43 protein-coding genes (1 of these 43 running past the window's edge) are annotated in these 57,671 nt (G+C 43.1%); 7 read left to right on the plus strand and 36 right to left on the minus strand.

Features of this window, described 5'->3' with window-relative positions; genetic code table 11:
• The 25 genes from F597_RS23125 to porX all read right to left on the minus strand — a co-directional run.
• Positions 1 to 146, minus strand: a 146-nt coding sequence (locus tag F597_RS23125) for a helix-turn-helix domain-containing protein (RefSeq protein ID WP_157279115.1), incomplete at its 3' end; no start/stop codon positions are given.
• A gap of 859 nt (positions 147 to 1,005) precedes the next feature.
• Positions 1,006 to 2,109: a glycosyltransferase family 4 protein gene (locus F597_RS0111850; protein ID WP_221406103.1), complete on the minus strand. Its 1,104-nt coding sequence runs from the start codon at positions 2,107 to 2,109 to the stop codon at positions 1,006 to 1,008.
• 122 nt (positions 2,110 to 2,231) lie between these two features.
• On the minus strand, positions 2,232 to 3,617 hold the full coding sequence (locus tag F597_RS0111855; RefSeq protein ID WP_019539964.1) for a phenylacetate--CoA ligase family protein: 1,386 nt from the start codon (positions 3,615 to 3,617) through the stop codon (positions 2,232 to 2,234).
• Positions 3,598 to 4,764 carry a glycosyltransferase family 1 protein gene (locus F597_RS0111860; RefSeq protein WP_139224186.1) on the minus strand — a complete coding sequence of 389 codons (1,167 nt, stop codon included), beginning with the start codon at positions 4,762 to 4,764 and terminating at the stop codon, positions 3,598 to 3,600. Before F597_RS0111860 ends, F597_RS0111855 begins: the two co-directional genes overlap by 20 nt.
• 2 nt (positions 4,765 to 4,766) lie before the next feature.
• Positions 4,767 to 6,083 carry a hypothetical protein gene (locus F597_RS0111865; RefSeq protein WP_019539966.1) on the minus strand — a complete coding sequence of 439 codons (1,317 nt, stop codon included), beginning with the start codon at positions 6,081 to 6,083 and terminating at the stop codon, positions 4,767 to 4,769.
• A 15-nt stretch (positions 6,084 to 6,098) separates the two neighbouring features.
• Positions 6,099 to 7,187, minus strand: a complete 1,089-nt coding sequence (locus F597_RS0111870; protein ID WP_019539967.1) for a polysaccharide pyruvyl transferase family protein — start codon at positions 7,185 to 7,187, stop codon at positions 6,099 to 6,101.
• Positions 7,188 to 7,198: 11 nt separating this feature from the next.
• The gene (locus F597_RS0111875; protein WP_019539968.1) at positions 7,199 to 8,284 is read right to left on the minus strand and encodes a glycosyltransferase family 2 protein; all 1,086 of its coding nucleotides are present in this window, start codon (positions 8,282 to 8,284) and stop codon (positions 7,199 to 7,201) included.
• Positions 8,248 to 9,345, minus strand: coding sequence for a glycosyltransferase family 4 protein (locus F597_RS0111880; RefSeq protein ID WP_019539969.1), 1,098 nt, complete (start codon positions 9,343 to 9,345; stop codon positions 8,248 to 8,250). Before F597_RS0111880 ends, F597_RS0111875 begins: the two co-directional genes overlap by 37 nt.
• A 231-nt stretch (positions 9,346 to 9,576) precedes the next feature.
• Positions 9,577 to 11,319: a thiamine pyrophosphate-binding protein gene (locus F597_RS0111885; RefSeq protein ID WP_019539970.1), complete on the minus strand. Its 1,743-nt coding sequence runs from the start codon at positions 11,317 to 11,319 to the stop codon at positions 9,577 to 9,579.
• A gap of 9 nt (positions 11,320 to 11,328) precedes the next feature.
• Complete coding sequence (locus tag F597_RS0111890; protein WP_026327388.1) at positions 11,329 to 12,390, minus strand: NAD-dependent epimerase/dehydratase family protein; 1,062 nt, start codon at positions 12,388 to 12,390, stop codon at positions 11,329 to 11,331.
• Positions 12,391 to 12,401: 11 nt separating this feature from the next.
• Positions 12,402 to 13,955 (minus strand): MATE family efflux transporter, encoded by a 1,554-nt coding sequence (locus F597_RS0111895; protein WP_245542034.1) that lies wholly within the window; start codon positions 13,953 to 13,955, stop codon positions 12,402 to 12,404.
• A gap of 91 nt (positions 13,956 to 14,046) precedes the next feature.
• Positions 14,047 to 15,345 carry a nucleotide sugar dehydrogenase gene (locus F597_RS0111900; RefSeq protein WP_019539973.1) on the minus strand — a complete coding sequence of 433 codons (1,299 nt, stop codon included), beginning with the start codon at positions 15,343 to 15,345 and terminating at the stop codon, positions 14,047 to 14,049.
• A 22-nt stretch (positions 15,346 to 15,367) separates the two neighbouring features.
• Positions 15,368 to 16,342: an SDR family oxidoreductase gene (locus F597_RS0111905; protein ID WP_019539974.1), complete on the minus strand. Its 975-nt coding sequence runs from the start codon at positions 16,340 to 16,342 to the stop codon at positions 15,368 to 15,370.
• A gap of 45 nt (positions 16,343 to 16,387) precedes the next feature.
• The gene (locus tag F597_RS0111910; RefSeq protein WP_019539975.1) at positions 16,388 to 18,751 is read right to left on the minus strand and encodes a GumC family protein; all 2,364 of its coding nucleotides are present in this window, start codon (positions 18,749 to 18,751) and stop codon (positions 16,388 to 16,390) included.
• 30 nt (positions 18,752 to 18,781) lie between these two features.
• Positions 18,782 to 19,591: a polysaccharide biosynthesis/export family protein gene (locus F597_RS0111915; protein ID WP_026327390.1), complete on the minus strand. Its 810-nt coding sequence runs from the start codon at positions 19,589 to 19,591 to the stop codon at positions 18,782 to 18,784.
• A gap of 144 nt (positions 19,592 to 19,735) precedes the next feature.
• Positions 19,736 to 20,902, minus strand: coding sequence for an MraY family glycosyltransferase (locus F597_RS0111920; RefSeq protein ID WP_019539977.1), 1,167 nt, complete (start codon positions 20,900 to 20,902; stop codon positions 19,736 to 19,738).
• 65 nt (positions 20,903 to 20,967) lie between these two features.
• Complete coding sequence (locus tag F597_RS0111925) at positions 20,968 to 21,495, minus strand: UpxY family transcription antiterminator (RefSeq protein ID WP_019539978.1); 528 nt, start codon at positions 21,493 to 21,495, stop codon at positions 20,968 to 20,970.
• Positions 21,496 to 22,091: 596 nt separating this feature from the next.
• The gene (gene infC / locus F597_RS0111930; protein ID WP_019539979.1) at positions 22,092 to 22,652 is read right to left on the minus strand and encodes a translation initiation factor IF-3; all 561 of its coding nucleotides are present in this window, start codon (positions 22,650 to 22,652) and stop codon (positions 22,092 to 22,094) included.
• Between the two features lie 65 nt (positions 22,653 to 22,717).
• Positions 22,718 to 24,673, minus strand: coding sequence for a threonine--tRNA ligase (thrS, locus tag F597_RS0111935; protein WP_026327391.1), 1,956 nt, complete (start codon positions 24,671 to 24,673; stop codon positions 22,718 to 22,720).
• Between the two features lie 259 nt (positions 24,674 to 24,932).
• Positions 24,933 to 25,262: a heavy-metal-associated domain-containing protein gene (locus tag F597_RS20725; protein ID WP_019539981.1), complete on the minus strand. Its 330-nt coding sequence runs from the start codon at positions 25,260 to 25,262 to the stop codon at positions 24,933 to 24,935.
• Between the two features lie 53 nt (positions 25,263 to 25,315).
• Positions 25,316 to 27,526, minus strand: a complete 2,211-nt coding sequence (locus F597_RS0111945; protein ID WP_019539982.1) for a TonB-dependent receptor — start codon at positions 27,524 to 27,526, stop codon at positions 25,316 to 25,318.
• Positions 27,527 to 27,625: 99 nt separating this feature from the next.
• Positions 27,626 to 28,087, minus strand: coding sequence for a hypothetical protein (locus F597_RS0111950; RefSeq protein ID WP_019539983.1), 462 nt, complete (start codon positions 28,085 to 28,087; stop codon positions 27,626 to 27,628).
• Positions 28,088 to 28,135: 48 nt separating this feature from the next.
• Positions 28,136 to 30,202 carry a tetratricopeptide repeat protein gene (locus F597_RS0111955; protein WP_019539984.1) on the minus strand — a complete coding sequence of 689 codons (2,067 nt, stop codon included), beginning with the start codon at positions 30,200 to 30,202 and terminating at the stop codon, positions 28,136 to 28,138.
• A gap of 130 nt (positions 30,203 to 30,332) precedes the next feature.
• On the minus strand, positions 30,333 to 30,749 hold the full coding sequence (gene tsaE, locus F597_RS0111960; RefSeq protein ID WP_019539985.1) for a tRNA (adenosine(37)-N6)-threonylcarbamoyltransferase complex ATPase subunit type 1 TsaE: 417 nt from the start codon (positions 30,747 to 30,749) through the stop codon (positions 30,333 to 30,335).
• 57 nt (positions 30,750 to 30,806) lie between these two features.
• A complete protein-coding gene (gene porX, locus F597_RS0111965; protein WP_019539986.1) occupies positions 30,807 to 32,378 on the minus strand; it encodes a T9SS response regulator signal transducer PorX in 1,572 nt (523 codons plus the stop codon).
• A 259-nt stretch (positions 32,379 to 32,637) separates the two neighbouring features.
• Here porX and F597_RS0111970 point away from each other — a divergent pair, with 259 nt between their 5' ends.
• The 4 genes from F597_RS0111970 to mscL all read left to right on the plus strand — a co-directional run bounded on the left by F597_RS0111970 (position 32,638) and on the right by mscL (position 36,088).
• Positions 32,638 to 33,276: a 3-keto-disaccharide hydrolase gene (locus F597_RS0111970; RefSeq protein WP_026327394.1), complete on the plus strand. Its 639-nt coding sequence runs from the start codon at positions 32,638 to 32,640 to the stop codon at positions 33,274 to 33,276.
• A gap of 106 nt (positions 33,277 to 33,382) precedes the next feature.
• Positions 33,383 to 34,612, plus strand: a complete 1,230-nt coding sequence (rocD, locus tag F597_RS0111975) for an ornithine--oxo-acid transaminase (protein WP_019539988.1) — start codon at positions 33,383 to 33,385, stop codon at positions 34,610 to 34,612.
• Positions 34,613 to 34,616: 4 nt separating this feature from the next.
• On the plus strand, positions 34,617 to 35,519 hold the full coding sequence (gene ctlX / locus F597_RS0111980) for a citrulline utilization hydrolase CtlX (protein ID WP_019539989.1): 903 nt from the start codon (positions 34,617 to 34,619) through the stop codon (positions 35,517 to 35,519).
• Positions 35,520 to 35,671: 152 nt separating this feature from the next.
• Positions 35,672 to 36,088, plus strand: coding sequence for a large-conductance mechanosensitive channel protein MscL (gene mscL, locus F597_RS0111985; RefSeq protein WP_019539990.1), 417 nt, complete (start codon positions 35,672 to 35,674; stop codon positions 36,086 to 36,088).
• A gap of 105 nt (positions 36,089 to 36,193) precedes the next feature.
• On the opposite strand, the gene F597_RS0111990 is transcribed toward mscL, so the two are convergent.
• The 9 genes from F597_RS0111990 to F597_RS0112030 all read right to left on the minus strand — a co-directional run bounded on the left by F597_RS0111990 (position 36,194) and on the right by F597_RS0112030 (position 54,799).
• The gene (locus F597_RS0111990) at positions 36,194 to 36,961 is read right to left on the minus strand and encodes a TIGR03915 family putative DNA repair protein (RefSeq protein ID WP_019539991.1); all 768 of its coding nucleotides are present in this window, start codon (positions 36,959 to 36,961) and stop codon (positions 36,194 to 36,196) included.
• Positions 36,961 to 39,414: a glycoside hydrolase family 2 TIM barrel-domain containing protein gene (locus F597_RS0111995; RefSeq protein ID WP_019539992.1), complete on the minus strand. Its 2,454-nt coding sequence runs from the start codon at positions 39,412 to 39,414 to the stop codon at positions 36,961 to 36,963. Before F597_RS0111995 ends, F597_RS0111990 begins: the two co-directional genes overlap by 1 nt.
• 87 nt (positions 39,415 to 39,501) lie before the next feature.
• A complete protein-coding gene (locus F597_RS0112000; protein WP_019539993.1) occupies positions 39,502 to 40,539 on the minus strand; it encodes a glycoside hydrolase family 53 protein in 1,038 nt (345 codons plus the stop codon).
• Positions 40,540 to 40,560: 21 nt separating this feature from the next.
• Positions 40,561 to 42,267, minus strand: a complete 1,707-nt coding sequence (locus F597_RS0112005) for a DUF5114 domain-containing protein (RefSeq protein WP_019539994.1) — start codon at positions 42,265 to 42,267, stop codon at positions 40,561 to 40,563.
• Between the two features lie 21 nt (positions 42,268 to 42,288).
• A complete protein-coding gene (locus F597_RS0112010; RefSeq protein WP_019539995.1) occupies positions 42,289 to 43,866 on the minus strand; it encodes a RagB/SusD family nutrient uptake outer membrane protein in 1,578 nt (525 codons plus the stop codon).
• A 17-nt stretch (positions 43,867 to 43,883) separates the two neighbouring features.
• Entirely contained in the window at positions 43,884 to 46,865 is a 2,982-nt protein-coding gene (locus F597_RS0112015; protein ID WP_019539996.1) for a SusC/RagA family TonB-linked outer membrane protein, read from the minus strand.
• A gap of 51 nt (positions 46,866 to 46,916) precedes the next feature.
• Positions 46,917 to 49,472: a glycoside hydrolase 5 family protein gene (locus F597_RS0112020; protein ID WP_026327396.1), complete on the minus strand. Its 2,556-nt coding sequence runs from the start codon at positions 49,470 to 49,472 to the stop codon at positions 46,917 to 46,919.
• A gap of 116 nt (positions 49,473 to 49,588) precedes the next feature.
• Positions 49,589 to 53,521, minus strand: coding sequence for a hybrid sensor histidine kinase/response regulator transcription factor (locus F597_RS0112025; protein WP_019539998.1), 3,933 nt, complete (start codon positions 53,519 to 53,521; stop codon positions 49,589 to 49,591).
• Between the two features lie 15 nt (positions 53,522 to 53,536).
• Positions 53,537 to 54,799: a putative DNA modification/repair radical SAM protein gene (locus tag F597_RS0112030; RefSeq protein WP_019539999.1), complete on the minus strand. Its 1,263-nt coding sequence runs from the start codon at positions 54,797 to 54,799 to the stop codon at positions 53,537 to 53,539.
• 296 nt (positions 54,800 to 55,095) lie between these two features.
• On the opposite strand from F597_RS0112030, the gene F597_RS0112035 reads away from it, so the two are divergent.
• Genes F597_RS0112035 through F597_RS20730 form a run of 3 tightly spaced genes read left to right on the plus strand, consistent with a single transcriptional unit; the run spans position 55,096 to position 56,444 of the window.
• Entirely contained in the window at positions 55,096 to 55,491 is a 396-nt protein-coding gene (locus tag F597_RS0112035) for a DUF6249 domain-containing protein (protein WP_019540000.1), read from the plus strand.
• 9 nt (positions 55,492 to 55,500) lie between these two features.
• Positions 55,501 to 56,064, plus strand: a complete 564-nt coding sequence (locus F597_RS0112040; protein ID WP_019540001.1) for an RNA polymerase sigma factor — start codon at positions 55,501 to 55,503, stop codon at positions 56,062 to 56,064.
• Positions 56,061 to 56,444, plus strand: coding sequence for a hypothetical protein (locus F597_RS20730; protein WP_019540002.1), 384 nt, complete (start codon positions 56,061 to 56,063; stop codon positions 56,442 to 56,444). Before F597_RS0112040 ends, F597_RS20730 begins: the two co-directional genes overlap by 4 nt.
• Before the next feature lie 47 nt (positions 56,445 to 56,491).
• Here F597_RS20730 and F597_RS0112050 read toward each other — a convergent pair whose 3' ends face one another.
• Positions 56,492 to 57,364 (minus strand): polyphosphate kinase 2 family protein, encoded by an 873-nt coding sequence (locus tag F597_RS0112050; RefSeq protein ID WP_019540003.1) that lies wholly within the window; start codon positions 57,362 to 57,364, stop codon positions 56,492 to 56,494.
• A 9-nt stretch (positions 57,365 to 57,373) separates the two neighbouring features.
• Positions 57,374 to 57,671, minus strand: partial view of a S41 family peptidase gene (locus tag F597_RS0112055; protein ID WP_019540004.1) — the final stretch only. The gene runs 1,325 nt beyond the window's last position; 298 of the gene's 1,623 nt are visible here — the last part of the coding sequence; the start codon falls outside the window, past its right edge — the gene reads right to left on this strand; the stop codon is at positions 57,374 to 57,376.

A 57,671-nucleotide genomic window follows, 5' to 3' on the forward strand; every position in this document is an offset into this window, starting at 1 on the left:
TAACCACTTGAGTTAAACTGTTGTACATAGCTGTTAACGGTATTACGAGATATACCAAGTGTAGCACCAATCTTGCGGTTACTAAAACCGTCTTTGATTAAGACTAAAATTTGTTTTATATCCATAGGATCAAGTTTATTTGCCATACCGCATCCCTTTTTTAGGGACAAGATAACTTGATCTTTTCAAAGTGGCACAAATCGAACCGTAAAAAGTGGCACGGTTTGAACCGAAAAAGGTGGCACACATAGACCGAAATCACTGGCACAAATCAAACCGTTTTATCCAAAAAGCGCAAGAAACTGAGAATGGAGTGTTTTCGAGAACAAAAAAAATTCAATGTTCAGCAATAAATTTATCGCACTCTTTTTCACTCATTACCTTAGAGGTTATCGCTTGATATAAAAAGTCCATCGTAGTAAAATTAGGTGATTTTATTTTCTTCACAATTTTTGCCAAGCCTGTAGCAGTAGCAGTATATTGGCATCCAAACAATATTTGGGTGCAGTGGTACTCATCTATATAATTGGGCTTCTAATTTATGAAATTTGTTGACCTGAACATTTAAAAGGTTACTCGCCACAGAGGGTTTAATAAAACCACCACGATAAGAATCGAATACGGTTTGAGTGAAGAGTCTGCCGTTTCGATTTAACTGAAGTAAAAAATAATTAGGATACCCTTCCTTTTCTTTTTGCTTAGCCTTTTTTCTTACTCTTTCTTCAAGAATTCCAGAAAGCCATGGCCAATCTGTTTCTTTAATTACTGATATCTTGTGATCGAAATAAGATTCAGATTCAAAGCTCTGACTAACAATGCAAATAAACTCACGCCAAGTTGTCTAGCGGCCTGAAAAACACTTTTTGAACTTTTGAATGAAGAAAGATCAATACCCAACACTATCTCTTCCGTCATTAAAGCATTCGCGGCAACCTCGTTGCAAAACAATTCTACTGGATGAAATTTATCCTTATCCTTGATTCCTAGTTGTAGTCGACCGATTACCTACAATGTTCTGTAAATATCCAAGTGTTTCCGTATAACCTCATTCACATCAAATTCCGCCTCAGCTTTTTTCCTTCCGGCTTTTCCCATCTCTTCCATTAGTTGCCTGTTATTGATTAATGTCTCCAAGGACTTCGCTAATGCAATACTATCCCGGACAGGCACTTTAAACCCATTTACACCTTCATCGACACAGTCTCTACAACCAATCGCATCGGTGGTAACAATAGGTCTTCCAACAGCACAAGCCTCAATCAAGGTTTTGGGCAAACCTTCCCGATAGGATGGCAGAACAACAATGTGGCACGCATGGTAATAATCTAATACATTGGGGTGATAACCTTCCCAAACGACATAATCATCCTCTTCCCATTCCTTCAAATAGGATTCCGGGACACTTGCCTTATTCTCTTTATCAACCATTCCCAATAAAACAAATTGTATTTTTCCCTTATACTTTTCTTTTAAAAGATCAGACGCCTCTTTTAATTCCCTGACACCTTTATCCCACAACATCCTACATGGCAACAGTATGTTTATCTTGCCGCCTTCAGGCAGAGGAGAAAAAGGGAACCAGTCTAATTCAATACCCGAACCTTTAATTAAAAACGTCTTTAGTTTCTCATTTAAAACATTATTTTTAATCAACTCATTTTTGTCGTCGTTATTTTGGATGATTAAAGACACACTGGGACTATCGAACCCGAACTTCATCAAACGTAGGATTATCTTCTGTACTAATCCCGACCTTTTATTGGTAAACACATACCCCATACCACTAATAGCATTGACTACTTTCGGGATTCTCAATTGCTTCGCGGCGATACTTCCATATACAACAGGTTTTAGCGTAATCAGATGAACGACATCGGGGCGAATGCTTTTATAAAGCTTTTCAAATTGCTTAAACGACATATATTCACTGAATACATTTGTGCCTGATCGCGAAAAAGAAAACGGGATAAATGTAATTCCATTTACAGCAATCTCATCTCCCCTTCCTGTATCCTCACAAGCAACATACACATTCCATCCGGCATTAACCGCAGCTTTTGCTATTACAAGCCGATGGGATATCAAAAACCAATCCGTTGTGGTAATCATCAAAAGTTTCCGACTCATGACACTTTTTCAATTATAGAATCATTTAAATTTTAGCCCCCAAGTCCAATGAAGGATTATGGAACATATAGCGAATAGCGGTTACTATTCTGTTTGGCGGTTAGTCAAACGGGTATCAGATGCTTAATGTTATTCTTCACAATGCGGTATTTTCCACTTTTTTCCACGGGGATTTCCTGAACGTAATTTATGTTCAGTGTCATCGTACTCCCAATTCGGTCTCTCCAATTTTGAATAAAAATATTTTCCACGGATCGATTATACATTTTATCATCTATGACAATGAATATATCGATCGTATCCAATTTGTTTTGTATTACCTGGAAACGAATAATTCCTCGTGTTCCCTTTAATGTATTGGACACATTTCCTAAATTGATTTTTCCGTTTTCCGGAGAATAAATATAGTCGTCTATCCGTCCGAGTATTTCTTTTACGAGAGGATTCTTATTTCCACAATTACATGTTACATTCTCATCCTCCAAGGTTATCCGATCACCAATATCATAGCGGATCAACGGCGTTCCTTCCGTTGTGAAGCTGGTCACGACTGATCTTCCTGAATTGGTCGGTTGATCATTCTCATCCAATACTTCAAATACGCCACTCTGTAATTCCAAATGCAGTTTCCCATTTTCGCACTCAAATATAAACGGCGCACCTTCAGAGGATGCATATTGATTGTACATCCCCGTTTGGAAAAAAGATTCGATTGCTTCTCTCATTTCCGGCGTAATAGTTTCGGCGGTCGGGAATATTGCTTTCGTGACACCTTTAGGATAGGTGTATCCATTTTTCAACCCAAATTTAGCAATCTCTAAAATAGTGGAAGGGAACCCGACAAAGTATTCGGGTTGATATTTTATTAAATCTTCCACGTAATATTTTAAATATTCTTCTTTGATATGGAAAGTCGAATAGTAACGCACATGGTGTATAAAATCTGTTTTCCAGAAGCGATTTTTTTTAATATCTCTCTGCGTTAAAATATTTTTTCCTGAAAACCACGCTGTCTTCCGTCCCAATTCATAACCAAAACGAGAACGAAAATTATCAAGTATTGCATAACGCTCCTGCATATTTTCCGGAGTAAACAACACTTCCAATGATTTTCCAGTTGTCCCACCGGTTTTCATGTGGATAGCATTTTTATCTTGTGTTGTTACAATGTTACCTATATTTTGACGTAAGATTTCTTTATTGATTATGGGGAACTGTCGTATATTTTCAATATTCGTAGCATTAGAAATATCACCTAACGTCTCTTTATAATAGGGAGAGTACTCTATGGTAAATGCAATAAATTTTTTGAACCTCTCTGCCTGATAAGCTCTCAATTCTCCTTGTGATAGGGTACTGTTATTTTGATTTTCTCGCCTATATCTCTTGTATTTACCACCATATCGTGTTTTGTATGCCAGTACATTATACATGACAATCATGCAGTTTTGAAGGAAATGGGGCAAAATACTATATATTTTTTCTTTCATTATTCTCCTTATTAATTTGTCCAAGGTAAAAATTTTGAAGCCTACGGGCATTCTCAATTATATCGTAACCTTTGGCTCTGATAATCTCGCAATTATTCTTTCGCACATATGGCATAGCAGCCAATACTTTTTCAGCCCAATAATCCGGTGATTGTTTGATCGATAAAAACTCAATATTGTCAGTCAGAGCGACTTCACGGGTAATAGTATTGGATGCAAAAACTTTTAGTCCTGCGGCTTGCGCTTCTACCAAAGTAACAGGTAAGCCTTCAAAAAATGAGGGAAACACAAATACATCCATCATTTGCAATAACCGATACACGTCACTCCGCACCCCCAAAAAAACAATATCGTCAATTATATTTAAATCTTTCGCTTTCTGTCCTATTTTATTTTTCAATATGCCGTCACCTAGCAACATCAGTTTACAGTTTGGCTTCTTCTTTTTGATAGAATGAAAGATTTCAAGTAAAAAAAAATGATTTTTTTCTTCAGAAAATCTTCCTGCATGACCTAAAATAAAAACATCTTGCAGGTTTAATTTTTTTCTTAATTCATTTGAAATGTCTTCATCATATTGATATAAGTGAAGGTCTATTGCATTGTTCATAACAACAAACTCATTATCATTGAATAACCATTTTCCTGCCTTTATACCGCATGAAAACAAATGTGTAGCATAGGTGGACACCGTTTTTTTAAGTAACAATTTTATAATTTTCTTTACTTCTTCTGTTTTTTCGAATTTCGGAGTGAAAATGTTTTTCAATTTAACAGGTTCTAAGGCTGTATGAGCATGTGCTATCCTACAGGGAATGCCGTTTAATTTGGCTACTTTCAAAGGAAAAGAGCTAAACGTATTTATATGAGAATGCACTATTTTGTAATTATGAGCCTTAAAAAAATCATTAAGTTGTTTATAATAAAAGAAGGGATTTAATGGATTGATTTCCGGCATACGATAGATATTGCCTCCAAGTTTTTCTATTTCATCTTCAAATACACCCCGCTCTTCTCTGTGAACTAAAAAATCAAATTGTATTTTACTTCGATCTATTTGCCGGTAATAGTTCATTATCATGGATTCGGCCCCACCTCTATTCAAAATGGTAAAGACCTGCAAAACTCTCGGAATTTCATTATTCATCTTCATTTTTCTTTTTGAGATACTTTTCGAGTTTTTATTTCTCCATTCAATTGCACCGTTTTATATTTTTCATTCATCATTAGTGCAAGCATAACCATAAATACCGGTATAATTTTTTGTCTGTGCCGCATAGCGGTTCCGGCATTACTTACCCCGATTCCGAATATGAATGCAACTATTAAAATGATAATAAGAAGCGCGATAATAAGTTTCTTGTTATCAACAAACCATTTTCGGTTCTTAAAGAAATAATAAACAACATAAAAGTAAAACAGAGAATCCATGAAGAATGAAAAAATATCCACTCCTCCCCGCCAATCCATGGGTAAGGGAGAAAATAAAAAGTAAAAAGCCCGAATTGGAGAAAAAAGGGTTAGCTGCATGGGGCTGTTAATGGCCATTCCTTCCAGATAAGCGGAGCCTCCCATCGCAGATGTTACATTCTCATATATGTCTGAAGGATTTTGTAAATTCCTGAATTTAAAAAAAATAGCGTCTCCAAATTGTGTAGCGAAAAGGAATATAAGAACCACTACTGGTAAGAACTTCAATACATTTTGAACGTTGATTTCAAACTTTTGAGTACTCTGGTTGAGAAACAGAAACATGAATAAATAACCCACGGCTACACCTATAACCCCCGAATGAAACATACTGCCAATCCCGAGTAGCAGAAGAGATGATACAAAACTGACGATTGATTGATTCTTATACCATCCCACAAAATACAATAAAGATATGGCAATAAGATAAGTAGGAAAAATCTCTCTTAGTAAAACGCCTGACATGATTAACGAATAAGGAAAAAAAGAGGCTATCGTTATTACAATATAGGCAACTCGACTATTTATTTTTAATTCATCAAGAACTTGATAAATCGTTATTACCGTCATCAAACCTATAAGCACATTCATATATTGAGCTAAAATCCTCATTGGTCCCACTAGAGCAAAGAGTATCCCCAATATTTTAGCGTACACTCCTCCCCTTATACCTGAGAACACCAAGTTCAAGTCTTCAGAAATCTTTATGGCTGTTTGATAATAAAATTCAGTATCGAACCCACTACTCGGCAATACAAATACGGATTTTCCATAGATATCCCAAAGCATCACTAAAAAACGCAATAGAAAAGCGGTTACAATCAGTCCGGAAAAACGGTCGGATGATCCGAACAAAAGAAAAACTGTGACTAGTACATGTAATCCGACAACTCCAAAACCGACTGTAGCATAATCCGTAATAATATTTTTAAAGAATGAAAGAATTAATATTTCTACTAATAAAATCAACCACGATATTCCTAAATTATTCGTCATGCTAAAAAGTACATTTTAATTTTTATTCATTTTTAATGAATTTATCAGAAACGACTTCGATTCGTCAATCCTTCGATTAATTAAATTATTTACCAATTCATACTCTGCATTATTAATAGGTAATATTTCTTTATTGAAATCAGATAATATTCTACTAGATAAGCCGATTTGATTAAGCAAATCATTTATCCTAGCAATGTCAGATGAATAAAAATTTTTATTATACAATATAGAGAATATCGTTCCGTGATAGGAACTCGTAAATATAAATTCAGCATTTTTGATCCAACCTATAAATTCTAAAGGACCTGCTGAATATATCTTTTTCCATTTAGAAGGTGAAAAATCAGAAACTTCTATTTCTATTATTCTTAATTTATTCTTTTTAGATAAATGAATTGCTCTCTCCATAATTAATGGGTCCTTATTCAAATCATAAATAAGTATATACCTATCGGAAATCTTTGGTTTTATTTCTAATAAATCCCATTCTTTTTTTGATAGTAAAAAAACAGGATCTAGTACCAATTTCACATCCCTCCCCGTTAACTTTTGACAAATTAATTTCGTCTTTATTTCTCTTACAGAGATAATATCCAAATTATTTAATAGATTTTTAAATTCTATTTGTTCTTTTTCATCAAAGAAATCATGCTCTCCTATACTAGCTGCATAAGATATATTTTGGGGGGATTTTGGAAAATATCCAAAATATTCTTTTCTTAAACCCTTTGTATGCCGAGGATTCCAAATCTGATCACTTCCACAAACTATTGCATCCCAAATTATATTATCAGCAATTGAGGCTAATTCTAAATACGATTTTTGAAAAGAAATAAATTTTCTCCTTCGTAAATACTTAAAAGGTATTTCAATTATTGTTTTAAAAATCCTATATATGAAATGAAATGGAGATTTTTTTAGCCCCCTTAAATAAATGTTCGGTTTTTTCCATAAATTATAATATTCATCGATTGATTTCACTCTATAATTAATGATACTTGCTTCAAATTTCAAACTTTTAAGAATATGTAATAAAGCATAACTTTGTAATATGGCTCCATAATTATGAGCATTATGAAATGTCAAAATACCTACTTTCATTTTGAGAATTTCTATGATGTTTTTTTGCTTACTTTAAGAGATAAGCTCTGACTTATAAATCTCTGCAATATCACAATTACTAATATTAGATTTGCCTTCCTTTTTTTTACAAGTATCGAGAAAATTTTATTTCTATAATCAACCGGCCTAAAAGTCCGGATACAATTATTTAAATCTTGATTATTCAATATTGATTTAACAATATCTCTTTTATTCTTAAATGATAAAAAACACTCTTTATTGAACATGCTATTAATATAAACGCTTACATTTTTGACATATTCATTTTCTACTTGATTAATATACAAAGGATTCCACCGTTCTATAATAGCCAAGGATTTTTTATATGCCAGATGGGCGGAGTTGATTCTACTAATATCGAATTTCGTAGTAATACTCCCATAACGATGGGACACATAATGATACAATATTGCTGACGAAATATGAATATAAGAAACCTTTTCATATACCTGCAAATTAAAGATATAATCTTCGGACATATTGACTTTTTCAGGGAAAAGAATATTGTTATTTCTAATTAATTCAACTTTATACATTTTATTCCACACAGGATGGGTGAAATTAATCGCGTCCAAAGAAAAAAAATTATTCTTAAACTCAATATTTGAAATATAAGTCATATTATCAGCACTCCTACTATCGCTCGTTAAGTATTTATTATCCAATAATGTATCACAGAAGTAACCATAAAAAACAAGTTCATATTTTTCATTTGATAGAATTACACTTAGCCTCTCTATAGCAGTTTGTTCTAAAAAATCGTCGCTATCCATAAAAATACAATAGTCGCCTGTTAACTTCTCAATACCTACATTTCTTGCATTAGCGGATCCTGCATTTTCTATATGTATTGTTCGGATACGTTTGTCTGATTTTGAATATTCATCGCATATTTTCCCGCTATTATCTGTTGAACCATCATTTACTAAAATTAGCTCCCAGTTATTATTACTCTGATCTATAACACTTTTTACACTTTTTCCCAAGAGCTTCTCACTATTATATACCGGAATAACAATTGAAATAGTGAATATTTCTTTTATTTCCGCAATATGGAATCTATTATTTTGCCCCATTCTTCTATGACTGTATTTATTGAAAATCTTTCTGTCTCAAATAATGCGCATTTAGAAAACTCTAATCGTAGATCCTTTGATTCAATTAAAGTCATTATTCTATTTGCCATTTTTTCCATATTAAAACATTCTACAAGAAACCCGTTTACACCATCCTCTATTATTTCAGAAGGACCTGCTTTACATGCAAAACTTACACAGGGGAGTTTAAATGATTTCGCTTCCGTTAATACGAGCCCAAATCCCTCATATCTGGAGGTTAGCACAAAAATCGATGCTTGGTTATAGAACTCATTTATGTTTTTTACATTCCCTTTCAATATCACGTGATTTTGCAAACCAGAATTATTAATCTTATCTTCAATCTGTTGTCGATCTTTTCCTTCTCCCAAAATAATCCATTTCCAATCAAAATATTTCTTAAGCACAATTTCTGCTATATCAACTAATAAATCAAATCCTTTTTGATAAGTTAGCCGTCCGGCACTTAAAATTATTTTACTTTCGACGGAATATGGGTTTGACCTTTCTTGAATGTCGATCGGATTATAAATTTGATAAATAGGACACTTCGGATTTAATTCTTTTTTTAAATATTGTTTATCCTCTTTGGTTATTGTAACTATGGCATCTGCAAACCTTGCAGAAAGTTTTCTTCCCCAGTCTCTGTATTTTACTCCTAGATTTTCATAATAATTAAAATGTTCCCACGCAATTAATTTTGTTTTTGTATATCTTGTAGCGGGTACACTAAAGACATCTAATATTGTATCGATATCTATCAAAACATCAATCTTTCTACTCTTAATGTAATGCCTCAATTTAACTATTGTCCTTATAGGATTCTTAGAAAAGTTATTTCCCTTCTTATATAGGCTTTCCAGCCGAACTTCCTTATTGATAAAGAAAAAAGGTTCATTATTTACCATCTCAAGACTTAATATGCTGATGGTGTACCGTTCTAATTTGTATAAATTATTTATTATAACCGAAGTAACACGTTCAGTTCCTCCACTACGTGTGATGTCTCCTGAAAAAAAACATATATTTCCGTGTAGCATATTTGACAGTTAAAATTAACATGAGCTCTAACCTATTAAGAGACATACTCTACTTTCATGTATTCGTTTTACGATTTATTTCAACTTTTACAAGCTTATCAGTTTGTTTGCGAAAGGTCTTTGAATTTTAAGTGTTTTGTAATATTTCATATTTTTCAGAGCATAACTTTTCAATCAATGATTATGTGTTATATAACAAAATTATACAAATCAGATATCAGTTTATTGAAATTATCTCTTAACCATTCTTTTTACAATACTGACCCCCTTTTTACCTAATAATTGTTTGGCAAATTGTTTGGCTTGAATACCAGTGGTAACTTCCAAACTTGTGATTATTTCCAGCGCTTTGCTTTCTTCTTCACTTTCTGTAAAAATTTCAAATAACATCGGTTTATCTGTGATTTCAGGAGTTAAAAATCTCTCATACACTTGTTCGAACTCGCTTTTGTTGGAAGCACACATATATTCAAAACCTAAGTTTTGAGAATAATTTTTCACTAATTCCGGAGATTTATTCCCAAAATGTCCTGCAGCTGCGATAAACTCATCAGCATCTTGACCAAATTGAGCCGCTTTGTGATTAAATTGACGAAATTCCGTACCTTTCCCATTATTAACTAATAAAATACGCAGATTATTCCCTACATGGCGATTGCCAATGGCGTTCATATCATAAAAAAACGCCAAATCGCCAATTACCCCGAAGAATAATCTATTTCTGTTTGCAAAAGATGCACCTAACAAGGAAGATACATCACCGTCAATTCCAAATCCGCCTACATTAGAAGCGGATGTAACGGAGGCTGGAAGATCGAAAAAGTTCCACGACCGTAAGCTGTTTAAGATACCGAAGTGAATTGTAGAATCTTTGGGAATCAAATGCGCCATTTTTGATGCCAACCATAGATTGGAAAATGGTAATTCCGGAATTTTCGCCCTTGTGTCATTCAATTGAGATGTACAAAATTGCAAATAACTATCGTTGCCATTATTATTTTCCCGTGCATAATACTCAAAAAAAACAGCCTCTGGCACCTCGAACACATATTCTAATTTTCTGAATGTATCCCTTATTTCACCATCTTCATTTACACGCCATACTTCTTCACCCCCAATTCCTAAAGAAGAATAGTCTCCTGAAATTTCTCCTATATGAATTAATAAATCAGGGAATGATTCAGTCTTATCAAATAATCTCTGCCCGGCCACCAAAGAATATAAGATCCTGTATTTGCCATGATAGTTGCTTGTATGGTCACAAAAAGCGACGGCATTGTTTGCAGCACAGAATCGGTCAATAGCATTGGACAAACGATAACTCATTATTTTATGCGAACCAATGAAAATGGCAATTTTACCATCCGGAAGTTCTGGATATTTTTGAGATTGAGTAATTCGATGGATGGTTCTATATTTTGGCAATTCTTTTACTTCATAATTTGTGCTATACCCGGTGGCAAGATTGATATGGACAGGGCCACCTCCACGTCTTGCCAATTCCAATAAAGCTTTGTTTACTTTTACTTCACAGTCCCATAAATCCTCCTCATCTTTCACCAAAGGCAAATAAACACTATAATTTACAATATCTTTAGGCAAAGAACTTCGGTCTATTACTTGTGCAATATGCTGTCCGACTTTTGAAATAGTCTGCGTTGAGGTAATTGCAAGTACAGGCAATTTTCTATAATAAGCTTCGGTTAAACCGGGGGAATAATTTCTAGATGCTGTAGCTCCTGTGCAACTTAATACGACTGGTTCTCCTGACTCTGCGGATAATCCACATGCTATATATGCAGCTGAGCGTTCGTCTACAGAAGAATATATTTCAAAATATGAGTCTTGTTGAATACTGGCAACAAAAGCCATATTAGTTGTTCCAGGTGAAGCAATTACTTTCTTTATACCATGTTGCTTGAGTAATGAAATTACTATTTGTGCATTTTTTTCATTTGTATAGTAGTTTGCCATAAAACATGCTTATTTTTTGATGAATAACCTATAAAGTAAATATTTAAGTTTCTGTTTAGCTCCCCGAATTTCACTTAGTTCCGTAAACTCATTTGTCCTACGGTCTTTCAGAGCTTCTGCACGCCAATTAATGTGTTTGAATGATGGATGTTTTAGGAACTCTTCTAAACACTTTTTTAGTCCTTCTCGAGTTGAAATGAAATCATGCGTATCTACATATTCGGATATTTTCGAGTTATCGAACTTACGATTAAAAAGCCTGTCATATTTTATCTGATATGTGGCCGGGTGGTAAGAATGAAAATTGTCCATACTATCAAGCATTACTTTCGGAATATATCCAAGATGTTTTTCCAAAACATCTAAATATATTTCTAAAATTTCATTCCAATGATAAGACGGTTGAGAGGTGATATGAAATGTCTCGCCTAATGCTTTCGGTTTGCCGAGTAAGGAGATTATACCTTTTGCAACATCCAATCCATAGGTCATCGTAGTTAATCTGGAATTTATATCTTCAGAAAAGACAATGGTTCTCCCATTCAATGCTCTGTACAACCAATCTTCCTTTTCTAAAATGCCCAATTGAAGCCTTTGATTACTATAAGTTATATAGGGTCTGATGATTGTCCAATTATTTTTCTCCGAGTTTCTTAATATATTTTCTTGCCTGGCCTTGGCTAAAGAATATTCATCTGTAGATAAAAATTCACCATCTTTCGAGACATCAAGTAGCCTTGACGACGTTTCTCTGATTGGTTCTTTCGAATCGGCATATACCCGTGCAGAACTTAAAAAAAGATATTGAGAGGTAGATCCTAAAAGACTATATACTCTATTATTGAAGTCTGTGGTGGAATATACCATGAAATCAATGATTACATCCCAACTTTCTTGCAATATTCTATTGAGAAAAGTATCATTTTTAGCATTTCCATGTAGGTAGCTTACATTTTGAGAAGACTTTCGGATTGCACGAGATGTTATTATAACCTCGTTATCTGTATCTTCTAGTAAATTCACTAAATGGCTTCCCATTGCACCTGTACCACCAAGCATCAAAATTTTCATCACAACCCGATTTAAAAAATTCTCCTAACCTTCATACCGGCATAATTGCGAATTTTTTTTCGCCAATTATTATCCAGACCTATATAATACATAGTAATTGTACAAATTATTGCGCTGGATATAATCACAATAATAGAATACATTATTCCTTCGGACAATGATTTTTGAAGGAGATGGGTAAGTATTGTCGATAAAAAGACAATACTTATTACAGGAACTACGACTTTCATTATAAAAAGCCTTTTTGATAAAGCGATTAAATTACTTACTATGCCCAAGCGGACAAAAAACATTACAAAATTAGCTGCTATGGCTACTACAAATACCGAGTAGGCTGGATATCCCATTTTTATTACTATCCAAGATACAAAGAAAATAGATAATTGAATGATACCTAATGTTAATTCGTAAGTCTTCATTTTACCCGGTGCACGTGCTGCCGTCGTGAGTGGCAAACTAAGAGAAAGAATTAAAGATTCGATGATTGATAATCGTGTAAACAGAACTGCATCTGGCGGGACATCTTTTAACCAGATACTTAAAATCATTTCTAATTCAGACAGTAAAGGCAAAGCAATTATCCACATCAAAAAAAAAGTAAGTTTCGATCCGTTGAAAATAAGCGAAAACATTTCTTCTTTATTATTACTCGAATATGATTTTATGATAGGGGGATAAAGGCTTATATTAAAGTTGTTGGAAAAAACTCCAATATGACCACTGACACTCAATGAAATCGCTCTTGATGCCACTATCACAGGGTTAAAGATCTGGTTGACAAGAATTGTTACAGCTTGATTCCTAAAAACTGTAGTAATTTGACCAAAAAGGGTCCAGCCTGTGAATCCTATTATTTCTTGAATTAAACATTTATCCCAATAAAACTTCTTAAACTGACACTCTTCATATTTACGTAATGCTATTGAAATATAAATTAATGCATTGATTAATGAAACAATAAAAAGAAGAACCCCGTATAATTCCAGTTTATCTGTATCAATACACATCAACAAAAAAACGATCCCCAATTTTAAAATGGCTTCTATGATTGATACATACGCGTAAATTTGCATATCTTCATGTGCAATAATAATAGCCATGAATGGTGATGTAAGAATAGAGGCAGTAAACGTAAATACCGCGAAATGATAGATAAAACGAACGGCCCCAAATCTATCAGGCGGGACTTCCAGTTTCTCATTTACAAACCATAAACCAATCGTTTCCAATAATATTATGGCTATTATTGCAATTCCAATATAGATAACGATATTTACAGAAAATATTTTTCTTAATTGCTCAGTATCATTTTTACCTAAAGCAAAAGAGAAAAATCGTTGCGTGGCCGATGCCATTGTACCATTCAAAAATGAGAAAAGCGTAACAATACCCGCAACCACATTGTAAATTCCATAATCCTCAACGCCCAGTACGTCAAGTACGACCCGAACTGTATATAGACTGACTAATAAAATTAGTATCTGCCTAAAATACAGCATCAACGTATTTTTAACAATACGCTTACTTTTTTGCGATGAATTTGGTTTTGGCGTAGTTTCTTCCAATTTTTAAGACTTTATGATGCCAAGTAATTGTTTTCCTCTGTGTTTGTTTCCGTCATGCTGTTAGCCAATGGTCAATCATTGCTCATGGTTTTTACAACCTCCCGCTCATCCCTCCTTTTAAAACTCCTTTCACATCATATATTATTCCATCCGGTTTCAGGTATTGAAACCAATCCGTATCGAGGAAATCCTTATGCGCTACTGCCAGAACAATCGCATCGTATCGGTTGCTTGCTACGGCAGGCAATTCTTTTAACGATTCAATACCGTACTCATGTGCAACTTCGACGGGATTGGCCCAGGGATCGTGAACGGTAACGGTCGTACCGTATTCTTCCAAGCAGCGAACCACATCTACTGCTTTGGTATTGCGCACATCGGGACAGTTTTCCTTGAAAGTAATCCCCAATACAAGGATATCGGCTCCTTTAATACAAATCCCTTTTTTTATCATACACTTCACTACCTGCGAAGCAACGTACTCTCCCATGGTATCGTTCATCCGGCGGCCGGCAAGGATGATCTCGGGATGATAGCCGTACTCCTGCGCTTTTTGCGCCAGGTAATAAGGATCCACGCCGATACAATGCCCGCCCACTAATCCCGGCTTGAACGGTAGAAAATTCCACTTGGTGCCGGCGGCTTCCAATACATCGTGGGTATCGATACCCATACGGTTAAAGATTTTTGCCAATTCGTTCACAAAAGCGATATTGATATCGCGCTGTGAATTCTCGATCACCTTGGCAGCTTCGGCCACCTTAATAGAGGGGGCCAAATGGGTGCCGGCGGTTATTACGGAGCGATAGAGATCATTTACTTTATTTCCTATTTCAGGGGTGGAGCCGGAAGTGACCTTCTTGATTTTTTCGACCGTATGTTCCTTGTCTCCGGGATTGATACGTTCCGGCGAATAGCCTGCAAAGAAATCCCGGTTAAAAACCAGACCTGAAGTTCTCTCTACGACAGGAATACAATCTCCCTCCGTAGCACCCGGATAAACGGTGGACTCGTAAATCACGATATCGCCTTTACCAATTACGTTACCCACCGTTTCACTGGCTTTTACCAGCAGTGTCAGGTCGGGACGATTGTTTTTATCTACGGGAGTAGGAACCGTTACAATATAGATATTGGCCTCCCGGATATCATTGAGGTCGGAAGAGCAGTAAAGGCCATTGTTACGGCTGCTAAAAGGATTTTCCCTTACCAAAGCAGATTGAAGGACTTCATCTTCTACCTCTAAAGTTTGATCATGCCCCGCCATCAATCCATCCACTCTCTTACTATTGATATCGAAACCTACTACGGGATATTTCGTGGCAAACAGGCGGGCCAAGGGCAATCCTACATAACCCAAACCGAGTACGGCTATTCTTATTCCTTGCATATATGCATACGTTTATTTCAAATCAAAGGTTGTTCCAGTACCATTTTACAGCTTCTCTCAGTCCGTCGCGTACACTGTATGGCGGATCGTAACCTAACAACCGTTTTGCTTTATCGATATTGGCCAAAGAATGCGGAATATCTCCTGCCCGGTTAGAACCGTGGATGATTTCTATTTTCCGAATTTCGGGGTCGAACTCACCAAGATATTCTTTCAAGTAGGCCGCTAATTGGTTGAGGGTGGTTCTTTCGCCGTAAGCAGTATTATATACCTGGTTGATCGCTTCGGGGTTGGTTGTTTCCATCGCCAGCAGGTTCATCCTGATCACATTGTCAATATAAGTAAAGTCGCGGCTGTACTCCCCATCACCGTTAATGACAGGCGACTCATGCTGCATCAGTTTTTTTACAAAAAGAGGGATCACGGCGGCATATGCCCCATTGGGATCCTGTCTGCGGCCAAATACGTTGAAATAGCGTAAGCCGATACATTCCATTCCATAGGTTCTGGAAAAGACATCTGCATACAATTCATTCACATATTTGGTGACGGCGTAGGGCGACAACGGCCGCCCTATCTTCTCCTCTGTCTTGGGCAGCATTTCACTGTCGCCATACGTGGAGGAACTGGCGGCATAAATAAAGCGCCTCACCCCGGCATCGCGGGCGGCAACCAACATATTCAGAAAACCCCACACATTGACCTCGTTGGTAGTGACCGGGTCTTTGATGGAGCGGGGAACGGATCCCAAGGCCGCCTGATGGAGCACATAATCGACTTGCTCTACTGCCTTACGACAATCATCCATGTTCCGGATATCCCCTTCCATCAACCTAAAATGAGGATCGTCCAAATAGGATTGGATATTCTCCCGTTTTCCCGTGGAAAAGTTATCGAAACAGATCACTTTATTTCCTGAAACCAGTAATTCTTCCACCAGATTGGATCCGATAAAACCGCCGCCGCCGGTTACCAGGATAGTTTTATCACTTATCATGTTTACCCTTTTCTCTATTATTGTGCCGCATCTTCGTTCAACACACTACTCTTCATCGATGTACCCTGATCCGTAGCCGTAAGCATAGCCGTAGCCATAACGGGCGCTCTCCCGGTCGGTCCCGTTCAGGATCAGCGCCATGTTTTTGTACTTATGTGAAGTATAAAAGTTTTCAATTTCAGGCAACAGGGCGCGGTCGAGCAATCCGGCACGGACAATAAAGAGCGTCATGTCCACCTGTTTATTGATGATAGAAGCATCGGCCACGATCTCTACCGGCGGGCAGTCGATGAAAATATAGTCGTATTCGTCCCTTAACTGCCTGATCAATTGCCCCCACCGTTCGTCGAACAGCAATTCGGTGGGATTGGGAGGAATGGTGCCCACAGGGAGCACGTCCAGATTCTCACGGTTTCCGCTGTTTACAATAATGGATTGCCAGTCGCCCACCTGATGCCCCAGATAATCGGCAATGCCGGGTTTGGGCGACCGGACATACTTGCTGAGCAACGCCTTGCGCATGTCGAGATCGATGGCAAGTACTCTTTTCCCTTTCACGGCGAAACTGGCGGCCAGGTTCATGGTCATGAACGTTTTTCCGCTATAGGGATTCATCGAAGTGAGCATGATCACTTTAGCGCCGTTGTCCTTTACCGACATAAATTCAAGGTTGGTGCGCACCACCCGGTATGCTTCGTTGATGATATTACGGCTTCTCTCCCTGACCATGATCGCTGGCGGATCTTCTTTTTTCCGTGAGACCTTATTACTCTTCTTCCCTTTGCGGTACATCGGTATTTCACCCACAAACGGGATGGTCATCCCTTCCAGGTCTTTGCGCCCCCGTACCGTGGTATTGGTCCTCTCCTTCACCACAAAGAAGATCAACGGCAGCAATGTCCCGGCCAGCAACGCGACTAACAGGAGGAAGGGCCGCCGGGGTTCCGTGGAGTTGAGCGGTCCGTGCGGAGGCATGATGATACGGGTATTGTATGCCGTAAAAGCCTGCGAAAGTTCGTTCTCTTCCCGCTTCTGCAACAGGTATAGATACAAAGCTTCCTTCACTTTCTGCTGGCGTTCCACTGAAAGCAGGTACCTTGCCTGGTTGGGATTGGAAGCGATCTGTCCTGTCACACGCGCTTCCTGCTTCTTTACATTGTCGATCTGGGTATGCAACGACGCGACCAGGTTGTCCACGGAACGGATCACCGCCTGCCTCATATCGGCCAATGACTGGGTCATATCGATGACCAGCGGGTTTCTCTCGCTACTATTGGATAACAAGCTGTTGCGCCGCAATAACAGGGCATTGTATTCGCCAATCTGCCCTTCCAGGTTGGCATTATCGATACCCGAATTGGCGGGCAACAATCGGTCGCCGGACTCATCGCCCAAATTCCCACGGATCTGTTCCGCAATGGAGAGCCGGTTATTAAGCTCTAAAAGTTCTCTCCCGCTCTCGGCATATTGTGACAGGTACATACCCGATACCGCATTTACATCAGGGAGTATATGCTCGCTTTTATAACTCGAAATATCCTGGTCCACGTCTCCCAGTTCATGCTCGATCACATTGAGCCTTTCGTTGATAAACCGCGAGGTGCTGATGGCGATCCGGTTCTTGTCGTTCATCCAGTCCTCATTGTACACGGCGATCAGGGTGTTGAGGATATCTTCCGCCCGCCGGGTGGACTGGTCCTTGATACTCAGATCGATCACGGTGGCGTCTTTACTTCCCAGTACGGCCTGCAACGCATTCGAATATCCGTTTACTACACTTTGAAGGGCTCTTTTAACAAAACGTACATCAGCATTATTCCCCTCCTCGTTGTAATTTGGCGTAGGGGTGACCATCACCACACCCACGGGGGTAACAATGGTATCGGACAAGGCACCTTCAATCTCTCCAGAGAGAGGTTTTCCTGAACGGGCAAAGTTGGACAATTCCACTTTTTTCCCGGGCTGGAAAACTATATCGAATTGAAGGGATTGTGAGCCTGGGTCTTTCAAAGTCACCAGTACAGGTGATTCTTTATAGAGATCGACTTTCCTTAAACCGCGTTGGACGATATATCTCTTATCAAGATCGAGCCGGAGAACCACTTCCTTCATCAGGGAAGGAGATTTCAAGGTAATCAACTCGTTATTGACGTTGGTGTTGGACCTGAAAATACCCAGGTCTTCGAACTCCGCAACACTTCCGGCAGATGTCCCGCCCTTGGAGTCGTCCTTGACAAGTATGGAAGCGGTACGGGTGTATATGGGCGGCGTAACCAGCAGATAAAGCGCCACCACCACCAGGGCGGCCAATACACTTGCGGCAAACCAATACCATTTGGAGATAAATAGGTGGAACAAGTCCTGGATCCGGATAAAATCGTCGGCCTGCTTTTGTTTTTCGAAACCCATACAATTAAATGAAAAATGAAAAGTGAAAAATTATTTGACCCTGACAACCAGCACAGCGATGGAGGTAAGGAGAGATGCCAGCGAGATCCAGAAGGAGGTGGAACGCACGTTATTGCCGTTAACCGTGGATTGGCGCGCCCGCACAGTATTGGGCTCTACATATACCACGTCGTTCTGCTGCAGATAGTACACCGGGGAACTATAGAATTGCCCGGCGGAGGTGAGGTCTACCCGGTAGGGCACCTGCACACCCTGCTCCTCACGCAGCACATACACGGTTTCACGTTTTCCGTAGATGGTGAGGTCGCCCGCCATGCCGATCGCATCGAGCAGGGTCATCCTGTCGCGGTCAATGGCAAACCTCCCGGGCCTGTTCACCTCGCCCAGCACCGAAAAACTCAGGTTCATAAATTCAACGGTCACTACCGGATCTTTAACCAGGTCTCCGGTGATAAGCGTGTGTTTGATATGCGCGGCGATCTCCGTGCGTGTCAATCCCTCCACATGAACCTTTCCTACGACCGGAAAGTCGATATCGCCCTGCTCATCGACCGTATAACCAGATATTTGCTGGGAACCGGAACTTTGAGACACTCCGGAAGACATACCGATCCGGTGTGACACAATGGGAAGGTTGAAGAGGTTGGACAACTCCGCATCCTTGCTATTCACCACGATGGATATCTTGTCATTGGGACGTACCTTTATTTCCAGTGGGACGGCTATTTGTTCCGCCACACCGGGTTCCAGATCCTGGAAATAGCTGATTTTCCCTACGGACATACATGAGCTAAAACATGCCACTGCTATGATCAGCACCAAAACATAGTAAGTCTTTATTCGTTTCATTTGCAAGATCGATATTCAAATTGATTCCGTAAATACAGATGTCTTCAAATCTTATCGAAAACATTCAATAATTATTCAAATTTACTTTATAAATGCAGATATTTGAATTTTATTCCATTATTTTAAATGCCTTATTTAAAATAGTTGGTCGCTTTTTATTTGACCGACCTGTTCCACCGTTATTTTATTTTGAAGAGAAGCTGCACGAGCAGCCCGCTTCACTCCCCGCCTTAAAAAGAAATCGAGAAAAATCCATAGCAGGATAATACCTCCCAACAGCAGGTTGATGTCAAGGAAGGATACGAGAAGGACGGTAATGCCTCCAAAGAAGATCACATTCGTCAGCATGATCAAAGTAGCGACCCTATGGGAGAATCCCAAGTCCAGCAATTGATGATGCATATGGCTTCTATCGGGCTTAAAAGGATTTCTACGCTTAAACAGCCTGAATAATACAACCCTCAGTCCATCAAACAATGGCACAATCAATACAGAGAAACCCAAAACCAATGCTTGGGGCGATTGATCAGAACCGACTGAAACAAAGTGATATACTTTCACGGCAAACACCGAGAGGAGCATGCCAATGGTTAACGATCCGCAATCGCCCATGAATATCTTACTGTGGTTGCTCGCCTTACCAAATATATTATAATAAAAGAATGGAACCAACATACCCAAGGCGGCAAAAGCTAATATACTATAAATATATAGCTGAAGATAAAGGAAAGTAAACCCGAAAAAAAGAAAGGCAAGCATGGCTATGCCTGCCGCCAATCCATCGATACCATCGATAAAGTTAAAAGCATTGATAATGGAAACGATAATAAAGAGGGTAAGGGGAATACCTAATATCGGACTGATTTCATACATTCCAAAAAGGCCGTGCAGATTGTTGACCCATACACCCGATGCTATAAATAACACTGCGGCTATTACCTGGATCAATAGCTTGCTCCGGTAACGGACATCGATCAAATCATCGGCAATACCCGTCAGATACAGGAAAATAATAGCGGACAATACCAGAGTCCACTCCACTAAGGATGATTGGTGAATAGATGAAATTATGGATGTATGCAAAAGAATGTTGACACTCACCACCAAAAGAAAGGAGAGTATCATGGCCGGGAAAAAACCGACACCACCTAACCGTGGAACGATCCCATCATGCACTTTTCTGTCATCATGCGAATCAAACAGGTTTTTTTCAAAACAAATACGTTGAATTTCGGGAAGAAAAAACCATGAAAAAAGCCCGCTGCCAATCAAAGCAGCAATAAGACTGATGTATAGTTCCATTTTGATGAAATTTTGGTGTAGCGGTTTTCTTTTTCCAAGAATAACCAGACTCGATCGTTGAAACTTTATGACTCTATATTTTCCAGCAAGGAAGGATGTATATAATGTGTAGCTACCATTAGGAATCCTCTGATCTGTACTACGACCCGTTTATTGTTCCTCACCCTGACCAATGTCCCTTCCACTCCTTTGAATGGACCACCCGTGATACGCACCCTGGCACCGACCTTGAATTTTAATTTATCGGGACTCAGATACACGATTTCCTCATCATAATTACCGGCCACCGCCATAAAATGAAACATCTCTTCTTCACGGATAGTAATAGGCTCACCAGTACCCTGATCCATAATGTAACGTAATGGGAATTTCAACTTTAACTCATTAATGAGCAGCTGGTTGGATTTTATAAAAATGAGATTATGAATTACTGGCTCTAACTTCTTGACTTTAACACCATTTTTCTCACTAATTTTGTATGTCATAGGCACAAAATTAATGATGTGATTGGCATCGCAGTACTGCTTTACGATCATTTCCCGGCTATAGGTAACCCGTAATGCATACCAATATGACTCATCATACGATGTCATATTTTTGGCTTCACACAAATTAATGAAGGTTCATGACAAACTTCGATTAAAGACATTCCTTGGGGACACCAGAATTACCAAAAAATGCTGGTTTTTTAAATATTATACAAAAAAATAAATAAATTACAAATTCCTATCTCTGCCCCAGAAACAGATCGTTATAATTTACCACAAAGGTAGATAAAGTAGTTTGATTTAACCTTACATAAATTTACATTTAACAAAAATTTCATGCAAATTCCCCCTTATTTTCAGAAAGTTGCACAAAAAATATCTCAAAAAAGACAATACTGTTAAACCAATTTAAATGAATAATTTCTATATTTGCATATCTTGCTCATTGAAAAATATTTACTATAAACAGATACGATACAATTATGTTATTTCTTATCGGGTGTATTTATATTCTGTATGAAGGGATTTTTGGTAATATCTGGACAAATTATCAGTAGCTTCAAGGCAATAGAAAGTCATGTGGGATAAACTGGCTTATACCCCACGTAAAATTGATCCGAATCTGAATTTAAAACAGGTTATCGGAAAATAAATACTAAAAATTACCGGAGAGATTTGGCAAGAGAAGGAGGAAGAACCAACTATTCTTCCTCTTTTTTATTTTCTTTTTTTGCTCCAGGTGTTACCTTTTTCGGGGAGAGCATGATCGACATACGCTTACCTTCCATGATGGGCATATATTCTACTTTAGCATACTCTTCCAGATCGTTGGCAAAACGCAGTAACAATACTTCGCCCTGCTCTTTGAACAGGATGGAGCGTCCTTTGAAAAATACAAATGCCTTCACTTTCGAACCTTCGCTCAGGAAGTTCATGGCGTGTTTCAGTTTAAAGTTATAGTCGTGATCGTCGGTCTGGGGGCCGAAACGGATCTCTTTTACTGTCACCTTTACCGATTTCGCCTTCTGTTCTTTTAACTTTTTCTTTTGTTGGTATACAAATTTCTGGTAGTCGATTACCCTACAGACAGGTGGTTTTGCCGTAGGAGCAATTTCCACAAGGTCTAACTCCTGCTGCTCGGCAATTTTCAAAGCTTCCCTCGTGGGATAGATGCCTTCCTGCACATTGTCTCCTACTAACCGGACTTCCGGTACCCGGATACGCTCATTGATCCGATGTTGCTCTTTTGAGTCTTTTCTCATTCAAAAACTTTTAATGTTCTCTCTTTTACTGATGATCTCTAAATTAGTTCTTTTTATATCAATATTTATAATCCTGATTTCCCGGGATTCATCATTTCTTCTACTTCACGGGAAATTTCTTCGGCAAATGTAAGCAATTTTACCGAACCTTTGTCTTCCCCTCCCTGTTTTCTTACCGAAACCTCTTCATTTTCCACCTCTTTCTCGCCTACGATCAGTAAATAAGGAATGCGTTTCAATTCATTATCACGGATCTTACGCCCTACTTTTTCATTGCGGTCGTCCACCTCGGCACGGATATCGAATTTCTTCAATTCTTTCACTACATCGAAGGCATAACCGTTGAATTTTTCGCTGACCGGAAGTACCACCACCTGTGTAGGAGTAAGCCATAGCGGGAACTTGCCGGCAGTATGCTCGATCAATACCGCCACAAAACGCTCCATCGATCCGAACGGTGCACGGTGGATCATCACGGGACGATGTTTCTGGTTATCTGCTCCGGTATATTCCAGTTCGAACCGTTCGGGCAGGTTATAATCCACCTGGATGGTACCTAGCTGCCAGCGGCGTCCCAATGCATCTTTTACCATAAAATCGAGTTTGGGACCATAAAATGCAGCCTCACCCAATTCCACTCTTGCTTTCAGTCCTTTTTCCTCACAAGCCTCCACGATAGCACGTTCGGCTTTTTCCCAATTTTCATCGGAACCTATATATTTTTCCTTATCATTGGGATCACGGAGGGATATCTGCGCTTCAAAATTTTCGAAATTCAATGCATTGAAGATGATGAAGATGATATCCATCACTTTCAGGAATTCATTTTTCACCTGGTCGGGAGTACAGAAGATATGTGCATCGTCCTGTGTGAAGCCGCGCACGCGGGTCAGCCCGTGCAATTCACCGCTCTGCTCGTAACGGTACACCGTCCCGAATTCCGCCAACCGTAACGGCAGGTCTTTATAGGAACGGGGAAAAGCTTTGTATATCTCGCAGTGATGCGGGCAGTTCATTGGCTTCAGCAGGAACTCCTCTCCCTCTTCGGGAGTTTTGATGGGTTGGAATGAATCTTTACCATATTTGGCATAGTGGCCTGATGTCACATAGAGTTGCTTATGACCGATATGCGGTGTGATCACCTGCTCGTAATCGAACTCACGTTGTATCTTCTTCAGGAAATCCTCCAGGCGGAGACGCAATTGGGTACCTTTAGGCAACCACAAAGGAAGCCCTGATCCCACAGTCTGAGAGAAATGAAAGAGTTGCAGTTCTTTACCTATCTTGCGATGATCCCGTTTTTTTGCCTCTTCGAGCATCACTAAATATTCATCCAGCATCTTCTTCTTGGGAAAAGTGATCCCGTAAAGTCTTGTCAACTGGGGACGCTTTTCGTCACCGCGCCAGTAAGCACCGGCGGAAGACAATATCTTTACTGCCTTAATATAGGATGTATTGGGAAGATGAGGCCCTCGGCATAGGTCGGTAAAACTTCCCTGGGTATAGGTGGTGATGGTCCCATCTTCCAATTCGTTGATCAGCTCTACCTTATAGTTTTCATTCCGGCCGGAAAACATACTGATAGCATCGGGTTTGGATATACTCTGGCGTACTATATCTTCTTTGGCCGCGATCAGTTCCATCATTTTCTTTTCGATGGCGGGGAAATCTGTCTCTTTGATGGTCACACCTTCACCCGGATCCACATCGTAATAGAATCCGTTCTCAATGGCCGGACCTATACCGAATTTTATACCCGGATAGAGTATCTGCAGCGCTTCGGCCATCAGGTGGGCCGACGAGTGCCAATAGGCATGCCTACCCTCTTCATCGTCCCATTTCAGCAACCGGACAGAGGCGTCATGGTCTATGGGCCTTGTCAGGTCCCACGTCTCACCATCCACACTCGCGGCAAGCACCTCCTGTGCCAGCCGTGGACTGATACTGTTTGCGACCTCTATTCCTGTTACTCCTTTTTCATATTCCCTGACAGATCCGTCGGGAAATGTAATTTTTATCATATTTGTATCCATTAAAATGAAACTATCTACCTCATACTTTGTGAAATTGGTTCCAGGCAAGCCTGTTCTCTGCCTGTTCAGTTTATCGAAATAGTTTCATTCACTATTTCAATTTACATTAGACTATTCCTGCGTTCGGCAAAACGAGTAAACTCGTTCTGCTCTCTCTTATCGGAACAGTTTAAGAATGCAAAAATAGTGATTTTGTGCTATGTAAAGAAAAAAAGATCGTTTTTTCTATAAAGAAACGGTAGATGAATTATTTCTTCTTTACCGGTTGTTCTATGGGTTTTGCTTCGACCACTTCTAACTTCACCTTCTCAAACGCCAACTGCAATTTTTCCGGATCGGTACGGTCGGCACGATACCTGATCTGCACGGTGCTTCCGTCTTTGCCGTACGTAATACCGGTCACGCCTTTTTCGAATGCAATGTTGTTATCGATCTTCCTTTTGCAATTCTGACAGATCTCTTCATTGAGTGTGAACTCGATCACTTCCTGTTTTTTCTCTTTCTTTTGTTGTTTCTGGGCGAAACCAATGCCTGTGGATAAGGCAATCACTGCAAATAATGCAATTATCTTCTTCATTTTTTTGTTTTAATAGTTTGTACTTGTCAATTATCATCACATCAGCAAATCGATTAATATCTCGGTATATTATACCGCAGTCCGGCGTAGATCTTCCTTCCGTGTACAGGCCCCCACACCATGGTAGCATCAAAATTCCCGCTGCGCGGATTGGCTGCATCGATGATCGGGTTCTCCTGACGGAAATCGAACAGGTTTTCCACTCCCAAATATACAGAGAAATTCCGAAAGAATTTGGTTATTTGTCCGTTTACAATGGTGAAAGGATCAAAACGTTCGTCCCACAACGGGTTGTCCCTATCGGGTAAAGGCATACGCCCGCCACCGTTGAACTGACCGGTCAGGTCGAACTGCCATTTTCTCAGCGGCGTCTGGTACGAAGCGGTGATCAACCCTTTATAATCGTTCATCAATGGTTTGGAGAGAAAACGGATCTCTCCAGTGAGCCAATCCCTGTAGTCCGACATAGACTGTGTGTAACGGTAGGCTGCTGTGAATGTAAAGCCGGTAAAGAAAGGATAGCTTGCCTCTATCTGCGCACTATTGGAATAGGATCTCCCGCCATTCAGGTTGTAAAAGCTGATGGCATGCGGATCGCTATCCACATCCACTACCACCTGTTTATTGAAACGGGTATGGTAATATTCTCCCGTCAAAGTTAACTCTTTGTCCCCTACAGGAATATATAACGTGGCGTTTACCCCGGCATTCCAGGCCTCTTCCTGATGGAGATTATCGGCGATATTGATTTCCCGCGAACTGGCTAGCAGGTAATTATTTTCGGCAAGGATATTGGCTGTACGGAATCCCTTGCCGATGGAGGCACGAAGGTGTATCCATTCCACAGGGTTATACTTCAGGTGCAGGCGTGGAGTTACAAAGAAGCCGTAGAGACTGCTGTAATCGGCACGGATACCTCCTAAAGCAATGAACTTGTTGTTGAAGTTGAATGTGTATTGGGCATAAGCGCCAGTGACAGTCTCTTCCCTGTCGGAGGGTGTTGTGTCCAGCATTTCGTCAAACCCATCGTAATTAAGGCTTAATCCTGTACTGAGATTGTGCATGGCAGAGAAATCCTTTTCGTACAGCAGGCTCATATAAAGGTTCTTCTGATTCACGTCATACACTGTCTTATCGTACAGCGACTTTTGGTCATGTACCGATCCTGATGCAATCAGCGCTACGCTCTCCGCCAGTTCGTCGGCCCTGAAAACATAGGCCTGTTTGGTGTAAAACTCCCCGCGGTTCGTATTCAATGTGATCCGGTACGGATCGTCGAATGAATGGTGCGACAGGTCTTGTCCGCCCTCACGGTCCTCTTTAATATACTTGAATCCGTATTGGGCCACATATTTTCCGGCTTCGTGGTTCCAGCGATTCATTAAATTGAATTGCCGCGTTTTGGGGTAATCCAGAAAACCATCCTCGTTACGGTCATGAGGATGCCGGTCATTCGAATAGTGTGCAAAAAGAGCGGTCGTAAGATTATCATTGAAGTGAACGCTTGCATCCGCATTAGCTTCCATTCTCAGGGCGTCACTTCCGAAAAGGTTCAGCGAAAACTTATCCATCGTCTGCGGCTTCTTGTACTCCACGTTTATTTGTCCGGCAAGCGCTTCGTAACCGTTCTTCACTGATGAAGTGCCTTTGGAGACATAAATACCTTCCATCCATGCACCGGGAATATAATCCATGCCGAATGGCGAGGCTACGCCGCGGAAATTGGGGTAATTCTCCGTAAGCATCTGCACGTATGTGCCGGCCAAGCCGAGTAGCTTTATCTGTTTGGCGCCGGTAGCGGCATCGCTATAAGCCACATCCACCGAGGGATTAGTCTCGAAGCTCTCTCCTAAGTTACAGCATGCCGCACGGTGGATCTCTCCCAGTGTGATTTTCTGCGTTTGCGCAACGGCCGACCGTTGCGATACCGTTCCGGGTGTTCGCCTGCTGACAACCAGTTCGTCAAGCAGTTGCGTATCCTCTTTCAGATACACTTTCAATTCATTATTGGCATCGTGGATATGCAGGCTTTGCGGTTCATATCCGGTATATGTGATAATGAGATGCTCGTGATCACCAGGCGCATCAATCTCAAAGTATCCGTTGATGTCCGAGGTAACTCCTTTGTTTGATTTTTCCCAATAGATATTCGCACCGATCACAGGTTCATTCTGCTCATCAAATATATAGCCGCGTATTTTATCGGCTGCCGTCAGGGGAAATGTGAGGACAGATATGAATAAGTATAATATAATCTTTTGCATTTGTAATATAATTTAGTGAAACATGAAAGATCTGCATGCACTAAAGCATGCAATTTCCATACTTTCCCTTTGTAGAGAGGCCGGAGAAAAAGCTATTCACTAAATTATAAGGGTAGTGAGCAAAGAAAAGTAATCCTGTTTGCTAAGGTCAGGTGGTTTTTGTGTTTGTCTGTTCCCCCAGGATGCCGGGGAGAGGAGCTCCACAATGGCAGTATCCCGTGCAGTACAGGAAAAGAGGGTATTATTCAGATCAATAACCGCCGGCTGTAGCTGTATCTGGTTCCCCTGGGATGACTGCCAGTCGAATTTGATCCTGTCTACGCCGCATTCACTGTGAGATTCACTGACGAATCGGCTACACTCATGACCTGTACCAGGAGTAACGATGCGACCGTCATGGTGATGGTGGTGTATTTCGCAACATTTGTGTTCCATAACGGCGCTCGGCCCTTCCACACGACAATCGCCGCAGCAGTAGAAATAAGCGTTCACTCCCGATCCGCCGTAAACAATGAGGGCGGAAAGGAATATACCCAGAAATATGGAAACACTCCGTTGCATCACTTCGCAAAGATAGGAAACTTTTTCGTTTTTTAATGAATTTATATACTACTGCATCCGTTTAATGATACTGTACGACTGTACGATACCCAATTCACCCGCTTTACGAAGATCGTCAAGCCCTTCCCGTGTCTCACCGATAGACAAGCGCGATATTCCCCGGTTAAAGTAAGCTTCGGCAAATTGTGGTTCTAACTCGATAGCTTTCGTATAGTCGGCAATGGCTGCACGGTAATCTTTTTCAAGACTGAAAATCTCTGCCCGGTTGTAATAAGCATACATAAAATTGGGATTCAGACGGATAATTGTTTCATATTCCCTCAGTATCTCCTCATATTCAATCGATTTGGTAGAGATCTCCGGTAATCTGGGCTTACCGGCTATCCCATTCCCGGCAGATCCGGGAAGATCAATTCCCATATTCCTGTCCATCATAAGTGGCTCGCTTTGCAGGCGGTCATACTCAATCTGCTTGGAACGGATCACAGCCCATGCAAAATGAGCCACCAACAGGTCCGGATTCAACTCGATAGCCCGGCGCATGTCCTTTAATGCATTTTCGTAATCCTGCACCAGCATAAAATCCATTCCTCGTCCGAAATAATGCGAAGCGTCGCCCGGCTCCCTGTCGATCCTGGCAGAATAGTTATCGATTGAGCGGAAATGGGTCTGTACCTGAAGTTCATTCAGCGGCGCATCCCGGTTTGTCATCTTCAGCAACCAGGTGAGGCCAAGCTCTCTATTCGCCTGATCCATCGTTTCGGAATAATATACCGGACGGCGCACTTCATAATCACGCTCGTAATAAGTCAGCACGAATCGTGGCTCCAGTTCAATCGGAGCACTAATATTTTGCACGCGCCCCCTGCTTTGGCGCTGGTATTTTGTATTTTCCGACTCTCCCCTGTCGGCTACTACTAAGAGGTTGAATTTCTCAATATCCCGGTCGGTCTGTTCACGGGTATCTTTGCTCTCCGATCTTTCTCTCACCTGCTTGAAAGGCTCAGGGTTTGCTGTCGCCACCTTACGGGCTTTAGACTCTTCAGCCCGCGCAAGCATATAATCCTGCTCGGCTCCACGCAAGTCATTGAGTTCACGCTTCAACTGCGAACGCATATAATAACCGGTAAAGAAATCGGGATGTTCTTCCAGTACAACATTAAGGTCGTTCAAGGCACTGGCTTTGTCTCCTATCTCGTTGTGCAGCATCGCCCGGTTCAGGTAGGCGATAGTATTTTCAGGATCCAGTTCAATCACCCTGTCAAAATCGCGTACTGCTCTGTTATTATCGGCAACCTGCGCACGCAACAGACCTCTGTTAAAACGGGCAATAAGGTTGTTTTCATCCATTTCTATCACCCTGTCGTAATCAGCCATCGCTCCACGCAGATCATTCAGATGATACTTCACCAATCCCCGGTTGATATAATTTCCTTCAAAATAGGGATCTAACCTGATCGCTTCATCCAGATCGGCAAGAGAACTATTATAGTCTCCCTGTTGAAAATGAAGCAATCCACGGGCTGCAAAGGTCTGTGCAGTATATGGATCCTTCTCTATCGCTGTATTCAGGTCGGCCATCGCCTTCGTGGTATCCTCCATCTGGATATACATGTGTGAACGGGCAAGGTATCCTGGGGTATAATCCGGGAAACGTCGTAAAAGCACATCAAAAAACTTCTCTGCAATATCATATTGCTTCAGTTCAATATTAACGATACCCATATTGACCAGTGTAAGCCTGTCTTCCGGATAGAATTCGAGACTTCTCTGGTAATCTACTGCAGCCTCCTCATATTTCTCCTGATTCTGTCGGGCAGCACCACGAAGCTGATATGCAGCGGTATAGTAGGGATTACGCACCAGACAGTTACTGGCATCTTCTTCAGCTCCCTGGAAGTCGTCGAGCATAAACTTAGCTACCGCCCTGAAATAGTAAGGGTCAGCCAGATAAGGCTTGGCCGTTATCACCTGGTTAAAATACTGTATTGCCAGCACGTAATCTTCAAAATATAACGCATTCTTCCCGATCATCATCACGCGGTCGGTATTGACCTGCGCAGATGTAGTGAGTGATGTAAGTAAAATAAAGGCAGCAATGATCGTTTTCTTCATCTTTAGTCTTTTCAATGTGCGAATATATAGATTTTTCCGCATTTTTTGTCCCGATTCGCCTATTTGAGTGTTTCTTTTTCAATTCGTTTAATAGAACTTATCCCATTTTGCATAACGAATGCTGTCTGTCTTACGATATACACTCTATAATCCTGCTTCCACTATCCGTTTCCCGTATGGATAGCTTGACGGTATTCTCCGGTAATATTTGCTCCACCAGTTCCGGCCATTCGATAAAGCAGGTATGCCCGCTGTAGAGATAATCTTCATAACCGAAATCAAACACCTCCTCGAGTTTGTGGATACGATAAAAGTCAAAATGGTAGATCGGCTCTCCGTTCTCCCCCTTGTATTCATTGATAATGGCAAACGTAGGACTGGCAACAGTTTCCGTTACTCCAAGTTCTTTGCAGACTGCCTTGATAAAAGTAGTTTTTCCAGCCCCCATGCCTCCGTAAAAGGCGAAAACAGTGCGATCGCTCATTTGATCGATGAATTCCCGTGCTGCCGGTTGAAGTGTCTCTAAATTCTTTATTTCGATTTGCATGATAATTGATGTACTGATTTGATGATGTGATGATGTACTGATTTGCCAATACGAATATTAGTAATTAGTAATTGGTAATTTCGAATCTAACGTGACAACCGGAATCATCATCTCCTCCATAGAAATACCCCCATGCTGAAAACTATTTTCATAATAGGACTGATAATGATTATAGTTATTGGGATAGACAAAAAAATCATCATTCACTGCAAAGATATAACGAGTGCTCATATTTGGGGATGGCAATCCGGTATTTTCGGGACGAATAATATCAAATAGCACCTTGGGATCATATCCCAGATTCTTTCCTAATTTATAACGGAGGTTTACTCCGGTCTCCTTGTCTCCGACCACCTTCACCCCTTTTTTCACCCTTATAGAGCCATGATCGGTAGTGAGCACCACTTTATAGCCTCTCTCTGCTATTTTTCCCAGCAGAGCCGATAAAGGAGAATGCAGGAACCAGGACCTGGTAAGTGACCGGTAAGCCGATTCATCGGCTGCAAGTTCCCTGATCATCCTCGACTCTGTACGAGCATGAGAAAGCAGGTCGATGAAATTGAATACCAATAGGTTCAGGTCATATTTCTCCAGCTCCGGGAATCGGGCGACCAACTTTTCACCTTCCAGATTCCTGTTGACCTTATGATAGGAGAAGTGGCAACTTCTCCCCTGTCGCTCCAGATGTGTCTTAACAAATAATTCTTCATGAAGATTCTTCCCTTCATCCTCCGATTCATTTACCCAAAAATCGGGAAACATTTCCGACAACTGTCTCGGCATTAATCCCGAAAAAACAGCATTTCTTGCATAAGGCGTGGCTGTAGGTAGAATAGAAAAATAGATATCCTCCCTACAGGTAAAAAACTCGCCTGCAATATCTTTCACAGCTTGCCATTGATCGAATCGGAAATTATCGATCAGTATAAAAAAGAGCTTCTCTCCCTTATCTATAGTGGGGAATACAAACCGCTCAAACAGGTCGGGGCTCATCACAGGACGGTCAGGATGATCACGGCCGTCTATAATCCACCTTTCGTAGCTTCTCCGGATAAATTTTGCAAATAGACGATTTGCCTCTGCTTTCTGTGCTGCCAGCATCTCACGCATCGGGCTCTGTGTCTGATCCAGCTTCAATTCCCAAAACACCAGTTTTTTATACACAGATATCCAATCGTTCGCCGTCCTGCAATCCTCTATTTCGGCAATCAGAAGGTTAAACAGATCCCGGTATTCCTGTGTAACCACTTCCGTCATACGTTCACCCTGTTCAAGTATTTTCTTTATACTCATCAGCACCTGACTGGGATTGACCGGTTTGATGAGGTAATCAGTGATCTTTTTTCCGATAGCGCGATTCATTATACCTTCATCCTCGCTTTTGGTAACCATCACCACCGGCATTTCAGGATAGGATGAATGAAGTTCCGCGAGGGTTTCCAGTCCTGACAAGCCAGGCATCTGTTCATCCAGGAAAACAATATCAAACCGTTGTGAACGGCATAGTTCAATCGCATCACGGCCGTTATTGACACACTGCATCCCATATCCCTTCTCTTCCAGAAAAAGAATATATGGTTTCAGGAGATCTACCTCATCATCTACCCAGAGCAATCGTGCTTTGACCATCCGTTTGAGTCCTCTTAATCTACTTGTTATCGAAGATTGAACAAATGTATCTATTTCCACGGTAACTCACAATTTTTTTACTTTTTTTGGGACTCCATCCTGACTATACGGAATTTTATAGATCATCATTCTATTTATCGTATGAAAAAGCTTATATTTGTAGCTATTGAACTATTAGAGCAGAAATAAGACTTGCTTTGGTTTACCGAACGCAGATGAGGATCAATTTTAATAAACTATATAATTTAAATTTATGCAGATGCAAACAACAAGACTATCAATTGTTATCCTACTGGCCTTTTTGGCAGTAAGTTGCGGACAACAGTCCGGTGAGATTTTCAATGGTAAAGACCTGTCGAACTGGAATTTTGTCGTCGAAAACAATGCGATACCGGGAGACCAGGTATACACGGTGAAAGAAGGAGTGATCTCGATAAAAGGCGAGCCGCTCGGTTATATGTATACAAAAGAGAAGTACCGCAATTTCACGCTCGAGTTGGAATACCGTTGGGCGGGAGAAGCAAGCAACAGCGGAGTTTTTATTCTGATTGAAGATCCTGCGAATCCATTCCCCAGGGGGATAGAATGCCAGTTGATGGCCGGAAAGGCTGGTGATTTCGTATTACTGAATGGCTCCGACCTGAACGAGTACACGCTACCCGAAGGAGTAACGGAGCGACCAAAATTTCCTGTGATCGAGAAACTACATCCTTCGAGCGAAAAACCTGACGGAGAGTGGAACAAAGTACAGGTTACAGTAATAGACGGTGCCATCTCGGTCTATATCAACGATGTATTACAAAACGAAGCGACCAGCAAGGTGAAAGAGGGACACATAGGTCTCCAGAGCGAAGGTAAAGAGGTACAATTTCGTAATCTGGTGCTCAGGGAAGCATAAGAGAGTGAAAAGGTGAAAAGGTGAAAAGGTGGAAAGGTGGAAAAGAAGTGAAGAAGAAAAAAGACAGAATAGAATAAGAATAAAAAATAATTAACCACTTATAATCATGAATTTATCAGCTGCAACAAGACAGTATATTGACCTGGAAGAGAAGTACGGGGCACACAATTATCATCCTCTGCCGGTAGTACTATCCCGTGGGAAAGGGTGTTATGTCTGGGATGTGGATGGAAAGAGATATTTCGATTTTCTATCGGCTTATTCCGCGGTAAATCAGGGACACTGTCACCCTAAGATTGTAAGGGCCCTGAAGGAGCAGGCAGAGAAACTTTGCCTTACTTCCCGCGCCTTTTACAACGATACACTGGGGCCATACGAAAAGTTTATTCATGATTATTTCGGTTATGATAAGGTATTACCGATGAATAGTGGCGCCGAAGCGGTGGAAACGGCATTGAAACTGGCCAGGAAATGGGGTTATCTTAAAAAGGGAATTCCTGAAACGGAAGCAGTCATTATAGCATGTGAGGGCAATTTTCACGGTAGGACTATCTCTATTGTCTCTGTCTCCACCGATCCCGACGCCCGTGCCGATTATGGACCTTATACTCCTGGATTCGAGGTCATTCCTTACAACGATCCGAAGGCCCTAGCCTCTGCTTTAAAGGAGAAAGCAGATTCTATTGCCGGATTCCTGGTGGAGCCTATCCAGGGGGAAGCAGGCGTGAATGTACCGGACGACGGTTATCTGAGGAGTTGTTACGAACTCTGTAAAAAGCATAATGTGCTCTTCATTGCCGATGAAGTGCAGACCGGTATTGCCCGAACCGGTCGGAAACTCTGTTGCGATCATGAAGGGATCCGCCCCGATATAGTAATCCTGGGAAAAGCCGTCTCTGGTGGCGTACTACCCGTCTCAGCAGTGTTGGCCGACGACGAAATCATGCTTACCATCCAACCCGGCCAGCATGGCTCCACTTTCGGAGGGTTCCCTCTGGCCTGCAAAGTAGCAACCGCCGCCTTGGAAGTGATAGAAGAGGAAAAACTGGCTGAAAAGGCCGAATATTTGGGACAGATCTTCCGTGAAGAGATGAAAAAGATAGAAAGTCCTTTCATCAGGCTGATCAGGGGGAAAGGATTACTCAATGCCATTGTGATCGAACCGTATAACGATAAGCATGCGTGGGATGTCTGCCTGAAGATGGCTGAAAACGGGCTGCTGGCGAAGCCGACCCATGATCATATTATCCGCTTTGCTCCACCATTAGTGATCACTGAAGAGGAACTGAAGGAAGCAATCGGTATCATCAGAGAATCAATTAAATCATTGGAATAAATTTATGCAGACAACATCCAAAATACTGATGGTTCGTCCCTTCAGGTTTGCCTTTAACGAAGAGACAGCACAGAACAACTACTTCCAACAGGCGGGGGAGTCCGGTTCTGTAGCCGTTAAAGCGCTTGAAGAATTTGATGCTTTCGTGAGCCAGCTCCGTGGCAAAGATGTAGATGTGACGGTTGTACAGGACACACCCGAGCCGTGGACTCCCGATTCGATTTTCCCAAATAACTGGTTTTCGTCGCATATCTCGGGGGAGTTGGTGCTCTACCCCATGTTCGCCGAGAACCGCAGGCAGGAAAGAAAACGGGAGGTGTTGGACTTACTGACCCGAAAAATGAATCACCGCAAAGTGATTGATTTGACACACTGGGAAAAGGAGGGCGAATTTCTGGAAGGTACAGGAAGTATGGTATTCGACCGGGACAAACGGATTGCATATTGTTGCCGTTCACCACGCACTTCGGAGAAAGTGTTGGCGGACTTTTGCGCACGATTGAATTATGACGCCGTAGTATTCAATGCAACCGACAAAAACGGGAACCATATTTATCATACCAACGTGATGATGGCAGTGGGCAACCAGGTGGCGATTGTCTGTCTCGAGTCGATCAAAGATGATAATGAACGACAGAAAGTGGTTTCCAGACTGATCTCTGGGGGAAAGATCATTGTCGATATCTCTTTGGATCAGGTAGTCCGGTTCGCGGGAAATATGCTTGAAGTAAAAAGCCGAAACGGCCAACCAATTATGGTGATGTCGACTTCTGCCCGCAGTGCCCTGACGGCAGCACAAGAAACTGTCATATCAACCTATAATACCATTTTGTCCGCACCATTATCTACCATCGAGACAAATGGAGGAGGATCGGCACGGTGCATGCTGGCGGAGATTTTTTATTAAAACAGGGCTTTTTACACTTTTTTTATTTACTTTGCAGAATGAATAATTTCGTCAAGCATATACAAATGCCATTCGCCAGTTAGCGGATGACGATGTCAGGCTTGTAAACGAGTTTATAATCCAGCATTTTTCAACCCAATTAATCAAAAACTATGTCATTCAGATCAGAACTAAAAGAATTCTTAATGCGCGGCAGCGTGGTGGACATGGCCGTGGGTATCGTGATTGGCGGCGCTTTCGGGAAGATCGTTACATCTTTCGTGAACGACATCCTTATGCCACCACTCGCATTGATCTCAAACCAGGGACAATTCGTAGACCTTAAACTTGTTTTAAGACAGGCAGTAATGGACGGAGCAGAAGTGGTTACACCTGCCGTTACCTGGAATTACGGTGCTTTCATTCAGACAATCGTCGACTTCCTGATCATCGGTACGGCCATTTTCATGGTGATCAAAGCAATGAATTCTCTGAAGCGAAAGAAAGAGGAAGTCCCTGCACCTCCTCCCGAACCGACCAAGGAAGAGACATTATTGACGGAAATCCGTGACTTGTTAAAGAACAAGTAGTTAAAAAGCATACCATGTTATCCGGAGCGAAGCGGGCCAATAAATTTACCAAAACTGAAAATCCGCAACGCCCCGGGACAGGGTAGCTGATAATCCGCAAAAGAATTACTGGATCTCCGGAAGGTATTTCCAGTAACGTTTTGGCATGTGCTGCCGTTGCAGTTTAAGATTGATACGCTCCTTAATTGTGATACTCTGAAAATATTCTTTCCACATTTTTTGAAAAAAAGCCTCTTCGTCAGAGAGCTTCTCATTGTCGAGTTTGCCTGATTTTAGTTCCACAAGGTCTTTTTGAGAGAAGGTTATCTCCTGCACTGTATGCGTATCATAGTATAGGCCTGTATTTCGCACGGTATCGTAAATAATCCAGGGTTGGCCGGCATAGCGCGATTTAAAATGCGGCACGATCAATGAAAGCACATTATAACGTGGAGAAACAGGGGCAAACCAGATGCCGTCGGCCGTCTCCTGAAAACGTACGAACTGGATCAGTTTCCGGGCATCGGTACCCACCTTCTGTGCTATATCCTTGATACGAAGTACATCATCATCTCCGAAATTCATTTCAATCCCCTGAGGATGATCGATATTTTTACGGATATACCGGAATAACAACATCGCTGTCTCCGGTAGTTCCGATAACCAAACGCTCAGCAACATATTTTGTGCGAATTTCGATATTTTTTTCTCCAGTCCTTTCCAGACCCGCTTCGATTTCTCTTTTTCGGTATCTACATAGTACTGCTCATCTATAAACAGAGGCTTCTGGTCGGATTCGGAGAGGATCAGATCGGGAAATTTCTTCTGCTCATACGCGAAAAACACGCACGAAAGCAATCCGTCGAAAGTATTATCGTATGTAAAAACAATCATTATTCCACCCTTATAGAGATTTTTGACGATTGAACTCCTTTTGCCTTTGCTTCCAGGGTAAGCGTTCCACCAGTTTTTCCAGCCTGCACAATGGTGGTGAGTTGCCCGTTGAAAAGCGGCATCTGTGGAAGATGGAACATGTCCAGACATGTGGGGTTTCCATTGGCAGAAGCACGGTACTCCCCAGCTCCGGTTACCGTGAAACGGATCACGCGGTCGTCCAGCGGACATAAATTACCCTCTTTATCTACTACACGCACATTCACGTAAGCCAGGTCTTTTCCGTCAGCCGATAATATATGCCGGTCGGGGATCAGCTCAATTCTATGGGGTTCACCTGCTGTACGAACCATTTTCTCCTCTGTTTTATTTCCGTTTTCATCGTAAGCAACGACCTTCACTTCCCCTGGTTCATAACACACATCCATCCACATCAGACGATATCTTTCCGTTAAGGAATTATTATTTTTTGTACGCTTTCCCTGGCTTTTCCCATTAATAAAAAGTTCGGCGGAGGGATAACTCGTATACACAAACACCGGGGTTACTTCTCCTTCGCGTCCTTTCCAGTTCCAGTGCGGGAGAATATGTAGCGTAGCTTCGTCCCTGTTCCAGATACTTTTGTACAGGTAATAGCGGTCTTTAGGAATACTTGCAAGGTCTATAATTCCAAACATGGAGCTGTGATTAGGCCATGCATCGGTGTCATAGGGCGAAGGCTCTCCCAGGTAATCAAAACCTGTCCAGACAAATTGCCCCAGTGTCCAGTGATAATCGTCGGCCAGCGCAAAATCTTCATCGGGGATATTCGACCAAAAGCAATATTCGAGATCATAGGAAGAGGACTGGTGATCGTCATAAAGCGCATCGGCTTTTTTCTCCACGGGGAACTTGTATACGCCACGGGAACTGACGGTGGAAGCGGTTTCAGAACCCAACACCAGATTTTGCGGAAGTCTTTCATATGCCTCCACATAACGGTGGGTTCGATAATTGAATCCGGGAATTTCAACCACCGCTGCAAACCCGTTGTCCAGCACACAACTGACCTGGTCCATCCCGGAAGTGACGGGACGGGTAGGATCTTCCCGGTGGCAAATATCCTGGAGGAAACGAGCCACCTTATAACCGTCGCTGCTGCATTGTGTCGGTACTTCATTACCGATACTCCACATGACTACGGAAGGGTTATTCCGGAAATGGCGCAACATATTCACCATATCTTTTTCCGCCCATTCGTCGAAGAACCGGTGGTAACCATTTTTGCATTTGGCAACATCCCATTCGTCAAAATTCTCCACGATCATCATAAAACCCATTTCATCGCAAAGTTTGACCAATTCCGGCGCAGGCATATTATGGGAAGTTCGTATAGCATCGCATCCCATCTCTTTGAGGAGTGTCAGCTGGCGACGTAGAGCAGCTTCATTGATAGCCGCGCCCAAAGGGCCGAGGTCATGGTGGTTGCAAACTCCCTGAAATTTCCGCTGCTCACCGTTCAGGAAAAATCCCTTGTCGGCGATAAACCGGATATCCCGGATACCGAAACGGGTCGTATATTCGTCACTCTTTGTATCGTCAACAAATAGGGTGGACATAGCCGTATAGAGGTAAGGCGTTTCGGGCGACCATAACCTGGGATTCTCCACGATAAAGTTCTGCTCAAACGGGCGTCCGTGGTCGAGTTGCTGTGTATTATCCTTCGTTGCCACCACCTTGTTATCCATATCCCTGATCTCCGTAACAATCCGTATGTTTGCATGATCGCCCGCTATTTCCGTCCGCAGGCGTACAGAGGCATATTCTTCTGACACGAAAGGCGTCGTGATATACGTTCCCCAGACAGGGATATGAGCCTTATTGGTTTGTATCACATGCACATTGCGGTAAAGTCCGGCCCCCGGATACCAACGAGAAGACTCCGGTTTATTCTCAAGCCGTACGGCAAGCAGGTTATTCTTACCGTCGACATGCAGCACTTCAGTGACATCGCAATGGAAAGCATTATACCCGTAAGGCCAGAAGCAGACCTCTTTCCCGTTTACATATACCCTTGCTTCGCTCATCGCACCGTCGAACTTCAGGGTAACGATTTGTTTTTCGGACTGGAAGTTTTCCACATCAAAAAAAGTACGGTACCAGCCAGTTCCCATATAGGGAAGGCCACCCGTGCGGCCGGTCTTTACCGTCGGCACCCTCTCCCCGTTCTGTATAATAGCTACTTCCTGAAGATCATGCTTCCGGTCGAATGGTCCGTAGATTGCCCAATCGTGAGGGATCCTTACCTCCTCCCAGTTTTTGTCATTAAAATCGTCGCTTATCGCTTGGGGGAAATCTCCTTTACTGAATCTCCAGTTCTTTTCCAACAGGAATTCGGTACGTTGTTGAGCATAAAGAGAAACTGTCAGAAAAAAGAAAATGATAAAAAATACAGACAATACGGCTCGTTTCATACGATTATTTTATTTTCTATATTTCGGTATATGGAACCTTTGATGACTGAAATAATCATGTCAGTCTCATACAATAATAATTTCAATTCAAAGCTTGAATGCGTCCAATGCTACGGTAGGGCGTCCGTTTTCATCGAAAGCGCCGAGGGTATATCCCTTCCAACCTCCGTACGACTGGGGTTCCCAGTAGAAGACACCTAAACAGCGATCATCTTCTATGGCTTTCGCCTTGGTGATCAGGTCTGCCAGGAAATCATGGCAGACCTCCGCCTCATCCCATGGCATACCGACTTCGCAGATCATCACTTCCGAGTCGTAACGGCTGATCATATCCCGTATGTTGGCAATACAATCAGCGTTCGTCTGTTGCCACGAGTCCGCTGCAGGATAGAGTGACATGCCGATCACATCCCATTTTCCGCCGTTATTCTTCAGTCCGTCGAATAGCCAGCGATAAAGGTCGTTATCATGCCCCCCATGCAAATGTACAATAACTTTCGCATCGGGAAACACCTCTTTTACGGCATCGTATCCGGCATTATTCAAGTCAGCATAATTTTCCATATTTACGGAAGCTTTTCCCTCTTCCCAAAGCATCCCGTTACCTGTCTCATTGCCTACCTGAATCCATTCGGGAGTGATATCATGCGCTTTCAGTTCGTTGAGTATCTCTCTTGTATGGTCGCCCACAGCTTCCTGCAACTCGTCCATATCCATATCCGTCCAGGCAGCAGGTTTTGTCTGCTGTCCGGGATCCGCCCACGTATCGCTGTAATGAAAATCTATCATCAGGCGCATGCCGAGGTTATTCGCACGGAACGCTTTTACCAGCAGGTCGCTCTTGTTGCACCATCCATCGACGGGATCGACCCATACCCGTAACCGGATAGAATTCATACCCAATTCACGGAGTAAAGCCATACATTCTTTTTCACGATCATTACCGTCATAAAATTTAATACTGCTTCGTTCCATTTCGGTGAGCCAACTGACATCCGCCCCCTTGGCAAATCCACTCATATCGTATAGAGGAGGCTCCGGATATACCGGCTTATCGTCGCTGCTGCAGGCGGTAAGGGCGATCAACGCCCATACCGTACCCAGGAATATATTTTTTATGTTCATCTCTGTTCTATTTTAATATGGTTACTGGATGGCGTATGTCCGGTTGACAAGGTCTACCGTAATAGTGTAAGTCCCTGCCGACCAGCTGTTACTGTCGGGAATATCGTTACCACCATACTGTAATTTCCCGTCGCTGCCGCCAAAGAGAATATCCCAGTTATTCCGGATAAGGTAAATTTTAAATCCGTAGGTCGAAGCGCCGCTCACGGTAATACTTCCGGAATAGACACCCGGGACGGAGGTCGCCGCAAGTGTCTGATCGAACTCCCATTTATCGTCCAATCCGTTCACATATACATGGTCGCCTGCCTCAGTCAGTGCATAGGCGAGGTTTTTCAACGACAGGTCGAAGAAATAAACACCCGGTACAGGAGCGGCAATATTGTTCTGGCCCTGGAATTCCAGCGTTCCGGAATAGGCATCGCCTCCGGCTTGCGTGTACACGTCACCCCAATTGTCTTTCTCTATTCCAACCTGGTATCCCCATAGTGAATGTACATTCAGCACGCCGGCATAAGCCAGATTGTCCTCATCATAAAGATACAACTTATTATCGAAATTCCAGCTTCCTCCTGTGATACCGTCATCTATACCGATCATATAAACCTCCTGGCTGACGGGATCAGGCTCTTCCGAACCGCTCGTCACTTCACACGTCCAGTTTTTCGGATCGCTCAGGTCCAGGATCAACGTACATTCCCCTGCTGCGGGGATCTGTACGGAAACAGCACCTGCCACTCCGGCCAATACAAGTTTCCCGTTTTCCTGTGCAAAAGCGATGGTCACTTTATCGGTAGCGGGAGCGCTGTCACCTGTCTCGTAATTATACTCATCTCCCTGTCCGCTCAACCGGATCGTTGCCGTACCGGCAGAAGCGGCATTGAAAACATAGTACCATCTCGTATTGGGGCGATCAAACGTCATCTCGCCGGTGATATCCCCACTCACCTCCAATACCGGCAGATAAATAGCCGACCAGCGTTTACGCACAGTATTGACCTCTGTATAATAACAGCCGCCCGGCTCGGGATACCAGAAGTTCCAGCTACCTTCTTCGGAAGAAGCCAGGAAAGTAGACCCGTCTGCCGCAAGATTTCCCCATACCTTTCCGTCACCCTCTTCCATAAAGAAGTTGTACCACGAAGTAGCGCCGATAAATCCAGCATATACCCCATTCGCATCTGGAGAAGCCAGTGTAAGACCTGTTTGTTTTTTGTCCTTATCCAATATAAACCCGATCGTCATATCGATCAGATAGGGCGTGATATTGACTTTCTTTATTTCGCTGTATACCGATTCGATGTTGGGGGCTATGCTTCCGCGCAGACGGAAGTAGACAGGAGTCGCCACATCGGGCGTAAGTCCCAGGTTCTTGGCGATGGCATTCAACTCTGCACCGGTATAAGCTTTCGATTCGCCGGTACCTTCGGTTTCAATCACGTCCGACGAAAAATCTTCCTTCGTCGATAGCTGCAGGTATGCCGTAAACAGATCGGGAGCTCCCATATTCGGGTTACTCACTACCAGCGTACTGTTTTTCCATGCGGCGGAGAGCACGATCTTCGAAGCATTTTCCTTACTTAGAAGGATATCCGTTTCGGTAAGAACAAACTGGCTCTCTTCCAGCCCCGAAAGATATATTTTATCTCCGTCTTCTTCGCAGGCGATCAAAAGCAGAAGCAGTAGAACGACGGCCGGATATTTTTTCAGTACATGTAATATATTCATAATCTGATAAATGATTTTAGATTAGTAATTATCGTTACGCAGGTTCGGATTGGCAGTCAGGTCTGTGGTGGGGATGGGGTAAATATTGTATTTTCCATCTACTGCTCTTCCCTCTTTCACTCCCCCTTTCCACTGCCATAAGTAATCGGCCGTGGTAAACCTGCCATAGCGTATCAGATCGGTCCGACGCGTACATTCCCAATAGAGCTCACGCGCACGCTCATCAAGAAAGAAATCAACCGTCAGATCATTGGCGGTCAGCTTCCCATAGGTTTCATAATCATTGCCGAAAGCACGTTGCCGCAACCCGTTCACATAAGCCAATGCTTCTGTAACAGTGGCTCCCGTACCGCCGCGGATGACAGCTTCGGCGAGCATCAGATAGACATCCGCCAGACGAAATACCGGAAAGTCCGTATTCACTCCGCCGTCCACTGTGTTAGACGCCATTTCACCTTCATCAGTCAGGTTTGTCCATTTGTCCACAAAATAACCGTTGCTTTGGTTATCTATTATATCGAGATATTGGGTTTGCCCTTCGGTAAAGAAAAGGGCCCTGCCATCTTTCTCGTCAAACAACGCCGGTATTTCGCCGCGTACGCGGAACATTCCCCATCCGCTGGTCACCCCGTAATCCGCAGGTTTCTGATAATCGGACGTGTTGCTTACCGCTCCACAAATAATATAGGTGGTAGCGCCCCAGGAGACAGTATGCGTTGCATCCACCGGAAAAGAAAATATAATTTCGTTCGTCCGTTTATGATTGTCGGCGTTAAACAGTTTCTTGTATTCCGGTTCAAGAGTATACCCCTGTTGTATAACCCTCTTACAGTAGTCAATACAGTCAATATATCGTTCCGTTCCCGTATATATGTTCGCATTCAGGTACATTTTAGCCAACAGGGCATAAGCCGCCGCTTTCGATGCCCGTCCGTACTCGCATTCTTCTTTGTCGGGCAGGTTACCATCGATAGCCTGCAATTCCGATTCAATAAATTCAAATACTGCTTTCGCCTCATAGCGTGGTGGGATAAACGTTCCTACCGGATCATTCTCGGTAACAAACGGAATATTGCGGAAAAGATCGAGCGCATGATAATACGCCAGCGCACGGAGAAAACGTGCCTCGGCACGATAACCGCGAATATCGGCTTGTTCGCTTTCAGTGAAACGGGCTATTTGCTCGTCACCTGCATTACGAAGAAATTCATTGCAAAGGGCGATGTTATAAAATATACGATAGTACATATCAGCTACCCACGGATCGTTAGCGTCCCATGACAAAAAAGTCAGGTCACCCACTTTATCGCCTTCCAACCAGGTAGATGCCAGTTCGTCGGTTCCGCATTCCTGCAGATTGAAGAAGCTACGCATATAATCCTGCCCGTTATTGCTGGACAGGTCGGAGTTTCCTCCCCCTTTTTCTTGTCCGTTGATCACAAAAGCAACATAGAGTTTACCCAATACAGCCTTATAATTGGACGCGTCCTTGTATACATCCGAACTGGTAGTTTCAATGTTCGGATATTGGTCAAGATCGTCCAGACAGCCTGTCAATAAAAATAAACTAGAGAATAGTATATATATGATCTTTTTCATTGTAATATTTTTTAACGTTAAAATTCAAGACCGACATTCAGTGAGAAAGTCCGCGGCCGCGGATAAAATGACAAATCCATACCGTTCGGCACTTCGGGATCTACACCATCATATCCGGTTATGCAGAATACATTCTGCACCATAGCGCTCACATTAAGGGCACACCATTTGTTCACACGTCCGAAATTATACCCCAGTGTGATATTGTCCATCTTCAGGAAAGAAGCATTTCTCACATAGTAATCCGACAGGTACTGGCGGTTATTGAATCCGGTTTCCAGGTAACTTGCCGACAGGTTATTGATCTGAAAAGAATTATAGCTTACCGTACTCCATGCTCCTGTATTCATTGCCATCCCGTTGTATACATAATTACCCACGTTGGCACGGAAACTCATACCGAGTGTCCATCTGTCATACCGGAGCGATGTACTGAGCCCGAAAATAAAATCGGGAGCCGGCGATTTGTAACGGTATAAATCATTGGAATTGATCACTCCGTTGCCGTCGAGATCGGCATACGCACCTTCGATGGGTTTTCCCGTTTCTTCGTCGTATAATTGGTGATACACATAAAACATATAGGGTTCATAACCTTCGGAAAGCACCTGAAACTGGTAGCTGTCGATCGTCGGACCTACCAGCGTATTCATCGTGGCACTCCCTTCCACCAGCGACAGATTTTTCACCTTCATCTTCTGCCAGGTCATATTGTAACTTACATCCCATGTAAGATCCCTGGTATTTACCAGTGTGGCGTTCAATGTGAATTCAACTCCGCGGCTGTCGACATTTCCCACATTGGTAAGAATATTTTTGTCGAAATTGCTTCCTGCAGGCGAAGGTACGGTTGCCAGCAGGTCTTTGGTCTGACGGGTATAATAATCGAGACTTCCGGTAATACGGTCTTTCAGGAATCCGAAATCGAATCCCGTATTCCAGGACGAAGTGGTTTCCCATTTCAGGTTCTGCACATAGGCTTCGGGACGATAGGTATGCAGCCACTGGTCGCCGAATTGTACTTCCGCTCCTTCCTGACTATAGGTATATACCGGCAGGTAATTGTAGTTCCCGATACCTTCCTGTTGTCCCGTCACTCCGTAGCTTGCCCGTAATTTCAGGGTACTGATCAGAGGATTGTCCCTTAGGAAGGCCTCTTCACTTATACGCCACGCCAGCGCTACGGAAGGGAAAGTACCCCAGCGGTGATCCCTGTGGAAGCGTGAGGTTCCGTCACGGCGGACCGTTGCCGTAAGCATATAGCGATTATCGAATGTATAGTTCAGACGGGCATAATAGGAAATAAGTGCATGGCGTTGATCGCCGGCTGCCGACGTAGTCTGCACCTCTCCTATCGTATTCAACTCGCTGTATGGTGCTGTAATGCTCTTCCAGAACTGGTAATCATAACCCATCGTCGCATCGATACTGCTCTTTACGGAAGTAAGGTACTTATTGTAATTCAGGTAAGCCGTAAGCAATCGGTTTGTATTTTTTTGAGGCCCATACCCGTAGTCACGCCCTTTTGTGGTATAATATTGCGCCGCTTCGGACGGCACATAGATCTCACCCTTGCCTTCGGCATGGTCATATCCCAGGGTGGTATGGAGTTTCAACTCGGGCAGGAAGTGCATCTTGTAATCGATATCGGCATTACCGATAAAGCGGCTCACCCTACTCGCGGAATAGTACTGTTCAACCAGTCCCAATGGGTTACGCACACCGCCATTCACAGGGTTACCACTGTTATCGATCGCTTCATCATATCCGCCGAAATTACTGTTCCCTGAATAGACCGGCAGTGTGGGATTAAATGTGGAAGCAGCCCAGATGGCTTCGTTATTCGTAAAACGGTTATTGTTCACAGCACCTTTTCCATTGAGTGTAACCCTGAGATGATCAGCGAAGAAAGAGGGTGAGAATGAAAAGCTACCGGTAAAACGCTCGGCATTGTCACTCTTCATCAATCCGTTCTGGTTGTAATATCCAAACGCTACTCTCACCGGCCATTGCGAAGCGATACGCCCGGCGATGCTCAGGTTATTATCGGTACCGGATGCCGCACGGAAGATCTGATCATTCCAATCGGTCGAGGTTGTGCCAAGTAGCGCTTTCTGTTCAACTGTTCCCCTCCCATTGATGATATCGGCGAACTGATCACGGCTCAGCATATCCGCCATCTTTGTACGTGTCTGCACCGAATTGGTAGTGTTGAACGTTACCCGCAGACGGTCATCCGTCCCTCTTTTCGTGGTGATGATGATCACCCCGTTGGATGCACGTGAACCGTAGATTGCAGTGGAAGAGGCATCTTTCAGTATGGTCATGCTTTCGATATCCGAAGGATTAATCAGGCTCAGGAAATTCCCGGAGTTACCGCTGATTCCCCCGTTCTCCAGGGGTACTCCGTCGAGGACTATCAACGGGTCGTTACTGGCGTTGAGTGATGCACCTCCACGGATACGGATGGTGCTTCCGGAGGTGGGCGATCCGCTGTTCGACATGATCTGCACACCGGAGACCTTACCATTGATCAGTTGTTCGGGCGATCCGATCAATCCTACGTTAAAATCTTTGCTGCTTACGTTGCTGACCGATCCGGTCAGGTCGCTTTTACGCTGCGTACCGTAGCCGATGACAACAAGATTATCCAATGTATAAGACTCCGGTTGCAATTGAATATTCACCGGTCCTGCGTCAACTACCGGCACGACCTGTGTCTCATAGCCGATAAAGGAGACCTGTATTTCGGTTTTTCCGGCAGGAAGCGTCAGGCTATACTCGCCGTTTATACCGGCGGTTGTTCCGATGGTAGTCCCCGTCACCAGGATTGTTGCCCCGACCAAAGGTTCATTATTCTCATCGGTAATAACCCCTGTAATCCGTCGTCCGCCTTCCTGCTGTGCGAGCAGGGGGGAAGTACTTCCGGGAAGGATCAGGTACAGTATGGCTATAGCGAATACTGTAATAATAGGGTGAAGTGATCTTCGTTCATTCATAATTACGTTACATTTTTATGGTATAATGATATTTTAATAGTGGATATTGCGTTATTCGAGCCATACATCGGCGATCTCAATAACAGCCTGCTCATTCTTCCGGCCATCGAACGCGATCTCCAGTTGTTCAATATCCTCAGGCCGGAAAGGGATAGGCACGACGGGGTCGAAATATTTTTTCAGGAATACCGGATAAGGATGCGGCAACAATGCCGTGGCTGTCTGTTGCAGATCCGACAGGGGAATGCGGTATAAGGATTTACCCTTTACGGCAATTTTGGCAGCATAGGTGTAACCGGCATTTGTAACGAAACCGATGCTGACGCTGTCGGGGCCATTCTGTAGCGTCAGGCAAAGGGTCTTACTATCTCTCAGGCGCTTTGTCCGCAACCCGATCTCCTCCTTTATATAGCTCCGGAGAAAGAAACGGGGATCCTCATCATCCGATTCGAATACAAAACGTTGCATTGGTCTACTCTCCGGACAGGTATCGATCAGCTCCCTTTGTACACGGCTCCATTCGGGCATGGTATACGTCTCTATCCGGTTGTACTCATGCGTCGCACTATAAAGGTGTATCGCACTTGTTTCGTCAACGATCCTGGTTTCCCAATATATCGGAGAGGCATAGTCCCAATCGAGCGGATTCCCGGATATTCCTGCAGGAAAAGTGGTAGGCTTGCCGTCCCGTGAAACAATGATAGTATACCTGAACTTACCCTGTGTGACAACTTCTGCGGGGATGGTAGCCCGGTAAGTATAGCCGTGTACCCTTTCCATGGGATAACGGGGATTGTTATCGCTCCAGAATGAGATACGGTCGGTATATATCCATACCGAGTCGGGAAATGCCGGCCCGGCGATCTGTGCTTCGATCACCAGGGGTTTACCGCTTTCGCTCACCGCTGCGGACTGATGCGATACACTGTATGTTTGCGCGCGGGGTTGCGGTGCCACATATTCACCTAACCGGATAGTGTTCCACGGGGTATCGGCATCCCACTGTACCGGGGAGACATACCCTTTGCGTTGCAGGATATACACACCCGGGCCGAGAGCAGGAATAACACCGCCCACAGCCTGGGTGCTGTACCTGTTTCCTTCATTGATCCCCCTGATTTCAAAATCATCCTGCAATGCAGGCAGGCGGAGCGTCATATCCCAACTGTTCCATGCAATGGTCACCACGTCCTTGCGAAGTGATGGCTTGGCGAACGGATCGCTTACCACCACGGCATCGGGCATTACCTCGAGTCGCCACACACCCTCTTCCAACCGGTCGATAAAATAAGCGCCTGTTCCTTCGTACTGTACGATGGGCGAATTGCCGTATCCGGCTATCGATTCCAATGCAATGGCATCAACAGGCGGGATGGCGGTATGGTTGGAATAAAAGTATTTCTCTTTCGTATTCATCATACTCAGATCCTGTGTATAGCTTACTGTAAAATCCGCGAAGAGTGTATCGGCAGGGTACACACCGTAGGATTGTCCGCGTGGAACGGAATAAGTCACTTCGGCGGCAATTTTCATGCTGACGGCTTTCTGCGGGGTATAAGCCAGGTTAAGGAAATGCGTCTGATACTCGGTATTGGCCCATGCCATATCCATCGGATCATAGGCGAACTGTGTGATCCATTGGAACCCGGCTGTGCGGAATGTCCGGGCCATAGCAGGATGCATATAGGAATACATGATATCGGCCGGATCATATTCGTATACCAACCGGGTTTTGTTCTCAAATCCTTTTATATGACTGAAGGGGATATGAAAATCATCGACATACGGCAGGAAGTTCCCTTTCCGGGTATATCCCGACACCAGTCCGATGGGATACCACTGGTAAGTGGTTCCCTGTATGCCGGTGGCATAATAGGCTTCCACCTGCTCCATATTATGACTCACGTTGTAAAACACGGGTTTACGATTTCCCGCTTTACGCAGGGCAGCAAGCATGCGGTGGATGTAATCACGGGTTTGTTGTTGTGTACCTGTATGGCAGGGCTCGTTATTGATCTCAAAGCCGACTACCGAAGGGTCGTCCTTGTATGCCTTTCCGGTATACGGATTGACATGCATGGCCAGGGAAGCGATATAGCGTTCCTGTGCACGGATGGCTTCGGGATTAGCATGGATCTCACACTTATCATACGCATACGAAAAACCTCCGGTCGGTTGGTTCCTTTCCGGGTATCCGTTGCCGAAATTGGTCATGGCCGTAAGTACAATATGGATATCCCGCTCCTTGAGTTTATAGATCAGCCAGTCCAACAAGTCGAGATGATCGTTCTCTATCAGGTTCCCTTCGATATCGGATATCTCCACATCCCAGATATGGATACGGTAAGCATTGAATCCCAGCCGGGCAAAATGATAGACATCCCTGTCGATCGCCGCTTTACGGTCAATATCTAGGTATCCCATTGCCCGGTAGGCATGGGCAAACGGAAGGGTGTAGTTTACTCCGAAAAAAGAGGCTTCCCCGCGGGTATCTTCCCAGCGCATCACACCGTTTTTGTCGATGTATATAGCCGGTATTTCTTTTGCTTGCGTTGCAGGAAAAAAAATCAGGAAACAGAAAATAAGGGTCAAAATTCGTCTTTGCATACGTATTGCCTTTTAGTAACAATGATGCAGCAAAGATAGGCATGTGTAAAGGAGATTAAAAGCACATCCCGGACATAAATGGATAGATTTCGGACATGACCCTTTATCCTGTCCGGTCAGTTGTCAGCGTGTTCTTCCATAAACTGCCGCGGCGTCCTTCTGAACTCCGCCTGGAAGCATTTCGAGAAATAAGAGTGGTTGGAATATCCCACCATATACATCACTTCCGCCACCGTGAATTTTTTCTGACGGAGCAGCATGGCCGCTTTTTTCATCCTGATGGATTTGATATATTCCACAGGTGACATGCCGGTGAGTTGTTTCGTTTTGCGATAGATCTGTTTATTGTTTATCCCTGACAGCTCACTGAGTGCATTTACATTCAGCTCCGAATCGGAAACATGGTCTTCGATAATCCGCGTGAGTTTCGACAGGAATTTTTCGTCATACGATACCGCTTCGATGGCCCTGGGCTCCGAAATAATTTCCATACGCGCTTTGGCTTCCATCTGCTGTTTACGGAGAAGTAGTTGCTCCACCCGCGAAAGTAGTATCTCCGGCTCGAAAGGCTTTCCTATAAAAGCGTCGATATGGAGATGAATGCTTTCGAGCTCGGTTTCCTTATCGTTTTTGGCGGTGAGCAGGATAATCGGAATGGTCGATGTGGGAATATGTTTCTTGATCCGCTGACACATTTCCAGGCCGTTCATTACAGGCATCATCACATCCGCAATAATGAGATCAGGTTGGAATTCGAAACAAAGTTCTACCCCTGCCTTACCATTCTCGGCCACTTTACAACGGTACCGGGGTTGTAATGTTTCACAGATAAATCCGGTAATATCAGCATTATCGTCCACTACAAGGATCAACGGTTTATCTCCTGAAATAATCTGATCCTCTTCCTTATGAAGTACCTCTGGCAATGTTTGCCGGAACGGTAACGGAAGGATTAACGTGATTGATGTACCCCGGCCTTCCTCCGAAACCACACGGATCTTTCCTCCGTGTAACTCGGTATAACTCTTTACCAGATAAAGCCCGATACCGGTACCTTCTCTCTTTCCCAATGTATTGGAAGACTGGAAAAAGCGTTGGAATATGTATGGAAGATCTTTTTCGGGAATCCCTATTCCGTTATCGGATACTGTAATTTCCAATTCTCCAGTAGTATCAGAAGCATGTATCGAGAGATTTATTTCACCCCCTTCGGAAGTATACTTGAAAGCGTTTGACAACAAATTCCCGAGGATCGACTCGAATTTAAGCACATCAATATCCAGATAAAGTTCCGGGAGATTACTTTCGAAAAGAAGAGCGATTTGTTTCTCTTTGATTATCTCCTCCTCATACACGCCCAAAAGACTTCTGGCAAAAGAGATAAACTCTACTTTCGAGAGGATCAGGACAGATCCGGCGTTATCGTCTATCCGGTTAAAATCCAGTACCTGGTGTATCAGCGAGTTCAGTTTCCGGGCATTACGCTGCACTATCTCCAGTTGCTTCTTCTCCGACGGGTTCTTCACTTCGAGGAGCAGTTTGCTGACCGGAGCGACAATCATACTCAAAGGTGTTTTAAAGTCGTGGGATATATGTGTGAAGAAATCTATCTTCGACTGTGACTGTTCCAGTATTTTCTCTTTCTCAAGACGTTCAAATTTCAGGCGGTTTCTTACCCTGAAAAAATTGATTATCCAGAAAATAAAGGTCAGCGTCAAAAGTATATAAACCGCTTTAGCCCATGCCGTATAGTACCAGGGAGGATTGATCCGGATATCGATTGTATAAGGTTGATCCGACGGTTTTCCATACGGGTCAGGTTCACTGATCAAAAGCTGATAGCTCCCATATTTCAGGTTATGATAAGTGATCCTGTTGGTATTTTGTTTCAACAGATTCCAATCCTGATCTATCGACGTCAACTTATACATAAATTTGGTTTTTTCTTCCAGCGAATAGGACAAGTCGGATATTTCGAATGAAAGGTTATTCTGTGTATGACCGAATATAAATTTCCGGGCATAACGGATACCCTCCTCACTGATTCCGTCTTCAGGGGTTACCAGACGATTATTGACATACAGGGCTGTAATCGTTACCGGACGTTCCACCCTGTGCATTCTGGCAATTTCGGGAGAGGTAATCACCAATCCGTCAACACCACCCATATAGATTAACCGGTCCCCGGGGTTATAATACAAACTTGTAAAAGCCTTATCCATGACATGGAAGCGTCGCACATCCATCGTCTCTTTTTGGATAATCCACGAACCGTCAGTGGTAGATACCCATATATCCTGTTCCACTTCGATCATTGATAATATTTCATTTTGTCCGAAACTTTCCAGTAAAACGATATCCGGTTTTACACTCCCCGGCATAAAACGCATCGCTCCACGACGAAATCCGGCCCAGATAACACCCTCACCATCACACAGGATATAATTCAGGCTCTCACTGTCCGGGATATCGTCGATCGGGATACGGGTAATTTCACGAGTCCGGATATTGATTTTTGTCATTCCTTTGTTGTAGAGTAACATCCAGATATTTCCTTCGTGATCGGGAATCAGTTGGTTGACAAACATGCCCGGCAAACCATTGTCCGTAGAATAGTGATAGTCGGCGACATAGCTCCCCTCAGGGGCTTTCATCAATCTTTCCTTATCAACGATAAACACCCCGCCAAGAAAACTGGCGATCCACAGATAGCCGTCATTATCCTCAAACAAATAATAGGCCCAGTTGCAATTATACATTCCGGTACTGTCTACTATATTATAATGGATAAATTGTTCCGTCGTATAATCGTATCGATTAATACTTCCGTCCGTAGCAATCCAGAGGTTACGGTCTTTATCCTCATAAATATTCCGCACACGATTATGAGACAGCGGGGCGCTTCTGTTTCCCATTTTATACCAGATTGCCCGGGTATCTTGTCCGGAAACAGACCGGGAACGGATCAACCCGTTAGTACCTCCGAACCAGTAATATCCGTGGGAATCTTTAAAAAGCGAATAAAAGTGATTACCCTCTCCCGTACCGGTGATCTGTGAAATCGGCACATACCGGAAACCATTATTGAAACGGGAGAGCGAAATACCGTAATCTGTCCCTAACCAACTATTTTTTTCCTTATCAGTAAAAATGGTCCATACGATATTATTGGATAACGAAGAACTGTTACGGGAATCGTGGACCACATGCTGCAACTCTCCTTCCGCCTGATAGATATAAAGTCCGTTATCCGTTCCTGCCAATAAATTCTGTTGTTGATCCAACGCCAATGTTTTGACCGAATTTTCATGGAAGAACGTTAATTGCTCCACTTTCTTCGATGCAGGATCATACCTGAACAGATTCCCTTCCGTACCGATCCAGATACAACTCCTTACGGTATCTTCCAACAATGAGTTTACGAACAGATTACTTTTATTGACGGCACCGGGAAGAGGAATGGATTCGAAAGTATCCTTTTCCGGCAGATAACAGGATAATCCGTCGTAGGTTCCGATGTATATACGATCGTCCGTCGAATGGATAAGAGAGTAAATCGTTTCATGCGTTAAGCCTTTGTGTGTAGTTCTATCGATCCTCTCCAACCGTTCCGATTCGAAATCATAGGTATACAATCCGTTAAGCGTCCCGATCCATAACACCTTATCACGGCATACCATTGTACGGATATCCGTAGGGAAGGCGATGCCAGGATCTTCATATCTGTCGGTATGATAGTTATAGACCAGTAATCCGTTATCCGATCCCAGATACAAATAGTTTTCCCCAATGGTTATACCACAATAGATCCGGCTATTGCTCCGCTCCCCGTAAGAAAAATGAGGTTGTACTGAATACCCGTCGTAACTGAACAACCCTTTATCCGTACCTATCCACATCATTCCCTGCCGGTCCTGAATAAAACTGTTCACGACAGACGCCTCGGGCCCTAAATGGATATTCTCGAAAATCTGATAATTGATGTTCTGACCGAAAGCCGGCACATAGAAACATATCGTAAGAAAAAGATATATAGATCGTAGTAACATATGTTTTAATACCTTCTATTCACCCCAATCGATTGAATATTGCAACAACTCCGCTGCGGCCTTCTTCTGCTTTTGCGACACCTGACGGCGTACATACTGCGGCGTAAGTTCGTTGACGGTCTGCATCGGTAGTTCACGACACACTATAAAATAGCGGGCTCGTTTCATTACTACACCGATTTTCTTCAGTTGCTCTGAAGTCAGCCGGCCATACCGGCGCGAGGTGACGATCAGTTTAGCCGACTTGACACCGATGCCCGGCACGCGAAGGATCACCTCATAAGGAGCTGTGTTCACATCAATCGGGAAAAATTCGGGATGACGTAACGCCCAACCCATTTTGGGATCCACATCCAGATCCAGATCGGGATGGGTATCATCCACCAGTTCCGCAGCCTTGAACTCATAGAACCGCATCAGCCAATCGGCCTGATACAATCGGTTCTCACGTACCAGCGGGGGTTTGGCCAGCGCAGGCAGGCGACTATCCCCGGAATTCACAGGAATATAACCCGAATAATAGACCCGTTTGAAAGAAGGACGTTTGTAGAGAGCTGAAGCCAATGTGAGTATCTGTTTATCATTGTCGGGCGTAGCGCCGATGATCACCTGGGTACTCTGTCCTGCCGGCACGAACTTAGGTGCCGAACGGAATTTTTTGCGGTCTTCGGCACTTTCCAACATCCCCTGCTGGATAAACCGCATGGGAGCGAAAACACTTGGATAATCCTTTTCGGGTGCAAGCAATTTCAGATTCTGTTCCGACGGGATCTCAAGATTCACACTCATACGGTCGACAAGTACCCCGGCCTGGGCGACCAGCTCGCTACTTGCCCCGGGAATGGTTTTCATATGGATATACCCGTTGAAACGATGTACTTCACGCAGGAGTTTCACCACACGCACCATCCGCTCCATCGTATAATCGGGATTGCGCATCACACCGGAACTGAGGAAAAGTCCTTCGATATAATTCCTACGATAAAATTCAATAGTCAATCCTGCCAATTCTTCTGCTGTAAAAGCCGCACGTTTCACATCGTTGCTCCGTCGATTGCCGCAATAGGCACAGTCGTATATACAATGATTGGTAAGCAGTATCTTAAATAACGATATACAACGCCCATCAGGAGTGAAGCTGTGGCAGATGCCCCATCCTGCTGCCGTACCGATCCCTCCCTTCACATTGTTACGCGAGGTGCCGCTGGATGCGCAAGATACGTCATACTTGGCGGCATCGGCAAGGATCTTCAGTTTTTCGAGCGTCTTTTCGTTCATTTTGTATACAACAGATTTTGGCACTTTTCTCAGAAAATGCTCTCCGGGATCGGGAATTGACAAAGTAAAACGGGTACCGCTACTTCTTACCCGATTGCAAAGAAAAGAAATAGAAATCAGATTGACGAATTTAAAATCTTAAAAAACATATCATTGTCAATAAGTTATTAACATATTGACTCCCAGGTAAAATAAGTATTTTGTAAAAATATTTTCCTATTTTTGTAACCGATCCATTAGAGTTGCAGTCCTATGAATGAAAGCAAATTATTATTCACTTTTAAAATGTAACAATTATGTGGGCAGATTTAATACCGGCTCTTGCCATTACGTGCACTATAGGTCTTCCGGTTGTAGCCGGATGGGTATTAGGATTACAGTGGATCAAAAGCCGCAACGCCGAGCGAATGGGGCTTATTAACCAGGGAATTATTCCACCGGACAGTCCGAGAAAAAAATCGGATCCTAACCGGTTGGTATCACTAAGAAACGGGATTGTACTAATCGCGCTTGGAATTGGGATCATGGTAGGATTTCTTTGTTCAGAATATCTCGTTATCGGTCGGGGCAATGAGTTTTGGATGACCGGAGCAAGTATTGTCTTCTTTCTCGGTATTGGCTATCTGGTCTATTTTCTGGTGGTACAAAAAATACCGGTCAGCCGGTTAAAGGAGGAAGCTGAACAGGAATAACCGTTTACGATGAACGAGAATCAACGTGTGCAACAAGTGCTCTCCGGCAACACTTCCGCATTCACATATTTTGTCGAGACTTATCAGGACATGGCGATTACCATCGCTCACCGGATATGCGGCAATATGCAGGATGCGGAAGATGTCGTGCAGGAGAGTTATGTAAAGGCATACAAGAATCTTCATAGCTTCCGTTCGGAGAGTAAATTCTCTACATGGCTTTACCGCATTGTCTACAATACGGCAGTCACCCAGACAAAAACACAGATATGGACGGATAGCGGGGAGATGCAAGCGGAAAGTACCCTCTTTCCGGTTGACAACAGCCTGCAGGTCGATATGGAAGAAACGGAACGCAAGGAGATGGTAGCCAATATTCTGCAAAAAATGCCTAAAGGAGACGCACTACTGCTTACGCTCTATTATATGGAAGAGAATCCTGTCAAAGAGATCGCCAAAATTACCGGGCTGAATGATTCCAATGTAAAAGTGAAATTGTTCAGGGCAAGGAAAATATTTAAGGAGTTATGGGTAAAACGCTATAAAGAAGCACTATTCATGGAGGAGACATGATGGAAGAAAAGAAACATACACAAAATGAGGAGCATCTTATCCGTGGGATGATGCAGGGTGCAAAACTAAAAGCATCCGATAATCTGAAATATCGGATCATGCAACAGATAGAGACCGAGCAGGCACTCACTCCATCGAAAATAAGCGACCGGAAAGAATCCGGCAATATACTGAAAGAATTCGGATCGATCTTCGGCACGATGTATGGCGTGTTGGCAGTGATGATTGCAGCAACATACTTCCTCTTCGGCCAGGAATACCTGTTCAGTCCCCAATTCCTAGGTACAGTGATCCTGGTTGCGTCCGTTTTCAGCCTGTTATGGTTGATTTCACGCCTTGATTCACATCTACAGAGAAAGAAAAAAATAGAGAACAAGTAAATCGGCCTGCATTCAATCAACCGCACTTAAATAGCATACAGGTAAAATTATTGCTTCATTAAAATTTCACGTGCTTTTTGCAGCATCTCGGGCGATTCTGCAGGCGGGTAACGCAGGTCGAGTGACCTGAACAGCTCAAGGATGATATCACCCACCGCCACACGTGCAAAGAATTTCTTATCGGCAGGAATCACATACCATGGTGCATAGGGCTTCGAGGTCTTCTCCAGCATCTCCTCAAATGCTTTTTCGTAATCATCCCACTGCTCACGGGCCTGCAAATCGGCCGAACTGAACTTCCAGTTTTTGTCGGGTTCATCAATACGGGAAATAAAACGCTCTTTCTGCTCCTCTTTCGATACGTTTAAAAAGAATTTAAGGATACGCATACCGTTGCGGTAAAGGTGTCGCTCTATCGCATTAATATCTTCATAGCGGGCATTCCAAAACTGTTTATCGATATTTTCTACCGAACCATACCCAGGGATACGTTCGTTAAGTATCCATTGCGGATTGACTTTTGTCGCCAGCACATTCTCATAATGCGAACGGTTGAAGATCTCTATCATCCCACGCTGGGGTAAAGCGATATAGTGACGCCAGAAATAGTCGTGTTCCAATTCGTTCTTGGTGGGTGTTTTAAAGCTGTGTACCCGACACCCTTGCGGATTGATACCCGACATCACGTGACGGATCACTCCATCTTTCCCGGCAGCATCCCGCGCCTGAAGGATGATCAACAACGAATACCGGTCGTCGGCATAGAACATCTCCTGAAATTTCTTCAACTCTTTGATGTTCCGCTTAATCTCCTCTTTGGCGGTCTTCTTGGTATATCCTCCATCTTCGCAGGTAGGGAAATCTTTCAGGGTGACTTCATCTCCCTCCTGCACACGGAACTTACTGTAATCGAAATTCATACCGCAATATTATTTGTTTTGCCCCACGTTACCGCCTACCCCTTTCAGTAGTCCCTGATAACGGTTATCATCGGAGATAATCTTCAATCCTTCCATAAAGATATCGTTTTCTTCATTGATGATCCGAAAAAATGCCGACGAATCATACAGATCCCTGGCGATCAATGCTTTTAGTTGCGCAAATATCAACGGACGGGAAGAGGCGAATTCTTCTTCATCCCATTCTATCTTCTCGTCGGCGGCAAGTTTCTTTAATCTGGGAGTTATCGCCTCCGTTACCTGATAATCCGCGTTGAAGCTATTGATA

The organism is Proteiniphilum acetatigenes DSM 18083 (genome assembly GCF_000380985.1).
GTDB classification, from domain to species: domain Bacteria; phylum Bacteroidota; class Bacteroidia; order Bacteroidales; family Dysgonomonadaceae; genus Proteiniphilum; species Proteiniphilum acetatigenes.

What these genes read in the sequence shown, in the direction of transcription:
- F597_RS0111880 (WP_019539969.1), bottom strand. Translation starts at nt 9,345, where the DNA reads ATGCTACACGGAAATATATGTTTTTTTTCAGGAGACATCACACGTAGT.
- F597_RS0111905 (WP_019539974.1), bottom strand. Translation starts at nt 16,342, where the DNA reads ATGATAAGTGATAAAACTATCCTGGTAACCGGCGGCGGCGGTTTTATC.
- F597_RS0111875 (WP_019539968.1), bottom strand. Translation starts at nt 8,284, where the DNA reads ATGGGGCAAAATAATAGATTCCATATTGCGGAAATAAAAGAAATATTC.
- tsaE (WP_019539985.1), bottom strand. Translation starts at nt 30,749, where the DNA reads ATGCAAATCGAAATAAAGAATTTAGAGACACTTCAACCGGCAGCACGG.
- F597_RS0112040 (WP_019540001.1), top strand. Translation starts at nt 55,501, where the DNA reads ATGAACGAGAATCAACGTGTGCAACAAGTGCTCTCCGGCAACACTTCC.
- mscL (WP_019539990.1), top strand. Translation starts at nt 35,672, where the DNA reads ATGTCATTCAGATCAGAACTAAAAGAATTCTTAATGCGCGGCAGCGTG.
- F597_RS0111990 (WP_019539991.1), bottom strand. Translation starts at nt 36,961, where the DNA reads ATGATTGTTTTTACATACGATAATACTTTCGACGGATTGCTTTCGTGC.
- F597_RS0111995 (WP_019539992.1), bottom strand. Translation starts at nt 39,414, where the DNA reads ATGAAACGAGCCGTATTGTCTGTATTTTTTATCATTTTCTTTTTTCTG.
- F597_RS0111850 (WP_221406103.1), bottom strand. Translation starts at nt 2,109, where the DNA reads ATGATTACCACAACGGATTGGTTTTTGATATCCCATCGGCTTGTAATA.
- rocD (WP_019539988.1), top strand. Translation starts at nt 33,383, where the DNA reads ATGAATTTATCAGCTGCAACAAGACAGTATATTGACCTGGAAGAGAAG.
- F597_RS0111885 (WP_019539970.1), bottom strand. Translation starts at nt 11,319, where the DNA reads ATGGCAAACTACTATACAAATGAAAAAAATGCACAAATAGTAATTTCA.
- F597_RS0112020 (WP_026327396.1), bottom strand. Translation starts at nt 49,472, where the DNA reads ATGCAAAGACGAATTTTGACCCTTATTTTCTGTTTCCTGATTTTTTTT.
- F597_RS0111900 (WP_019539973.1), bottom strand. Translation starts at nt 15,345, where the DNA reads ATGCAAGGAATAAGAATAGCCGTACTCGGTTTGGGTTATGTAGGATTG.
- F597_RS0112000 (WP_019539993.1), bottom strand. Translation starts at nt 40,539, where the DNA reads ATGAACATAAAAAATATATTCCTGGGTACGGTATGGGCGTTGATCGCC.
- thrS (WP_026327391.1), bottom strand. Translation starts at nt 24,673, where the DNA reads ATGATAAAAATTACATTTCCCGACGGATCTGTCAGGGAATATGAAAAA.
- F597_RS0112025 (WP_019539998.1), bottom strand. Translation starts at nt 53,521, where the DNA reads ATGTTACTACGATCTATATATCTTTTTCTTACGATATGTTTCTATGTG.
- F597_RS0111950 (WP_019539983.1), bottom strand. Translation starts at nt 28,087, where the DNA reads ATGCAACGGAGTGTTTCCATATTTCTGGGTATATTCCTTTCCGCCCTC.
- F597_RS0112005 (WP_019539994.1), bottom strand. Translation starts at nt 42,267, where the DNA reads ATGAATATATTACATGTACTGAAAAAATATCCGGCCGTCGTTCTACTG.
- F597_RS0111920 (WP_019539977.1), bottom strand. Translation starts at nt 20,902, where the DNA reads ATGGAACTATACATCAGTCTTATTGCTGCTTTGATTGGCAGCGGGCTT.
- infC (WP_019539979.1), bottom strand. Translation starts at nt 22,652, where the DNA reads ATGAGAAAAGACTCAAAAGAGCAACATCGGATCAATGAGCGTATCCGG.
- F597_RS0112010 (WP_019539995.1), bottom strand. Translation starts at nt 43,866, where the DNA reads ATGAAAAAGATCATATATATACTATTCTCTAGTTTATTTTTATTGACA.
- F597_RS0112015 (WP_019539996.1), bottom strand. Translation starts at nt 46,865, where the DNA reads ATGAATGAACGAAGATCACTTCACCCTATTATTACAGTATTCGCTATA.
- F597_RS0111890 (WP_026327388.1), bottom strand. Translation starts at nt 12,390, where the DNA reads ATGAAAATTTTGATGCTTGGTGGTACAGGTGCAATGGGAAGCCATTTA.
- F597_RS0111925 (WP_019539978.1), bottom strand. Translation starts at nt 21,495, where the DNA reads ATGACATCGTATGATGAGTCATATTGGTATGCATTACGGGTTACCTAT.
- F597_RS0111855 (WP_019539964.1), bottom strand. Translation starts at nt 3,617, where the DNA reads ATGAAAGAAAAAATATATAGTATTTTGCCCCATTTCCTTCAAAACTGC.
- F597_RS20730 (WP_019540002.1), top strand. Translation starts at nt 56,061, where the DNA reads ATGATGGAAGAAAAGAAACATACACAAAATGAGGAGCATCTTATCCGT.
- F597_RS0111955 (WP_019539984.1), bottom strand. Translation starts at nt 30,202, where the DNA reads ATGAAGAAAACGATCATTGCTGCCTTTATTTTACTTACATCACTCACT.
- F597_RS0111945 (WP_019539982.1), bottom strand. Translation starts at nt 27,526, where the DNA reads ATGCAAAAGATTATATTATACTTATTCATATCTGTCCTCACATTTCCC.
- F597_RS0112035 (WP_019540000.1), top strand. Translation starts at nt 55,096, where the DNA reads ATGTGGGCAGATTTAATACCGGCTCTTGCCATTACGTGCACTATAGGT.
- F597_RS0111970 (WP_026327394.1), top strand. Translation starts at nt 32,638, where the DNA reads ATGCAAACAACAAGACTATCAATTGTTATCCTACTGGCCTTTTTGGCA.
- F597_RS20725 (WP_019539981.1), bottom strand. Translation starts at nt 25,262, where the DNA reads ATGAAGAAGATAATTGCATTATTTGCAGTGATTGCCTTATCCACAGGC.
- F597_RS0111860 (WP_139224186.1), bottom strand. Translation starts at nt 4,764, where the DNA reads ATGAATAATGAAATTCCGAGAGTTTTGCAGGTCTTTACCATTTTGAAT.
- F597_RS0111870 (WP_019539967.1), bottom strand. Translation starts at nt 7,187, where the DNA reads ATGAAAGTAGGTATTTTGACATTTCATAATGCTCATAATTATGGAGCC.
- ctlX (WP_019539989.1), top strand. Translation starts at nt 34,617, where the DNA reads ATGCAGACAACATCCAAAATACTGATGGTTCGTCCCTTCAGGTTTGCC.
- F597_RS0112030 (WP_019539999.1), bottom strand. Translation starts at nt 54,799, where the DNA reads ATGAACGAAAAGACGCTCGAAAAACTGAAGATCCTTGCCGATGCCGCC.
- F597_RS0112050 (WP_019540003.1), bottom strand. Translation starts at nt 57,364, where the DNA reads ATGAATTTCGATTACAGTAAGTTCCGTGTGCAGGAGGGAGATGAAGTC.
- F597_RS0111865 (WP_019539966.1), bottom strand. Translation starts at nt 6,083, where the DNA reads ATGACGAATAATTTAGGAATATCGTGGTTGATTTTATTAGTAGAAATA.
- porX (WP_019539986.1), bottom strand. Translation starts at nt 32,378, where the DNA reads ATGGTCAAAGCACGATTGCTCTGGGTAGATGATGAGGTAGATCTCCTG.
- F597_RS0111910 (WP_019539975.1), bottom strand. Translation starts at nt 18,751, where the DNA reads ATGGGTTTCGAAAAACAAAAGCAGGCCGACGATTTTATCCGGATCCAG.